The following is a 57131-nucleotide window of genomic DNA, read 5'->3' as shown; positions in this document are numbered from 1 at the left end:
TGCGCCAGGCTTTCGCCAATCGCACCAAACCCCAGGATGCCCAGTGTCGTGCCCTTGAGCGGGCGCAGCGGGGTGAATTGCCACTGGGCGTCCTTCACCCAGATCTCCGGTAAATGCTTGGACGCGGCAAAGATCGCGGCCAAGGCAAATTCGGCCAAGTTGTCGGCGGCACTGCCGCGCGAGGTGGTCACCGGCGGCCCGTTGAACAGCCACTGCGGGTAGAAGTCGATGCCCGACGACACCAGGTGCACCCACTGCGCGCCGTACGGCCAGCCCGGTGGCGGCGTATCCGGCGCGGTGTAGCCACGCACGTTGATCGGGCGCAGCAATAGAATGTTGGCCTGGGGCGGCAGGTCGCTGGGTACGCCCACGGGTACGCCGATCACTTGCGCGCCGGGGTGGATCGAGGCCAGGCGCTGGCGGATCACGTCGTTGTAATCTTCGTCCAGCTGGCTGGCAATCATCACCTGGCTCATGGGCGTTCCTTGTGGCGTTGGGCGAAGACGGCTTTGCCGACACCTTGCAACACGGCGTCGTTCTGCGGGGTGTGCACGCGGCTGCAGAGTACATCGCGGTAATGCCGTTGCAGTGGGCTATGGCGCGACAGGCCTGGGTTACCCGAGGCCTCGATGGCCAGCTCCACGGCGCGGATGGCGTTGTGGGTGACCAGGTACTTCAACTGCGCGGCATTGGCCGACGGGGTATGGCCTTCGGCCGCGGCGTCGAGCAGGCTGCGGTTGGCAAACAGCAGGGTGTCGATGTGGCCGACGGTTTCCTGGAAGCGCGGCAAGGTCGACAGCGCGGCGCCAAGGTTGGATGGCTGGCGCTCTTCCAGCCAGTTCACCAGCCAGTCCCGCGCGGCCTGGGCCACGGCGTCGTACACCGAGGACAACAACACCGACATCCACAGGAAACCCTCGCCGTCCAGCTCCGGCGAGGGCGCGCTCCACGGGCTGACGCTGACGGCGTGATCGAGTGGCACCCGCACGTTGTCGAGCACCACTTCATGGCTGCAGGTGGCGCGCATGCCCAGGTGGTCCCAGGTGTCGATGATGCTCACGCCGGGGCTGTCTTTTGGCACCAGCCAGGCGCCGACCAATGGATCGGCGTCATCGCTGCGTGCCCACACGCTGAACCAGCTCAGGCCATGGCTGCCGGTGGAGTAGATCTTGCGTCCGCTGATGCGCCAGCCTTCGGCAGTGCGCACGGCGGTCGTCGCCGGCAGGCCGCCACGGGCCGGGGTGCCCAGGTCGGGCTCGACGCGCAGGGCGTTGATCAGGGCGCCGTCGCGCACAGCGTCATTCGCCACTTGCGTGCGCAAGTGCGCCGGCCACGTCTTGCTGTCTTGCAGGCGTGTGTGTTGCAGGTACTGCATCACAAGGATCAGCGCGGTGGACGGTTCGCCCTTGGCAATCGCACTGATCGCCTTGCGCGCCTGGGGCAGGCTAGCACCGCCGCCGCCCAGAGACTTGGGCACCGTGAGGGCGACCAGGCCGTGTTCGTGCAGCAACGTGAAGTTGGCATGAGGGAAGGCGCCGCTCTCGTCATAGAGGTGCGCGGTGCTGGCCAGCTCGGTGCTGAGGCGTTCGAGCAGGGCTTCGAAGTTGGCGACTTCCACGGAGCGCAGAGACGGTTGAGACGATGAAGTCATGATGATTGTACTCGGTCAAAATGTGGGAGCTCAGATAGCGATGCGTACAGGCTGCTCGCCCAACAACCGCTCCACGGCCTGCAGCACCGGCTCAGCTTCAGTGCGCACCAGCCAATCCGGGCTCACCTCCACAAACGCCACCGTGCCGTCCCCGGCAATCACCACCACCGTCGGTTGCGGCAACTCCCAGGTACCGGTGCCGGTGGTTTCGCCAAGGTGATTGCCCTTGGCCAGGGCGGCATTGCGCGATGCCTCATCGGCGCTGTAGAGAATGCCCAGGCGTCGGCCGAGGGTGTTGTCGGGGTCACTGGCCACCTGCAGTTGCAGGGTGTGCCGGGTCTTGATTTCGACCAGGCGCTCAGGCACTTGCGGGCTCACTGCTACCAGCGGCACGCCCAGTTCGCGCAGGCGGGGGTAGAGCTGGCGTTCGTAATAGGGCAGGGCGATGTTGCACGCCGGGCAGCCGGCAAAGCGGAAGAAAATCAGCACCGCCGGACCGTCCGCCAGCAGCAGGTCGCGGTTGAGTTCACCGCCTTCTACCGTGAGCAGGGTGAACGGGGCCAGCTCATCGCCGACCTGCACGTAGTCGTCGGGGCGCGCTTCATCCACCAGGCGCTGGCGTTGGTCGATATTGACCTGCAACGCTTCCGGCGCCCAGGTGGCGACACGTTCGGCGTGCAGGTCCGCCAGTTGACGGTTGAGGGATTCACTCATGCCAGCGCCTCCTGTTTTTCTTCAACCTCGGCGGCGACGCTGTAGCGGTTGGCCGGTACGTCCAGGCCCAAGTTGTCGCGCAGGGTATGGCCCGTGTATTCGCTGCGGAACAGGCCGCGTTGCTGCAACACCGGCACCACCCATTCGGTGAAATACTGCAAACCGTCCGGCAGCACCGAGTTGATGATGAAACCATCGCTGGCGCCGGTCTCGAACCAGGCCTGGATCGCATCGGCGACTTGCTCCGGGGTGCCGACAAAATCACGTTTTGGCCGCGAAAAGTGCAGGGCGACTTCACGTAGGGTCAGGCCTTCGTCCTTGGCCAGTTGTTTGATGCGGTCGGAGCCGCCTTTCTGGCTGTTGGAACCGAGGTCGCCGAGCTCCGGGAACGGCGCGTCCAAGGGATATTTGCTGAAGTCGTGATCGTTGAACGGGCGGCCGAGGGCGACGATTGCGTCTTCCACGGTGACCAGGTCGACGGCTTGCTGATAGCGGCTTTCCACTTCAGCCTCATCGCGGCCGACGATCGGACGAATACCCGGCAGGATCGACAGGCTTTGCGGGTCGCGGCCAAAGCCTTTGGCGCGACGCTTCAGGTCTTGGGAATAGGCCAGGCCCTCTTCGATGCTGTCCACGTGCACAAAGATCGCATCGGCGTTCTGCGCGGCAAAGTTGCGCCCATCCTCCGAGGTGCCGGCCTGGAAAATCACCGGTTGGCCCTGGCGCGAGCGCGCGATGTTCAGCGGGCCTTTCACCGAGAAGAAATCGCCCTTGTGGTTGAGTGCATGCAGCTTGCTCGGGGCAAAAAACTCGCCGGTCTGTTTGTTGTAGGTAAAGGCATCGTCTTCCCACGAATCCCACAGGCCCTGGACCGTGTTCACGTGTTCCTTGGCGATGCGGTAACGCACGGCATGGGGTGGATGCTCGGCCTTGCTGAAGTTGTCAGCGGTGCCGCTCAGCCACGAGGTGACCACGTTCCAACCGGCGCGGCCGCCGCTGATATGGTCCAGGGACGAGAACTGACGCGCCACCTGGTAGGGCTCGGTGTAGCTGACGGTCACGGTGGCGACCAAGCCAATATTCGTGGTGATCGCCGCGAGTGCCGACAGGATGGTCAGCGGCTCGAAACGGTTGAGGTAGTGTGGGCTGGACTTGGCGTGGATGTGCAGGCTGTCGGCGATGAAGACGAAGTCGAACTTGGCGGCTTCGGCCAATTCAGTCTGCTGCTTGTAGAAACCGAAGCTGGTGCTGGCATTCGGTTGGGCGTTCGGGTGGCGCCATTCGCCCCAGCCGTGTCCCACGCCGTGGACCATGGCGCCCAGTTTCAAATGACGTGGTTTTGCTTGATGTGGCTTGCTCATGTTCTGCTCCTGTTAGCGCGATGCTTGGGAAAGGGGGGCACGCTTGGCGTTGAAGCTCTTATCGAAGCCCTGTGACACGTCGATGTGCTGGGTCAGCAGGCCTTCTTTTTGATAGGTATCGGCGGTCGCTTGCAGGCCGCTGATGACGGAGTCGTCGATGGCGACCGGGGTCAGGTGGGTGTCCTTGGCCACCTCGACGTGCACGGCCAACGGCAGGCCAGTGATCTTGGCTTGGGCGGCGGCGTACTCATCAGGGTGGGTGTTGGCCCAGGCGTAAGCGCGGTCGACGCGTGCGACAAAGTCATCCAGTTGCGGGCGCTTGTCGGCGATGGCTTTTTGGGTGGCCGCGAGGTACAGGTGGTTGCTCAGCAGCTTGTTACCACTGATCAACACGCGAGCCTGGCTTTGCGAAGTGACCACGGTGGTGTACGGGTCCCAGGTGGCCCAGGCATCGACAGTGCCGTTATCCAGCACCAGGCGTGATTCGCTGGGCAGCAGGAAAATGAACTGCACATCCTTGGTGGTCAGGCCGGCGGTGGCCAGGGCCTTGATCGCCAGGTAATGGCCGATGGAACCGCGCCCGGTGACGATCTTCTTGCCCTTGAGGTCGGCGACGGTCTTGATCGGCGAGTCCTTGGGCACCAGCAAGGCAGTGGTGTTGCGCCCTTCGGCGTGGATGATGCTGACCACCTTGAGCGACGCACCGGCACCCAGGGCGAACACATAAGGCGCATCGCCGAGGGCGCCGATATCCACGGCGCCGGCATTCAAGGCTTCGCCCAGGGGCGAGGCGGACGGGAATTCCGACCACTGGATCTCGTAGGGCACGTTTTTGGTTTCGCCGGAGACTTCCAGCAATGCCTTGATCGTGGATTTCTGGTTGGCCACGCGCAGGGATTGCAGGTCGGCGGCGTGTGCGCTGCCGATCAGGCCGAAGGCGAGGGCGGTACCCAGGAGCAGGCGTTTGAAAGGGGTGGTAAGGACCATGGGATGCAGGCTCCAGGCAGATCAAGAAAGGGTTTGATTACCTCCGCCTGGAGAAGGGGTCGGTGCATGGGTTAACGTTATGCCCATAAAAACGCGCTGTGAAGTTCTTTTTGGTTATAAGTTAATTATTAAAATATTTGATTATGTGTGAATTGATTATTCGATAATTGCATTTGTTGGCGCGTTGCGCGCCAAGGCGAATATCTCGTCAGGGGGGATTTTTGTGGTGAGCAGGCTTGCCCTGTGCTGGGCTGCGTAGCAGCCCTATCAATGCCACCGGTTTTTTTTGGGTAGGACTTCGGTGGCTGGTTTTGGGGCTGCTTCGCAGCCCAGCGCAGGGGTTGGGGTAACGGGGTCAAAACGCGTCTGGACCTGGCCTGCGCCTGACAGGAGCAAATGCACATCAGGGGAGCGCTTTTTGTGGTGAGCAGGCTTGCCCTGCGCTGGGCTGCGAAGCGGCCCTATCAATGTCACCGTGTTTTTTCGGGTAGAACTTCGGTGGCTGGTTTTGGGGCTGCTTCGCAGCCCGGCGCAGGGCAAGCCTGCTCACTACAGGGGTTGGGGTCACAGGGTCAAACGCGTCTGTACCTGGCCTGCGCCAGACAGGAGCAAATGCACATCAGGGGAGCGCTTTTTGTGGTGAGCAGGGGTTGGGGTAACAGGGTCAAAACGCGTCTGTACCTGGCCTGCGCCAGACAGGAGCAAATGCGCATCAGGGGAGGGCTTTTTGTGGTGAGCAGGCTTGCCCTGCGCTGGGCTGCGTAGCAGCCCTATCAATGCCACCGTGTTTTTCGGGTAGAACGCCGGTGGCTGGTTTTGGGGGGCAGGCGTTTCAGGTGGATCAGATCACGTAGAAACCATGGGTGCCGTCGCGAGCCAATTGGTCGACCAGGCCGTACTCCCAATCCAGGTACGCTTGCATGGCTTCCTTGGGGTTGTCGGTGCCTTCGTATGGGCGGCGGTAGCGGTCGATGCGCGGTGAAGCCAGGTGGGTTTCACCTTCTTCCAGCGGCAGTTGCACGTTGATCCAGCCGGCGGTGCCGTCTTGCAGCAGGAACACTTGGTTCCCGGTGATGGCTTCGACTTCGGCCACCGCCAGGCGCGCCAATTGGCTGCTGCCGCAGGTCAGTACGTAGCGTTGGGCGGCAGGCACCTTGGCCAGGGCCTGGGACAGCTGGGCGCGCAGCACCCACCAGGCACCAGGGATATGGCGTTTCACGTAGTTGGCGCTGGCGGTGAAATCCAGCACCACGGTGTCGCCATGCTTCAGCCACTCGGCCAGGGTGTGCGGGCTGATCAGCTCGGCCTGAGGCGGGGCCGGTACCGGCGCGACCCAGGCGCCTTTTTCGCTGAAGTGCGCCGCGTGCAGGTCATCCAGCACATGCACTTCCCAGCCCAATTGCGCGAGCCAGGATGCGGACATATTGGCCCGCACGCCGTCGTCATCCGCCAGCACCAACCGGGCGCCACGCACGCTGGCGACGTGGTCGGTTTCCTGCACCAGCTGCCCGCCGGGGGTGGAGCGCGCGCCCGGCAGGTGACCGGCTTCGAATTCTTCCGGAGTACGTACATCGAACAGGTAGGTGGTGCGGGTTTTTTCCTGCTGCCAGGCGTGCAGGTCGGCGAGGGTGGCACGACCCACGCGGGCCTTGTCGGCCACTCGGCGTGCATCCGCAGCGGCAGCCTGGCGATGTGCTTCCGACGTCGGTGCAAAACGTCGCGATTGACCATGGGCAAGTTTCTGCCCGGCCAATGTCCAGCCGATGGTGCCGTTACGCAGGGCCGATACCGGGTTGGCCACGCCGGCATTGATCAGCGATTGGGTGCCGATAATGCTGCGAGTACGCCCGGCGCAGTTGACGATGATACGGGTGGCCGGGTCCGGCGCCAGTTCACGGGCACGCAATACCAGTTCGGCGCCCGGCACGCTGATGCCGGTGGGAATGCTCATGGTCTGGTATTCGTCGAAACGCCGTGCATCGAGCACCACCACATCGGCCTGGCTGTCGAGCAGCGCCTGCACTTCTTCGGCGGCCAGTGACGGCGTGTGGCGCTCGCTTTCGACTAATTCACCAAACGCCTTGCTCGGCACGTTCACGTCGATAAACAGCTCGCCACCGGCCTTGCGCCAACCGTCCAACCCACCTTCCAACACACTTACCTGGGTGTAGCCCAGCGCGACCAGGCGCTCGGCGGCGCGGGCGGCCAAGCCTTCGCCGTTGTCGTAGACGGTGACCTGGGTATCGCGCCGTGGAATGCGCGAATACACCTCCAGCTCCAGCTTGGACAGCGGGATATTGGCGGCGAACAACGGGTGGGATTCGGCAAACGGCGCTTCTTCGCGCACGTCGACCAGGGCGACTTCTTCATGGTCCAACAGGGCCTGGCGAATCCGGGCAAAGCTGCGAGTCGATACGGTGGTCATAGGGCAGGGCTCTTTTCTTTGGACAAATCCCAGATGTTCGGGAGGAAGGCGTTGGAGTAGCCGGAGATAAACAGTTTCTCGCTGCCGTCAGGCTGGTACACCGCGCGGCGTACCGCACCGATGTTGGCGCCGTATACATGGATGCTGATGGACACTTGGTCGCTGTGAGCATTGCTCACCTGGTGGATGTCACCGACTTTGGGCGACACCGCTTCAACCTGCCCCGGCACCAGCTGGATCGGCTTGCCTTCGGCTACCAGGCGGCCATCGGGGGCACGTTCAAAACCTTGGGAAAACTCTGCCCCGCGCAACATGCCGATCAGCCCCCACACCCGGTGGTCATGAATCGGCGTGCTTTGCCCCGGCCCCCATACAAAGCTGACGATGCTGAAACGCTGGCGCGAATCGGCATGCAGCAAGAACTGCTGGTAGCGCTCGGGGTCGGGTTGGGCGTATTCATCGGGCAGCCAGTCATCATGGCTGACCAGTTGCGCCAGTAGCTTGCCGCCACGGTGCAGCAGGTCGCCTTCGCGTGGATTGCCGTCGATCAATTCCGCCAGGGCGCCTATGAAGGCTCTGAGTCTCTCGGGGTGTCGGGCCTGGGTCATGACAATTCCATCGTGTGGTCGGTGGTGATGGGTTTATCTAAGCATAATGTTAATAGTTAATATGCTATTTTTTAATGATTAGCTTATAGCTGAAGGTAATTTATAGCGGGCCTGAATAGTGTTAGACGTTATCGATCACAGGGTGGGCTATCCAGGCAGCCTTCCTGCAACTATGCTTCGCACACATCTTAATGACTGTTCTCTATGTGCGGCCCAAATGAAAATTGACGATATCGATGCCTTTGTCGAAGTGATTCGTTGCCAGTCCATCAGCCATGCCGCCGAGTCGTTGCAACTGACCCAGCCGGCCATCACCCGCCGTGTGCAGAACTTCGAGCAGGCGCTTGGCGTGGAGCTGTTCGACCGCAATACCAAACCTCTCAAGCCTACGCTGATCGGCACTCGCGTCTACGAGCAGTGCCGGCTGATCCTGCGCGAGATGGATGCCCTGCGCGAGCTGGTGGCCACCGACGCACCGCCTACCGGCCTGTTGCGCCTGGGCGTGCCGCAGACCATCGGCGATGTGGTGCTGTTGGATGCGCTCAAGCACCTGCGTACCGAATACCCTGAACTGCGCGCCCAGGTCGCCACCGGCTGGGGCAGCCAACTGGTGGGCAAGATCGAGCGCGGCGAGCTGGATGCGGCGGCGGCGTTGTTCCCGGCGGGCAAGATCTTCCCGGATAACATCATCGGCGAGTCCATCGGCAAGATGGAACTGGTGGTGGTGTGCGCCAAATCCCAGCTGCCGAAAAAGCCGTGCAAGCTGGCGGACGTCTATCAGAACGGTTGGATCCTCAACCCGGACGGCTGCGGTTTCCGTGCCGGTTTACAGCGTACCTTGTCCGATCAAGGCCTGGCCCTGCGGGTGAACCTGGAAACCTTTGGCACCGAGCTGCAACTGGGTTTGGTGGCGGACGGCCTGGGCTTGGGCCTGGTGCCTCGGCCACTGCTGGAACGCAGCGCGCATCGCGAGCAATTGGCGGTGATGCCGCTCAAGGACTTCAAGCCGGTCATGGATCTTTGGCTGATCTACCCGCACTTCCTCGGCAACCTGCAGGGCCCGGTGGATGCGTTTGGCAAGTGGGTGGCTGCCTCGTTGCACAAGATCAAGGATGCTGCCTGATATGAAAAAAAATAATAATTAGCTTAGATTAAAATGTGCTTTTTATTATTTTTTTGCATCCCCTAGGCTTGCCTGGAAGTCCTTAAGGCCATCCAGGAAGTTTTGCCATGAGCAGCGTCACCTCGATTTCCAGCGTTTCCAACAATGTTCGCCAACGCGTCACTCCGGAAGAATGGGAAGTGCGCGTCAAACTGGCCGCCGCTTATCGCCTCGCGGCCTTGTACAAGTGGACCGACCACATCTATACCCACTTCTCCGCCCGCGTGCCGGGCCCCGAGGAGCATTTCCTGATCAACGCCTTCGGCCTGTTGTTCGACGAAATCAGCGCCTCCAACCTGGTCAAGGTCGACCTCGACGGCACGATCGTCGATGACCCTACCGGCCTGGGCATCAACTACGCCGGTTATGTGATTCACAGCGCTATCCACGGCGCACGCCACGACCTGCAAGCGGTGCTGCACACCCACACCCGCGACGGTATCGCGGTGTCGGCGCAAAAAGACGGGCTGTTGCCGATCTCCCAGCATTCCATCGGTTTTTCCGGGCGGGTGGCGTACCACGGGTATGAAGGCATTGCCCTCGACCTGGACGAACGCGAGCGGTTGGTGGCGGACCTGGGCGACAAGAGTGTGATGATCCTGCGTAACCACGGCTTGTTGACTGCCGGTGTCAGCGTAGAACACGCGTTCCAGCAACTGCAGCAGTTGGAGCGCGCGTGCACTATCCAGGTCGCGGCGCAGGCAGCGGGGAATGCGGAGTTGATCTTCCCGCCGAAGGAAGTGGTGGAGAAAGTCGAGCAGCAGGCCAAGGCACATTCGACGGGTGAAGGCCCAGGGGTGGCGCGGCATTGGAATGCGTTGATTCGGCAGTTGGAGCGTAGCGATACCGACTATAAAAACTGATCTTAATGTGGGAGGGGGCAAGCCCTAATGTCAGTCAGTTAAGACGTAGAAAGGGTAAAAAATAACCTGTGGCGAGGGAGCTTGCTCCCGTTGGGCCGCGAAGCGGCCCCAGCACTTTGTTTAAAAAGGCTGGGACTGCTGCGCAGTCCAACGGGAGCAAGCTCCCTCGCCACAGGTACAGTGTTTGCCCTTAACTGGCTGGCATTAGGGCAAGCCCCTTCCACCTTGGGTTTTGTGTTGTTCTCAGGCTACCTGCTTGGCCTGCTCGCGTTCTGCGATGAGTTGGCGGGTGAGGGGGATCAAGCGCTTGCCGTAGTCGATCGCATCATTGAGCGGATCAAACCCACGAATCAGGAACGTGGTAATCCCCAGGTCGTAGTAATCCACCAGTGCTTCCGCGACTTGCTCAGCGGTGCCCACCAACGAGGTGGAGTTGCCTTGCGCGCCCAGCAAACCGGCAATCCCGGTCCACAGGCGCTTATCCAGCCGCGAGCCCTGCGCCGCTGCCGCAAGCAACCGACGCGAGCCTTCGTTCGGCGGTTCGCGTCGTACAAAACCATTCTTCTCGGCCAGCGCCGTGGCTTGCTGCAGGATGCTGTCGGCACGCGCCCAGGCCAACGCTTCGGTCTCGGCGAGGATCGGTCGCAACGACAAACTGAAGCGAATCGTGCGCCCATGCTTAGCGGCTTCGGCGCGTACCTGGGTCACGATTTCACGCACTTGCTCATAGGTTTCGCCCCACAGCGCGTAGACGTCGGCATGCTTGCCCGCCACTTCGATCGCGGCCTTGGAGGCGCCGCCGAAATACAGCGGGATATGCGGTTGCTGCGGCGATTTAACGGTGGAGTGCGCCCCTTCGACCTGGTAGTAGGTGCCGTCAAAATCAAAAGGCTGTTCGCTGGTCCATTCCTGGCGCACCACGCTGAGGTATTCGTCGGTGCGCGCGTAGCGTTCGTCCTTGCCGATATGGCTGCCGTCGGCACGCAGTTCGCGGTCGTCGCCACCGGTGATGATGTGCACGGCGGTGCGCCCGCCGTTGAACACGTCGAGTGTGGTGAACTGGCGCGCGGCCAGGGTGGGCTGGGTGAAACCGGGGCGGTGGGCGATGAGGAATTGCAGCTTCTTGGTCACGCTGGCGGCGTGGGAGGCGATCAGCGTGCTGTCCGGGCTGTTGGAATGGAAGGCCACCAGGGCACGGTCGAAACCGGCGTCTTCGTGGGCGCGGGCCACGGTCTCAACGTAGTCGGGTTGCAGGGTAGGGCCGCTGCGTGGATGGATTTCGGAAGCGTGATGGCCGCCGATGTAGCCGATGAATTCAATGCTCATGGTCTGTCCTTATCTGGGGCGTGGTCTCTTGCGGGATGGGCACCTCCACCGGGCAGGGGTCGGATATTCATGTCCAAAGTAGGGGCAGGGACGGCGCCTGTAAAATGCCGTTTGGTTCTAACCTAATTATTAAAAAAAATAGTATTAAGCTTTGGCTGTATCAGGAAAATGCATTTTAGCCTGAAGCCTCGCCGGGCTTTCAGCACCATCCTGACCGTAGATAACGTTGTAATTTCCCCGACGCTCAGGTCTGATGGCGCCGAAAGGGGCACGTCGATGGTTGGGGAATGATGCGCGCAGAACTTGCACACTATGGCGGCATTACCGTCATGATTCCGGCCGCCATCATCATTGCGGTGTGGCTGAGGTATTCGAACCCATGGGCACTTCGCGCCTGGATCATCACCGTCGGCGTTAGTTATTCGATTGTCGCGTTCAGTAAGTTGCTGTTCAAAGGCTGGGGTTTGTCGTTTGAGCCTTTGGACATTGCCGTATTAAGTGGGCATGCCATGAACACGACCCTGATGATCACCGTGGCAGCGAGTCTGATTGCGCGCCAGTTCAATCCGCGATTAGGCTGGCCGGCGGCGGGGGTGGGGTTAATGGCCAGTGCCTGGTTCAGTGCCTATTGTGTTGCGCCTTACATCCATCCGCTGAACGAAGCATTGGCCGGTGCCACGCTGGGGGCTGTGGCGGCCATGGCGTTTCTGTGGCGAATCGAGCCCGTTGACGTCAAGGTTTCCCCGGCCTACATCGGTGCCGGCCTGGCAGCCTTGCTGGTGTGCGCCATGGCGCCCAAGTACAACGCCGAATTGCTGCTCAACCGCGTGGCAATCACCCTCTCAGGTGCCGAACGCGCCCATCAAGAGCCTTCCTGGCGACTGGAGGCGGCGCACAGCAGGGCCGAGTAAGTCACCAGGTCCAGCGCCCGGTTGCTTTCCACCATCAGTTCCAGCAACACCGTTTGCGCGTTGAAGCGCTGCACATCACCGCGACGCCGCGCCTCGATCATCTGCTTGAACAGCGTATGGGTGATCTGCTGCGGCGAGCTGCCCTGCAGCTGTTCCAGCCAACGGCCGATCGCCAGGGTATTGCGCCGGTACTGTGTGCCCACCGCCGGCTCGGCGAAACCTTCAAACATCCCCGTGAGCTTTCTCAGCGCGTAACTGCGTATTACATCGTCCAATAGGCTCATGGCCGCTCCTCAGTGCCGGAGATATTCGCCAGCAATTCGGCGGTCTTGACCTGCATGAACTGGCTGTCGCCACGACTTTCCACGCACAGGCACACCGACGCCGCATCACTGACCTGCAACTTGAAACGCCAATCGGCAAACACCATCGACAGCCCAGAGCCGGACTCATCGCTGTCCAGGGAGTTATCGGCATACAACACCTGCATGCGCTCGACGACGCGGGTCGAGTTATTCACTTCAACATGAATATTTCCCGAAGAAGGAAATAGGCCAATACGCTCTACCAATAACTTTGATGTGTTCATGGCCGTCCCTCGTTGTTGCTCTCAGGCGGCACTTTATTATGCGAAAAGGGAAAAGTAATGGAATGTTATTTTTAGTCGGTTAATACACTTTTGTTATTTTTCGTCTGTCTCGATGGGTAGTCGAAGTCGTGGGCTTGTGATCATAATCGCCTCGCTGCTTGAAGTAAGGTCATCCCTTTTACTACCGGGTTAATACAGTACGGCGCGTGGGAGGTTGCCTTGTTCAATAGGATTTTGATTGTGTGCGTCGGCAATATTTGTCGCAGCCCCACGGCAGAAAAGTTACTGCGCAACGCGCTTGCGTCCTCCGCCATAGAAGTGAGTTCGGCGGGGCTGGCCGCGTTGCGTGATAGTCCTTTGGAGCCCACGGCTTCACTGGTGCTTGCCGAGCATGGTCATGCGCCTGGCACACACCGGGCGCGTCAACTGACGAGCGATGCGGTGAGTGACGCGGACCTTGTCCTGGTGATGGAACAGCGGCACATCGACGAGGTGCTCAGCCTCGCCCCGGAGGCTCGGGGCAAGGTGTTCCTGCTGGGTAAATGGCAATACAACCGAGAGATCATGGACCCTTATCGTCAAGGCAAGCCGGCCTTTGTTCACGCGTATGCGTTGATAGAACAAGCCACTCAGGCATGGGCACAACGCTTAGTTAGTTAAATGTGCGTGGAGGCGGTTGGATACTCTAAGGGATCCGTTGGCGTTGAATAGTTAGGAATATTGTTGGGCAGGCTCGAGTGAGAGTTTGTGTATTGAGTGAAGCCGTTAAACGTGCATGGAGCCGGGCGTCTTGCACCCTGTGCCATTCCTTGACTATTGGTTAGAAAAAAGAACTGACTTATGCAATCAGCACCCGCAATCGCGTCGCACAACGGCGAAGAAACTGATCTCGACTTCATGCTGTTGTTGGGCACTTTACTGGACCATAAGTGGCTGATCGGTGGCATCAGTATTGCGTTTATGGCGTTGGGGGCGGCGTACGCCGTGTTGACGCCTCCTATTTACCAGGCGACTGCGCTGGTTCAGGTGGAGCCGAAGAAAAGCGACATGCTGGGTTTTTCTGACGTCGGCAGCTTGCTCGGCAAGGAGTCGCCCACGGTCACGGAAGTTGAACTGATCCGTTCGCGAATTACCATTGGCACCGCTGTCGACAACCTCAATCTCGATCTTGAGGTGAAGCCCAAGCGCTTTCCATTGATCGGCGACTTCATGGCTCGGCGCTTCAAACCCGCCCAGGCGCAGGCGGTCGCCAGCCCATGGCTCGGACTGTCCAGCTACGGCTGGGGCGGCGAAGAGCTGAGATTTTCGCAGTTGCACCTGCCTGCCGATCTGTTGGGCCAGGCACTGACCCTGACGGCCAGTAGCGGCGACAGCTTTACCCTGTCAGACCAGGACGACACGGTGTTGCTGACAGGGCAGGTGGGTCGTTATTACGAAAGCGATGGCATCAAGCTCAAGGTCGAGGTACTTCAAGCCAACCCTGGCGCGCAATTCAGCGTAATCCGTTCACCGCGGCTCACCAGCATTCTGCGCTACCAGAAGTTGCTCGATGTGGCGGAGCGCGGCAAGGAATCGGGAATTATCGGCCTGGCGCTGGAAAGCACCCGGCCTGCGGCGGCCATTCAAGTGCTCAATGAGGTGGCGCGTATCTATGTGCGCCAGAATATCGACCGCACGTCCGCAGAGGCTGCCCAGAGCCTGGCCTTTCTCAAGGATCAGTTGCCGCAGGTACGCAAGGATGTCGAGCAGGCTGAGACAGCGCTGAATAAGTTTCAGATCCGCAACAAAACCATCGATATCAGCCTCGAGGCCAAGGCGATTCTTGACCAGATCGTCGCACTGGACGCGAGCATCTCGGAACTCAAGATGCAGCAGGCCGAGATCGAACGAAAATTCACCCCCCAGCACCCGGTGTATCGGGCACTGCTGACACAATTGGCCGAGCTCACTGCACGTCAGAATGAGCTGGCCAAGAAGGTCGAGAGCCTGCCCACCACTCAGCAAGAGCTGCTGAGCCTGACCCGAGACCTGAAAGTCAGCACCGAGATCTACACGCAGTTACTGAACAAGTATCAGGAATTGGATGTGATGCGCGCCGGCACGGTCGGCAATGTGCGCCTGATCGACACGGCCGATGTCGACTTGAGGAACCCGATCAGGCCGCAAAAAGCCTTGATTGTCGTGATCGCCACGCTGCTCGGTGCCTTTGTCGCGATTGCACTGGTGCTGTTTCGCAAAGCGCTCAACCGCGGCGTATCCAACCCCAATGAACTGGAAAAACTCGGCTTGCCGGTCTACGCAGCGATCCCGTTCAGTGCGATCCAGAAAGACATGGACCAGAAGCTCGTTCGTACCAACAAGCCCGGTGCTACGCAGTTGCTTGCGCTCAGCAACCCAACGGACCTTGCCATTGAAGGGCTGCGCAGCCTGCGCACGAGTCTGCATTTCGCCATGTTGGAAGCCGGTAACAACCGCCTGATGATTTCCGGGCCCAGCCCGCAGGTTGGCAAGACCTTCGTCTCGTCGAACCTGGCAGCGGTGGTGGCTCATTCGGGGCAGCGAGTGCTGTTGGTGGATGTGGACATGCGCAAAGGCTACTTGCACAAGGTCTTTGGTATTCCGGCTGAGGACGGGCTGTCCGACCTCCTGGCCAAGCGCTGTGAGCTCGGTGCCGTGATCCATCCAACGGAGGTAGAGAACCTTCACGTCCTTGCGCGTGGGCGGATACCCCCGAACCCATCGGAGCTGCTGATGCATGCCAACTTCAGCGAATTCCTGGAGCACGTCAGCGCCCTGTATGACCTGGTGATCCTCGATACGCCACCGTTTCTCGCCGTTACCGATGCAACCATCGTCGGACGCCAATCCGGTACCAATTTGATCGTGGCCCGCTTCGAGCTGAACTCGGTGCGGGAGGTGGAATTGACGATGCGTCGTTATCAGCAGAATGGGATTGAGCTTAAAGGCGCGATTTTCAACGGCATTGAGAAACGCTCATCCGCCAAGTACGGGTACGGCGCCTACAGCTATTACCACTACGAGTACACCTCAGACAGCGTTTGATCTTGGATGGCAGGCAATTGCAGTCCAACGCGCAGCACGTCTACCACTGGCCGCAGGTTCAAAGAGAAACGCTATGAAAGTCACCGTTTTTGGCATTGGTTATGTAGGGCTGGTCCAGGGGGCGGTACTCGCTGAAGTCGGTCACGACGTGCTGTGTGTCGATATCGATGCGCATCGGGTCGAACGCCTCAAGCAGGGGCACATCCCGATTTATGAGCCAGGCCTGGAGACCCTTGTCAGGGAAAACCATGCGGCCGGTCGCTTGAATTTCACCACCGACGCCGTGGCTGCGGTCAAGCACGGCGAAGTGCAGTTTATCGCCGTGGGCACACCACCGGATGAAGACGGTTCGGCCGACTTGAAGTATGTGCTGACGGTGGCCGAGACCATCGGGCAGCATATGCAGGCCCCGCTGACCATCATCGACAAGTCCACGGTTCCCGTAGGTACGGCCGACAAAGTCAGTGCGCGCATTGCCGCCATGCTCGCCGTGCGTGAGCGCGCCGACTTGGCCTTTGACGTCGTGTCCAACCCAGAATTTCTCAAGGAAGGCTGCGCGGTGGCTGACTGCATCAGGCCGGACCGTATTGTCATCGGCACTGCCAGCCGGCATGCCGAAGCGGTGATGCGCGAGCTCTATGCGCCGTTCAATCGCAACCACGAAAAGATCATTGTGATGGACGTGCGCAGCGCTGAGTTGACCAAGTACGCTGCCAATTGCCTGCTCGCCACCAAGATCAGCTTCATGAACGAGATGGCCAACCTGGCCGAGAGATTGGGTGCCGACATCGAGATGGTACGCCAGGGGATCGGTTCCGATCCGCGTATCGGCTATCACTTTCTCTATGCGGGGGCGGGGTACGGCGGGTCGTGCTTCCCGAAGGATGTCCAGGCGCTGATCCAGACGGCCGAGACCATCGACTTCGATGCCACGCTGCTCAAGGCGGTGGAGCGGCGCAACGTTGAACAGAAACACAGCGTGTTCAACAAAATATCCACGCACTTCAACGGCGAGCTGGCGGGGAAGACATTCGCGCTCTGGGGGCTCAGTTTCAAGCCCAACACCGATGACATGCGCGAGGCGCCAAGCCGCGTATTGATGGAAGCCCTTTGGCGTGCGGGGGCCAAGGTGCAAGCCTTTGATCCGGAAGCCATGGAGGAAACCCAGCGCATTTATGGCGACCGCGATGACCTGCGCCTGTGCGGCACCAAGGAAGCTTGCCTGAAAGGCGCCGACGCTTTGCTGATCATCACCGAGTGGCAAGTCTTCAAGGCGCCGGATTTCACCGTGATCCAGCAGCAGCTCAAGCAGCCGCTGATCTTCGACGGGCGCAACTTGTTCGACCCCGCCAGTGTGCTGAAGAAAGGTATTCACTACGTATCCATCGGGCGACCTCTCAACTCGGTATAGGTCTTCCCATGAGCGTGCTTAAAAGAATCGTCAGCGGCATTGGCGCCAATTCGTTTGGCCAGGTGGTGAACCTGCTGATCCAGTTGGTGAGTGTCCCGGTGCTGATTGCCAGTTGGGGCTTTGGCGCCTACAGCGAGTGGGTTGTGCTGTCCGCGATTCCGACCTATCTGGCGCTGTCCGACCTGGGAGTGACCACGGCGGCAGCGAGCAAGGTGGTGATCTGGCATGAACGAGGGCGGTTGAAGGTCGCGCGTGCGGTCTACAGCACCAGCTTTGCGTTTTTGCTGCTGACGGGGCTCAGCGTGTTGTTGCTGGCCTTGGGGTCGCTGGCTTTTTTTGATCTGTTCAGCCTGCTCAATCTCAAATCGATCAGGAGCGGTGATGGGGTGTTGATCCTCTCGGCCCTGACGGGCTATTCGCTGCTTTGCCTGTTTACGAACATGATCTCGATCCGCTACCGGGCCTGTAAAGCCCTGCCATTGTCGTCATTCATCATGAACGTCATCCGCATGCTGGAGTGGTCGGCCGCCTTGTTGTGTGCCTACCTCACTCAGAGCCTGGTCGCCACCAGCCTGATGCTGCTGGGCGTCCGTTCGGTTGGCATCGTGAGCAAGAACCTGATCGCCAATCGATTGGGCGTCACCCTGGGTTTCAACCCGTCAGCGATCGGCAGGCGCGCGTTCGTGACCTTGATCAAACCGTCACTTGCGTCGCTGGCCTTTCCCATTGGCCTGGCGCTGAACGTGCAGGGGCTGATCATTCTGTTGTCGGTGCTGCTGTCTCCGGCCCACGCGGCGATATTCGGCTTGTACCGGACCATTTCGCGGGTGCTGGTGCAGTTCTCGACGGTGGTGAACCAGTCCCTCTGGCCGGAAATTTCCTATGCATTCTCCATCGGTGACAACCAGTTGGTCAGGAAAATGATCCGGTATGCCTTGAAATTCTCATTGCCCATTGCGTGTGTGATGGGTGCGTTGGTGGTGCTATTTGGCGGGACGATTTTTGATCTGTGGTCGGGCCGCAAAGACGACTACTCCTCCAGCATCATGCTGGTGCTGATTATCGGTGCGCTGACCCACGTGGCCTGGCAAGTCTATTGGGTCGCCTTGATGGCGACGGCGTCCTATTCGTCATTTGCCGTGGTGTTCATGCTGGTGTCGGTCGCCAGCAGCCTGGCGGTATTTTGCCTGGCGCCAGACTATGGGTTGCTCGGAGTCTGCTATGTGCTGGTCGCTACCGAAGGGGTGCTGTTCTGCTTTGCCAAGCGCGGTTTTCATCGTCTCGAAAGGAGGATGGCCCGTGCTGATTAATCACCTGGTCCACCATCGATTGAAAGTCAGCCTGCTGAAGCCGGCCGGGCTCAAGTACCTGGCCAAGCGCTTACTGCTGCTGGGCCGATTGCTCAAGGCCCATCACCTTCAACGTGCCTTGCACCGACAGGGCGCCACCCTGGGATCGTTGGTGATGATCAACGCGGTGGAGTTCGAAGGTGCCGTGGCGCGTTTCAGCGTCGGCACCGGCAGCTTTATTGGCAAGCGCACGTTTATCCAATTGCATGCACCCGTTCGGGTCGGGGCGCATGTGGCGATTAATGAGGGGGTGCGGATCCTGACGGGCACCCATGACCTGGACGATCCCGCGTGGCGGCTGAAGGTGGCACCCGTTGTGATCGGCGATTACGCATGGATCGCCACCGACGCGATGATCCTGCCCGGGGTGACGATTGGCGAAGGTGCCGTCGTAGGCGCGGGCAGTGTGGTCGGCCGCAATGTGGAGCCGTACACCGTCGTGGCGGGTAATCCGGCGCGGGTCATCCGCTTGCGTGCGACGCGTACGTTTACCTACAGCCCGGTCCGGTCAAGTGCTGTCGTCGAAGCCTGGATGGGCAAATAAGATGATCCTGGTCGCTCATCCCGTCGGTAATCAGAATGTCCGTGCATTGCTACGCGCCTTGAATCAACGACAGCTGCTGCATTCCTTTCATACCTCGTTGGCCCTGCATAAGGATTCGTTGCTCTGCCGCCTACCGGTCGTGGGCAAGGAGTGTTTGCGGCGCACGTTTGATCAGGTCGACGGCGCTTTGCTGCACAGCTACCCGCGCTACGATGTGCCGCGCGTACTCTGCGACAAGCTGAAGTGGTACCGCTTCACGCAGCGCAACATCGGAATATTTTGCCCGGAAAATGTGTACAACCACATTGACCAGGCCAGCGCCAACTTCCTGCACAGGGCACCGCGCAAACCCAGCCAGGTGTACGGTTATGACGGCAAGTGCCTGGGCCTGTTCAGCGCGGCTCGGGACATTGGAGGCATCGCCCTCAATTATGAGGCCGCCTTCGGCTCTATCGCCTACGCGTGCAGGGTGCTTGACCATGAGCGCGAGGCCAACCCGGCCTGGCGGGCGAGCATTCCGAACATCAGTGACGACACGGTACGCAAACAGACCGCTGAGCTGGCGTTGGCGGACCGCATCATTGTGGCGAGCACGTTTGCCAAGCGAACCTTGGGTGATTACGGCATTGCCGCCGACAAAGTTGCGATAACACCCTACGGTGCCCCGGCGCCGATGCTGCGCCATGAGGTGAATGCCCGGCCAGGCGCGCGGTTGAAAGTGATTTATGTCGGTGCGCTGACCCAGCAAAAGGGCATCTCGTATTTTTTCGACGCACTGAGCCTTGCCGCGAGCAGCGTTGCCCTGGATGTCACCGTGATCGGCGCAGACTACGCCAACGGTCGCAACCAGGCGCTCAATAGTGAACTGAAGAAGTACCAGTGGTTCAGTTCTGCGTCCCACGATGAGGTCATCCGGCACTTGCAGGAGGCGGATGTACTGGTCCTGCCGTCACTCGCCGAAGCGTTCGGCCTGGTCGTCGGTGAGGCGCTGTCCATGGGGACGGCGGTCATCGTGTCGCAGAACTGTGGCGCGGCGGACCTGGTCGTCGATGGCGTCAATGGTTATGTGGTGCCGATCCGGTCCGCCGAAGCCATCGCCCACCGTCTGGTGGAGCTGGCGCAGGACAAGGAAAAACTCAACGGGTTGAAGCGCAACGCGGTGTTGTCTGCCGGTGGTACGACGTGGGAGAGCTACGCCAAGGGGGTGATGGATGCAATCCTTTGCCAGTCCTGACACGGTCAGCCTGCGTGAGCGCTACCGGGTCCGTGTGGTCAGTGCATTCGTGCTCATCTACCTGTTCATCCTGTTCGAAGGGATCTTGCGCAAGTGGGTGATGCCGGGCCTCAGCTCGGCCATCTATTTCATCAAGGACCCGATCGTCCTTTACATCTATTGGTGCGCCTACCGGTTCGGCTTTTTCTCGAAAAACCTGGTGTCGGCTTACTTCGTCGTACTGGTGTTGGTGTTCTTCGTGCTGGTGTCGGCGTTTTTGTTGACCCGTCCCGAAGGCTTCGTCATCTACGGGTATGGGGTGCGCAATTACCTGCTGTATTTCCCGCTGATATTTGTCGCCGGCAAGACGATCAGGCTGACGGATGTTTACCGTTTTGCCCGGATCACATTGTTCGCGGCGATCCCGATCAGCGTGCTGGTGGTGCTGCAATATTCGTCCGGGCCACAGGCTTACGTGAACAAGGGCATTGGCGATGATGACTTCATCTTCATGATTGCCGACGGCGTCGTCAGGCCTTACGGCACCTTTACCTTTACCGCCGGGCACGTGGTGTATGTGTCGGCGTGCTTTGCGTTCCTGGTGGCGGCGATTTTTGACAAGGCCTTGTTCCGTGCGGTGTTCGCGCGGCGTTATGTGCTCTTCGGCGTGTCGGCGGCTTCGGTGGCGGTGATGTGCTTCCTCACGGGGTCCAGGGCCATCTATGCGTACGCGGCAATTGTGCTGCTGGCCGCGCTGATGGTCGCCTTGATCAAGAAGTCGCAACGTAACCTGCTGTCGTTGTTTTTCCTGGCAGCTGCGTTATTCGTCAGCCTGCTGATCTTCATGTCCACCGACAGCTACCAGGTGCTGGTGGAGCGAAACCGCAGCGCGGTTGCCAGCGAAGGCTCGCCGGTCACTCGCGCGTTCTCCAGCCTGTATGCCTTCACCCGTGTGGTCGACGACGCACCCCTGTGGGGGCATGGCATTGGTTCAGGCACCAACGCGGCTTCGACAATCCTGCGCGCAGGGCGAGAGCAGGGCGCGGGGTTTCTATTGGCCGAAGATGAATGGTCACGAATCGTGCTCGAAATGGGCCTTCCCGCAGGGCTGATGTTCATCCTGTTCAGGGTATTCGTCCTGCTCTGGCTGCTGCTCAGGTCCTACAAGGCGTTGGTCAGGCAAGGCACGGGTGTCCCGTTGCTGCTGTGCGGCTTCCTGGCGCCGATTTTGTTCAACGGGGTAATGACCATGCAGGGCACGTTCCTGGCGTTTGGCGTGCTCTACGCCTGCCTGATCCTCGCGGCCTGCAAGAAAACCTGAATCAACTCAACGCATCAGCGGACGACAGCACTTGAAGTTACTTAGAATCATCTCTTCGGTTAAACCGGAAAAAGGCGGGCCCATCAACGCGGCTCGGGAAATCGACACGCTGCTCACCCAGGACGGGCATCGCGTGGATGTGCTGACGCTGGACGGCGCGTTCGCTGTCGACTATCCCGGCACCGTGCATTTCATGGGGCCAAGCCGGTTTGGGTACGGGCTGAACGGCAACATTCGCCCATGGCTGGAACAGCACGCGCGTGACTATGATTTTTTCATCATCAACGGTCTGTGGCAGTACCACGGCTTTGTTGCCCGCCAGGTGCTTAACAAGCTGGGCCGACCGTACATCGTGTACACCCACGGCATGCTGGATCCCTGGTTCAAGCACGCTTACCCACTCAAGCATTTGAAGAAATGGTTGTACTGGCCGTGGGGCGAATACCGGGTGCTGCGGGATGCGCGGCGCGTGGTGTTCACCAGTGAAGAAGAGCGGATCCGTGCACGCGAGTCGTTTTGGCTCTATCGCGCCAACGAAACGATTACGGCCTACGGTACTTCCAGCCCACCGCTCGACGATGCGCGCCTGGCCCACGACTTCGTCACTGAGCATCCGCAGCTCAAGGGCAAGCGGGTGGTGTTGTTCCTGAGCCGTATCCACGAGAAAAAGGGCTGCGATCACCTGTTGCAGGCCTTTGCTCAGGTGGCCGGGCAGGACGCGCGTTTGCACTTGGTGATGGCTGGCCCTGACCAAGGGGGTTGGGTGCAGGCGCTGCAGGCGCAGGCTGTGCAATTGGGTATCGCTGATCGCGTAACGTGGCCCGGCATGCTGCAGGGCGCCGCGAAGTGGGGCGCGTTCTACGCCGCCGAGGTGTTTTGCCTGCCTTCGCACCAGGAGAATTTCGGCGTGGTCGTGGCTGAGGCGCTGGCGTGCGGCAAGCCCGTGCTGATCAGTAACAAGGTGAATATCTGGCGTGAAATCGAGAAAGACGCCGTAGGGTTTGTCAGCGACGACACGGCGGCGGGCGCCCTGCAAAACCTGCAACGCTGGTTGCAGCTGGATGCGCCCGGTTACGCGCAGATGTCCCAGCGAGCCAAGGTGTGTTTTACCGAGCGCTTCCATATCCGGCGGGGTGCACAGCGCCTGCTGGAGATAGTGCGGGAGTGTTTCCCATGATTCTCCAAGGTAATGATCCGCATCGCTCACCGTCATTCTCCCTGGGCCATCGGTTGCGCCGTCAGCTCTGGAACATGGTGTATGTGTTGCTGTTTCGCACCAGCCCACGCCCGTTTCATGCCTGGAGGGCCTTCCTGCTCAGGTTGTTCGGCGCACGGCTGGGCAAGGGGGTGCACGTGTATCCACGGGCAAAGGTCTGGGCACCCTGGAATCTGGAGCTGGGTGACCATGTCGGTATTGCCGACGGCACCACCCTGTACAACATGGCGTTGATTCGCATCGGGCGCTACAGCGTGATTTCCCAGGGGGCCCATTTATGTGGCGGCTCCCACGACTACAACAGCAAGAACTTTCAGCTGTATGCAAAACCCATCGTGCTGGGGGACCACGTGTGGGTGTGTGCCGAGGCGTTTATCACCTTGGGTGTCAGTGTGGCGGATGGCGTGGTGGTGGGGGCTCGCACTTTGGTGATCAAGAGCATCGTGCAGCCATGGACCGTGCACGCCGGGCATCCGGCCCGGCAAATCGGCGAGCGTACCCAGCACCTTCAGGCGGTGATGCCATGAACCGTGAAACCATCAGCGTCATCATCCTCACCTACAACGAGAGCCTGCACATCGCCCGGGCCATCGACTCGGTGCGCGCCTTCAGCGATGAAGTGCTGGTGGTGGATTCATTCTCCAGCGACGACACCTGCGACATCGCCCGACGCCACGGCGCGCGGGTGGTGCAGCACGCGTTCATCAACCAAGCCAAGCAGTTCCAATGGGCGTTGGACAACTTACCGATCACCGGCAACTGGACGATGCGCCTGGACGCCGACGAAATCATCGAGGCCGACCTTGCCGCCGCGATCAATTCCCGCCTGCCGACATTGGCCAGCGACATCACCGGCATCAACTTCAAGCGCAAGCATATTTTCATGGGCCGCTGGGTACGCCATGGCGGCCGCTATCCCCTGAAGATGCTGCGGCTGTGGCGCACGGGCCTGGGGCGCATGGAAGACCGTTGGATGGACGAGCACATCTCGGTGGCCGAGGGCCGCACCATCACGCTGGAAGGCGGGTTTGCCGACCATAACCTGCATGACCTGACCTTCTTCACCCACAAGCACAACCAGTACGCCACCCGTGAAGCCATTGAAGTGCTCAACGCACGGCTTGGGTTGTTCGCGATCCGCGATGAAGTGCATACGGGGCAGAGTTCGTTCCAGGCCAAGGCCAAGCGCCTGATCAAGAACCGACTGTATAACCGCGTGCCGTTCACCCTGAGCTCGACGGCGTATTTCTTGTGGCGCTACATCATTCAACTGGGGTTTCTCGATGGCCGCAGCGGCCTGGTCTATCACCTGCTCCAGGGTTACTGGTACCGCTTTCTGGTGGGCGCGAAAGTGCTCGAACTGGAAACCGCGATTGCGCATTTAAACGATAAGGAAGCCATTGTCCGCGAACTTTCAACGTTGACCGGACATAACTTGAACCTGCCCACACCGAAGTAACTGACCGTTTTTAACAAACACCCAAGTTTGGGTGTCGGCCTTCGCTCGCCTATCAATCGGGAGACAGACATGAACAAAGTCGCGCTTATTACCGGGATTACCGGTCAGGATGGCTCGTACCTGGCGGAACTGCTGCTGGAAAAAGGCTATACCGTGCACGGTCTCAAGCGACGTTCATCGTCGTTCAATACCCAGCGCATCGATCACATTTACCAGGACCCCCAGGCCCTGCATAAAAACCTGATCCTGCACTACGGCGACCTGGCCGATTCGTCCAACCTGACGCGCATCATCCAGCAGATCCAGCCCGACGAAATCTACAACCTCGGCGCGCAATCCCATGTGGCCGTGAGCTTTGATTCGCCGGAATACACCGCTGATGTGGATGCCTTGGGCACCCTGCGCATCCTCGAAGCGATCCGCCTGCTGGGCCTGGAAAAGAAGACCCGGTTCTACCAGGCTTCGACCTCCGAGTTGTACGGCCTGGTACAGGAAACCCCGCAAAAGGAAACCACGCCGTTCTACCCGCGCTCGCCCTATGCGGTGGCCAAGCTGTACGCCTACTGGATCACCGTGAACTTCCGCGAGGCCTACGGCCTGTATGCCTGCAACGGCATCCTGTTCAACCACGAGTCGCCGCGCCGTGGTGAAACCTTCGTGACACGCAAGATCACCCGTGCGCTGACTAACATCGCCTTGGGGCTGGAACAGTGCCTGTACATGGGCAACATGGATGCCCTGCGTGACTGGGGCCACGCCAAGGACTACGTGCGCATGCAGTGGATGATGCTGCAGCAGGACCGCCCGGAAGACTTTGTGATTGCCACCGGCGTGCAGTATTCGGTGCGCGACTTTATTCGCTGGTCGGCGGCGGAGTTGGGGCTGCAGTTGCGTTTTGTCGGCGAAGGTGTGGAGGAGGTGGCGGTGGTCGAGCAGATCGACGGCGACCTGGCACCTGGCATCCTGGTGGGGGATGTGATTGTGCGGGTGGACCCGCGTTACTTCCGCCCGGCAGAGGTGGAGACGCTGCTCGGCGACCCGTCCAAGGCCAAGCGCTCTTTAGGCTGGGTGCCTGAGATCAGTGCGCAGGAAATGTGTGCCGAAATGGTCCGCGAAGACCTCAAGGTCGCCCAGCGTCACGCCCTGTTGCGCCTGCATGGGCACGACGCACCGATTGCCGTGGAGAACTGAGCATGGCACGCGATCTTGATGCGCGGATCTTTGTCGCCGGCCATCGCGGCATGGTCGGTTCGGCCATTGTTCGCAGGCTGTGGGCGCTGGGGTATACGCAGATCCTTACCGCTGGCCGCGATGAACTGGACCTGCTCGACTCGGCGGCGGTGCAGGCGTACTTCGCCGGGCACCGTGTGGACCAGGTGTACCTGGCGGCCGCCAAGGTCGGCGGGATTCACGCCAACGCCACGTACCCGGCCGATTTCATTTACCAGAACCTGATGATCCAGGCCAACGTGATAAACGCCGCCCACAGCCACGGCGTGCAGCACCTGTTGTTCCTTGGCTCATCGTGCATCTACCCGGTGCATGCGCCGCAGCCGATGATCGAGGCGGTGTTGCTGGACGGCGCGCTGGAGCCCACCAACGAGCCCTACGCGGTGGCCAAGATTGCCGGGATCAAGCTGTGCGAGAGCTACAACCGCCAGCACGGGCGCGATTACCGCAGCGTGATGCCGACCAACCTGTATGGGCCGGGTGATAACTATCACCCGGAGAACAGCCACGTGATTGCTGCCTTGTTGCGACGTTTTCATGAGGCGACCCAGCGCGGTGATGACGAGGTGGTGATCTGGGGCAGCGGCCGCCCGCGCCGTGAGTTTTTGCATGTGGACGATATGGCGGCGGCCAGCGTGCACGTGATGGAACTCGACGCCGCGCGCTATCGCGAGCAGACCCAGCCGATGCGCTCGCACCTGAACGTCGGCACTGGCGTGGATTGCACCATCGCCGAGCTGGCAGAGGCGCTGGTGCGGGTCACCGGGTTCCGGGGGCGCTTGCGCTTCGACGCGAGCAAGCCCGACGGCGCGCCGCGCAAGTTGCTGGATGTAAGCCGTATCAACGCCCTCGGTTGGGAAGCCTACGTGCCGTTGGAAGAGGGTCTGCGCGATGCCTACAACGCTTACCTCGCCGCACTCGAACAGCCTCGGGGCCAGTGATGAAGATCCTTCTGTATGGCATCAATTACAGCCCGGAGCTGACCGGCATCGGCAAATACAGCGGGGAACAGGCGCGCTGGCTGGCGGCGCAAGGGCATGCAGTGCGCGTGGTGACCGCACCGCCGTATTACCCGCAGTGGCAGGTGGGCGAGGGCTATTCGCCGTGGCGTTTTCGCACCGAGCAGGACGCCGGCGTCACCGTGATTCGCTGCCCGCTGTATGTGCCGCGCCAGCCCACGGCGCTGACGCGCCTGCTGCACCTGGTGAGCTTTTCCGCCAGCTCGTGCCTGGCGGTCCTGGGGCAACTGCGCTGGAAGCCGGACCTGGTGATCCTGGTGGTGCCCACGCTGTTTTGTGCGCCCCAGGCGCTGCTGCTGGCCAAGCTGAGTGGCGCGCGCTCGGTGCTGCATATCCAGGATTATGAAGTGGATGCGATGTTTGGCCTGGGCATTGGCGGCGGCTCGCTGCTGCGACGCTTGGCGTTCGGCATCGAGCGCTGGCTGTTGCGGCGCTTTGATCGGGTCTCGACGATTTCCAGCGGCATGCTCGACAAGGCCCGTGGCAAAGGCGTGAACAGCAAGCGGCTGATGTTTTTTCCCAACTGGTCGGAGACTGCGCGTTTTCGCCAGGTGCCGCACAACCGCGCGTTGCTGGAACGCTTGGGTGTGCCGCCGGGCGCCAAGGTGCTGTTGTACGCCGGCAATATCGGTGAGAAGCAAGGCCTGGAGCTGATTCTGGATGCGGCGCGGGCCCACGTCGATCGTACGGAGGTGGTGTTCCTGATTGTCGGCCAGGGCACTGGCAAGGCGCGTTTGCTTGAGCGTGTACACAACGAAGGCCTGCGCAATGTGCTGTTCGCGCCCTTGCAGGCTTACGAGGATTTACCCGCGCTGCTGGCCTCGGCTGACGGGCACCTGGTGATCCAGAAACGTGGGGTGGCCGATTCCGTCTTGCCGTCCAAGCTCACCAACATTCTGGCGGTGGGCGGTCATGCAATTATCACCGCCGACCCCGGCACCACCCTCGGCCGCCTGTGCGAGGAGCACCCGGGCATTGCGGTGTTGATCGAACCGGAATCGCTCGCGGCGCTGAACGCCGGGATCGAGCAGGTTCTGGCATTGCCTGCGCGCAATAGTGTGGCGTTGAACTACGCCAAGGAGTTCCTCGACAAGGAACGCATTCTGCAACGTTTTCTGGCACAGGTCTGACGGGTATGTGGCTTGATTTACCGACCTTCCAAACGGTCGTAGCGTCGACGCCCCTGGTGGCGATCGACTTGGTGGTACGCAACCGTCGTGGCGATGTTTTGCTCGGTCTGCGTGTGAATCGACCGGCCTACGGCTTCTGGTTCGTGCCCGGTGGGCGCATCCAGAAAAACGAAAGCCTGGACGGCGCCTTCCGACGCATCACCCAGGATGAACTGGGGCGCCCCTTCGAGCGCGCGACTGCCCGGCTGCTGGGGGTGTTCGAGCATTTCTACGATGACAGTGTGTTTGCCAACGCCGGGGCTGGGCCGGACACCCACTATGTGGTGCTCAGCTACTGCCTGGAGCTGGCCGGCAACGAAACCCTGCAGCCGCCTGCGGAACAACACCAGCAATACCGTTGGTGGCCGGAGGATGAACTGCGTTTCAGCCAGCGGGTGCATGCCAACACCCGCGCCTATTTCTGATGCTCTCGCCCAAGGATGCCCTCATGTTAATACCCGTGATCATGGCTGGCGGTTCGGGGTCGCGCCTGTGGCCGCTCTCGCGGCAATTGAACCCCAAGCAGTTCCTGCGCCTGACCGATGCGCACCTGTCGATGCTGCAGCAGACCATCACACGCCTGACCGGCGCCAACGTGGGGTTGCCGCAGTTGATCTGCAACGAGCAACACCGCTTTCTGGTGGCTGAGCAATTGCGCCAGTTAGGCCTGGAACAGGCGAGCATTCTGCTGGAACCGGTGGGGCGCAACACGGCGCCGGCCATCGCGCTGGCGGCGTGCAAGGCGGTGGCCGAGGCCCACGACCCGGTCCTGCTGGTGCTGGCGGCGGACCACCTGATCGAAGACATCCCGGCGTTCCATGCCAGCCTGGAAGTGGCGTTGCCCCTGGCCCGGGCCGGCAAGCTGGTGACCTTCGGCATCACCCCCACCTGTGCGCACACCGGCTACGGCTACATCGAACAGGGCGTGGCGGTGGGCGAGGGCGGTTACCGGGTCAAGCGCTTTGTCGAGAAGCCGGACGCCGCCACCGCCGCGAAATACGTGGCCAGCGGTGACTACGCCTGGAACAGCGGCATGTTCATGTTCCGTGCCAGCCGTTACCTGGAAGAGTTGGAGCGCTTTCAGCCGGCGATCCTCGAAGCGTGTCGCGTGGCGTTGGAAGGTGGCAGCCAGGACCTGCCGTTCACCCGCGTGCACAGCGCAACGTTTGCCGCGTGCCCGGACGTCTCCGTCGACTACGCCGTGATGGAAAAAACCAGCGAGGCGGTGATGGTGCCGTTGCAGGCCGGCTGGAGCGATATCGGCTCGTGGTCGGCGCTGTGGGAGGCCAGTGCCAAAGATGCCAACGGCAATGTGCTGCGCGGCGATGGGCTGGCGCTCGACACCCGCGACACCTACGTCCACGCCGACAGCCGATTGGTCGCCACTGTCGGGGTGCAGGACCTGATCATTGTCGAGACCAAGGACGCGGTGCTGGTGGCGCACAAGGACCAGGTGCAGCAGGTCAAGGGCATCGTCGACCAGCTTAAACAGGCGGGTCGGCATGAGCACCTCAACCACCGTGAAGTGTATCGGCCGTGGGGCATGTATGACTCGGTGGACAGCGGCCAGCGCTACCAGGTCAAGCGCATCACCGTGAAGCCGGGGGCCAAGCTGTCGGTGCAGATGCATCACCACCGCGCCGAGCACTGGATCGTGGTGAGTGGCACGGCGCGGGTCACCAATGGCGAGCAGACGTACCTGGTCTCGGAGAACCAGTCGACCTATATCCCTATCGGCCAGGTGCACGCGCTGGAAAACCCAGGCGTGATCCCGTTGGAGTTGATCGAGGTGCAGTCGGGGTCTTATTTGGGCGAGGACGACATTGTGCGCTTTGAAGACAAGTACGGTCGGGCCTGAAGTTTTCCGACAATTAATAACGTTTTAAATAACTTCATGGGCGCCAATGTATTGAAGGCCGGGCGCTTCGCCGATAAAACGTTATTTTTTAACCGCGGCGTTAATTATTCGCCGTCTGGTGCACTGTTTAGTTGAATGGCACTATCGGACTGTCCATTCACTGACGATAAGGAGTCTGAGATGAGAACACCACTGGCTATTATTGTACTCAGTATCCTGAGTACTTCTGCGTTGGCCGTTGAGTTGCCGTTGGGGCTCGATACCACGGTGGCGGGCACGGTGACGGTGGGACAAACCCTGCTGGTCGGCAGCGCCCTCATCGCCGGTGTTGCGGCGGCTTCCAACAGCGGCGGCAGTTCCAATGGCGGCACCACCACGGGTACCACCGGCACGACCGGCACGACCGGTACCGGCAACTAAGTTGTAAACCTTCCGCTTTTCAGACCGCTTGGAATCCCCACCCAAGTGGTCTTTTTTTCTTGTCGATTATCGCGAGTGTCCTAGCACTATGATGCGTATTTTTTCTGTTGCGGCTGTGGCCGCTGCATTGTTGCAAGGCTGCATGTTTGCCCCGGGCCAATATATGGACACGGCGGCGATGACCGAGCAGGGTGGCGCTGAAAGTAGCCGCGTGGATTTAATTCCGATAACGCCCAAGTTACTCGCCATGGACGCGGCCACCCAGGTGCCGTATTCCATCCCGGCAGAACTGTTGAGTTATAAGCCTGGCCCGTATTTGATCGGTGCCAATGATGCGCTGTATATCACGGTGTGGGATCACCCCGAACTGACGGCGCCTTCCGGTCCACAACAACAGATCGATGCCAACGGTCGCCTGGTCAGCCCCGAGGGCAACCTGTTCTACCCCTACGTGGGCGAACTGACTGCCAAAGGGCGCTCCATTGAAGCGTTGCGCAGCGAGATCACCGACAAGCTACGCCAGTACATCGACAGTCCCCAGGTGGACGTCAGCGTGCTGCGGTTTGCCAGCCAGCGTGTGGTGATTACCGGCGCGGTGGCCAAGGCCGGGCCGGTGCCGATCACGACCATCCCGATGAACGTGATGGAGGCCATGGGCGCCGCAGGGATCGACCCGCTCAATGCCGACCTGTCGAACCTCACGCTCACCCGTGACGGCAAGCGCTACACCCTGGACCTCGACACGCTCAACCTTGCACAGTCGCGCGTGAACGACATCTACCTCAAGGACGGCGACCAGCTGTACCTGGCCTACAACGACCGCAAGCGCATCTACGTGATGGGGGAGGTCATGCAGCCTCGCGCCCTGAGCTTCAAGACCCGCAGCATGAACCTCTCCGACGTGCTCGGCTCGGTGGGCGGGGTCAACCAGAACACCTCCAACGCGGATGCCATCTACGTGATCCGTGGCGCGCAGAACATGGCGACAGAGCCGGCCAAGGTGTACCAGCTGGAAGCCGCGTCTCCGTCGGCCATGGCACTGGCCACGCGCTTTGATGTGCAGCCCCAGGATGTGGTGTTCGTCGGCCCCGCCAATATCACCCGGTGGAACCGCTTTATCAGCCAGTTGATCCCTTCCGCCACGATCGTCGGCATTGGCGCGTCCACCCAGAACAACCTGAGCGAAGCCAGCAACCGATAGGGTGGAACCTGCGTGAACACTCTGAAAATCGCTACGTATGCGGGGTTGGCGTGGCTGTTGGCTGGTTGTAATCCGTTGATGACGGCCTCTCTCGATACCTTCAAGGCCGCCGTGGCCGGGCCTGCGCCGCTGGGGTTGACCCAAGCCCAAGTGGAGGCGGTGCCGTTTCCCCAGATCAAGGTCACCACGGTGTCCAGCGAAGGCGTGATGGCGCTGATTCGCCAGCGCGACGACCTGCAATTCTGGGTCGCGTCCGGCAAGCAAGTGCTGATGCTGCGCGACGGCCTAGTGGTGCGCACGGTCGGCCTCGGGGCTGACCTGGATGGCACGCGTTGGCAGGGGCAATCGCCCTTTCAGCAGGGGCTGCACCGGGTGCCGGATGGCTACCTCAGTACGCGGCAGATCGACCTGGTGGGCGGCTATCGGATGGGCATTACGGTCACCAGCCGCCTGACGCGCAAGGGCATCGAAACCCTCGAGATTCTGGACAAGCCCTACGCCCTGTTACGGGTTGACGAAGACGTGGAGGCGGCCGGTTTTCACGCCCGCAACCGCTACTGGGTGGACCCGGTGAACGGTTTTATCGTGCAGAGCGAGCAACACCTCACGCCCGACCTGAGCCTGACCATCACCCAACTGCAACCGACCCGCAAGGACGCCCGATGATTGTTCGACGACTCGGGGCGCTGCTGCTGTTATGTGGCTGCGCCCCGCTGTGCCTGGCCGCGACCCTGACGGTCAGCGGCCAGGTGCGTAACCCAGGCCCTGTGGTGCTGCAAGCCGACGCGCGTTTGCTGGATGTGATCACTGCTTCGCAACCGGATGCCCAAGGCTATTGGCTCGGGGCTGCCTGGTTGCATCAGCCTCTGCTTGAAGCCCAGGCACGGCTCAAGGCCGGTGTGTTGTTCGACCTGCAAACCCTGCACCAGGCCGCGTTGGTGGCAGGGCGCGAAGATCGGGCCCGTGCAGCGGCGCAGCTTTATCAGCAAGTGCAGGCGTTGCCGGTGACCGGCCGCCAGGCGGCGGTGCTAGACCCGGTAGCGGTGGAAGTGGGGTTTGCGCCAAACCTGCCGGTCAGTAGTGGCGACCGCCTGGTGTATCCGCCAAGGCCCGACAGCGTGCGGGTACTGGGCGCGGTTGCCCGTGCGTGCACCTTGGCATTTGCGCCGTTGCAGCAGGGGAGCGCCTACCTCGACGCATGCCCGGCGTCGAAGGCGGCGGACACCGATTACCTGTGGCTGATCCAACCCGACGGGCACGTCACGCGCCTGGGCATTGCACCCTGGAACCGCGAGGAGGGCGCGCCGCCCGCGCCCGGCAGCACGTTGCTGGTGCCGATCCGCAGCGACGACCTGGACCCGCCCACGCCTGAACTGAATCAGCAATTGGCTGAGTTTCTCGCCACCCAACCCCTGGCCGAGGTCACGCCTTGAAATTATGTATTGCGGCCGTGCTGCTGGTGCCCTGTGGCGTCGTGCATGGCGATCCCCGTTACACCCAAAGCGATTTCGGCGGCGTGGGCTTGCTGCAAACCCCCACCGCGCGCATGGCCCCCACCGGCGAACTCAGCGTCAATGCCAACCGCACCGAACCCTACAGCCGCTACAGTTTTTCGGCGCAGCCCCTGGACTGGCTGGAAGGCACCTTTCGCTACACCGCGATCACCAACCGTCCCTATGGCGCCGAGTCGTTCAGCGGCGGCCAGAGTTACAAGGACAAGGCTGTCGACGCCAAGGTGTGCCTGTATCAGGAGACTCACTGGCTGCCCCAAGTGGCGGTGGGGTTCATGGACTTGGGCGGTACCGGGCTGTTTTCCAGCGAATACCTGGTGGCCAGCAAACGCTACGGCGATTTCGATTTCAGCGCCGGTATCGCCTGGGGTTACCTGGGCAGCCGGGGTGACTTGGGTAACCCGTTGGGCGCGCTGGACGATCGTTTCGACGAGCGGCCCACCGCCGAGGGTTCCGGCAGTTTTTCCAATGGTTACTTTCGCGGCCGCCCCGGGCTGTTTGGCGGCATCGCCTACCAGACGCCCTGGGCGCCGCTGAGCCTCAAGCTCGAAGTGGAAGGCAACGACTACAAGAACGAACCGCGGGACAACCGCTTTCGCCAGGATTCACCGGTCAACGTCGGTATGGTCTATAAGCTCGCCGATTCCATCGACCTGAGTGCGGCCTGGGAGCGGGGTAATACCGCGATGTTCGGCATCACCCTGCACACCAATTTCGTCAGCCGCAAGGCTCCGGTGAAAACCTACGACCCACCGGCACCCAAATTGCCGGCCAAGGCACCGACCACGCCGCTGGACCAGGTTGATTGGGCCGCTGTGTCCCAGCGCCTGCACGACAATGCCGGCTACACCGTGCAACGCATCACGCAACGCGGGCCGGAGCTGTTGGTGTATGGCGAACAGCAGCGCTATTTCTACAGCGCCAAGGCGGTGGGGCGCGCCAGCCGGATCCTCGACAACAGCGTGAATGACCAGATCGATTGGTTCACTCTGGTCAGCGAACGCTATGCCATGGGCATCGAGGAAACCAGCGTGCCCCGCGAGACCTTTCGCGAGGTGGTCAACCACCGTGAAGATCTGCAGGCCCTGCACCGCCAGGTCGAGGTCAATCGCGCCAGCGAGCGCACGCAAACGGTGCTCTACACCCAGTCGCCGGCACCCTTCAGCTATGGCGCAGGCCTGGGCTACAAACAGAACGTCGGCGGGCCGGATGGCTTGCTCTATCAGGTGTCCGCCGACTTCGACGGCGAATACCGCTTCACCCGCACGACCTGGTGGAGCGGCATGTTGAGCGTCAACCTGCTAAACAACTACGACGGTTTTACCTACGATGCACCCACGGGGTTGCCACGGGTACGCACCGACCTGCGCAAGTACATGACCAGCGCCGACGTGACGTTGCCGACCTTCCAATTCAACCATGCGCAGCGCCTGGATCAGGACGTGTACGGCATGGTCTATGGCGGTTTGCTGGAGTCGATGTATGCCGGGGTCGGCAGTGAAGTGCTGTACCGGCCGATGGGCAAGGGATGGGCGGTGGGCGCGGATCTGAATTATGTGCGCCAACGTGGTTTCGAGCAGGATTTCAGCCTGCGCGATTACCGCACGGTCACCGGGCATATCACCGGCTATACCGATCTGCCGTTCAACCTGCAGGGTGCTTTGAGCGTCGGCCGCTACTTGGCCAGGGACTGGGGCGCAACGTTGGACCTGTCGCGGCAATTCAACAACGGTGTACGTATCGGCGCGTGGATCACCCGTACCAACGTGTCCAAGGAAGCGTTTGGCGAAGGCAGCTTCGACAAGGGCCTCTACCTGTCCATTCCGTTCGATGAGTTGATGAGCCTGTCGACCATGCGCCGCGCCAACCTGGTGTGGGCACCGCTGACCCGCGATGGCGGGGCACGCTTGAATCGCGCGTATTCGTTGCATTCGATGACGGATGGACGCGACAGTGAACTGTTCTACCAGAACATCGACAAGATCACGGAGTAACGGGTGGGTCGCGTTCAAGTGTGGGAGGGAGCAAACCCTAATGCCGGTCAGTTAAGGGCGAAAACTGTACCTGTGGCGAGGGAGCTTGTCGAATCGTCGCACCGTCCCGTTGGGCCGCGAAGCGGCCCTAAAATAGGACTGCTGCGCAGTCCAACCGGACGATTCGACAAGCTCCAGCGCTCAGTAGATATCCTTGGATAAGAGCGTAAACGGCGTCTTCAGCAGAATCTTGATGTCCAGCCACAGCGACCAGGTATTGATGTAACGCAGGTCGATATCCACGCGCCGCTGCATCTTCTCCAGGGTCTCGGTCTCACCCCGGCAGCCACTGACCTGCGCCAGGCCGGTGATGCCGGGCTTGATGCGATGACGCGCCATGTAGGCGTGAATCTTCCCCGAGTAGAAGTCATTGTGGGCAATCGCGTGGGGACGGGGGCCGACCAGGGCCATATTGCCTTGCAGCACGTTGAACAGCTGCGGCAATTCATCGATGGAGGTACGGCGGATAAACCGGCCGACCGGGGTGATGCGTGAGTCGTTGCGGCTGGCCTGGCGCACCTCGTGATCGTCATGCACGCGCATCGAGCGGAACTTCCACACCTTGATCACCTGGCCATTCCAGCCATGGCGGTCCTGCTTGAAAATCACCGGGCCGGGGGAGGTGAGCTTGATCAACAGCGCAAACAGCAGCAATAACGGGCTCAACACCAGGATCGCCAGCAAGGCCAGGCTCTTGTCCAGCAACGACTTGCTCAGGGCCGCAGTGGGGCGGCTGGTCAGCGGGCTTTCATTGAGGAAGATCGCCGGCAGACCATCGACTTCGGCCACGCAATGATTGAGCAGCAGCATGTTGTTGAGGTCGGGCACCCAGATCACATCCACGCTGATCTCCAGCAGGTTGAGGTAGAGCGCCTCGATGTGGGTCGCGTCCTGCAATGAGTGAGTGATGTAGAGCCGGCGAATACCGTGTTGCCGGATCAGGTGCGGCAATTGCGGCAGCTCGCCGAGTATCTGTGGGTGTGCGTCCTGGGCTGCCTCGGTGTGGCTGCCGACCAGACCCACCAACGGCGAGTGTTTCTGGCGAGACAAGGTGTTAGCAAGGTCGACCGCGAGTTTGCCGGTGCCCACGATCAATGACTTGTGCCGTTGGTAAAGTTGCCGATGGTAATACCGCGACAGGCTGTGCAAGGGGATATAGCACAGCGCCAACAGTGGGTAACTGACAGTGCCCCACAACAGCAGAATCTCCAGGGGAAACAATGAACTGGCATTGCAGGCAACACCCACCGCGAACACGATACCCACGGTAAGTAACCAACCCATGAACAGTCGCCCAAGGCCCACGCCATAGTCATCTTTCTTGCTGTAGACATCACAGAAGGTATAAGCCGGTAGCGACGCCAGTAGGGTGAAGGCCGCCAGGATCCGATAGTTATAATCAAGTTGGCCGGTCTTCAAAGACACCAACATAAACAACAGTGTTACAACTAAGCCTGATGCGAGCGTCCATTGGCCCCAGAACGTCAAACCCTTAGGGGTCAGGTGGCGATGCATTCTAGTATTATTCAGCATAGTTCTGCTCCCGGTGGTGACCACACACGTGGTGGCAGGGCTTGATCACGCGGCGCAATACCGCACTAAAACAACAGGCACGCGCAGGCGCGTACCCATGGATAGTAATGAAGGGCAGGGGGCATTGGCTGACGACTTATAACAAGGTCGGCGTAATGTGATCAGCAGGGAGTGTTATAAAAGGACAGGTATAAGCGTGTGTTGATAGGCAGGGTGAGTGATAAAGTGATCGTTATTTTTATATGTTTAACGGCGTGACTGAGCCAGCTCGAGCGGCTTCTTGATTTTTTGCGTCAGGCAATAACCACGGTTTCTCACGGCGCGAAACAAACGCTCACCGTCGTTGGCGCGCTTGAACTTTTCCTGCAGTCGGCTCAGGCACATTTCCAACCCGCGATATAACTCGGGTTCGCGGCCTATATTACGGATGAGCTCTTCTTTGCTGACCACGCGTTCTTCATGGTGGAGCATTTTTTTAATCAGCGCGGATTCAATGGTGGTCAATGAAATACGCAGGCCGCCCTTGACCAGGGTGCGATCATGTTGGGTCAGCAGCCAGAAATCCTGTGGGTACTGCTGAGTGCTCTCCGGGTTTATTTCCGGAGGGGGAGTATGGTTATTCGGCGCGCTGTCATGATCCTTTGGCAGGGGCATTCTGGATTCTTGTCTCACAGCGTTAAAAGGGTGTGAGGGTAAGATGCGGGTATGGGTAATGACGTAGGTATTCAGGCGCGGGGTGGCATTGGGGCTGGCAGACCGTGGGTTGAATAACAGGTGTTCAGCGTCTGCGTGGCTTGTCGCCGCTGCGTTTACATCGTAGTGGAACAACTCGGCATTGGGGGTGAAGTCGTGCAGTGCGATAGCAGGAAGTGTGGGCGTGAAGGCGTATTTCTTGAGGGAGCTCATAGTGTCCACCGAGAGTAGGAAGGCGCAGTTGTTATAGGCAGTCAGCAGGGGAGTAATAACCGCCCTGAAAGTATTCGAAAGGCAGGTGTTTAGCCAGCAGCGCGCTGTCGGCAAACTCGACAGTGTCGGCAATAAAGCACACTCGCGCCGTATTGATCAGTGCCAGCATGCGGTCGTAGAGCCGATCGAACAGGTCGGAGCGTGTATTCAGGCTCAGCCGCAGGGCGGAATCCGGGAAGGGCATTTTTATGTAGTTGTAGAGTTCGAGATCGATCAGCAGGTCGGCCTGCTTTGTATCAAGTCTGTAATTGTTGTAGGCGAGGGTGATGCCGCATTGGTCTTTCAATTTATATAACTGGCGCACCATGGCCCTGCGTTCAACCGGGCTGGGCAGGGCATCCAGAGGGTTGTCGATGCAGAGGGTCAAAGGGTGGCTGTGCTTCTCCAGTGCTTGGGCAGTCTGAACAATTTGTTTGTGCAGGTCTGCGTTCATTAAAGCGGCTTGGTCAATGTGCAGGAACTTATGACTGCGCGAAGGAGGGGAGACGCTGCGCCGTACATCTATACGGTGTAGCGCTTCCTTATAGGCAGTTTCAGGTAACGCGCGATTGTGCGGCCACGCTATGCGGATTTCACTGCCCCAGAGTGCATGGCTGCGATCAACGATAGCCTGCCTGACAATGTTGAAGTCAATCGAGTGGGCAGGGGGGATTTTCTCGCTATTCACGATTCGACCGCTCCTTGGCGGATTGGAAATGGCCGGTGCATATAAGACCCCGGCTTAGTTTGTACCCATAACCGCGAATATTCTGGATGATGTTTTCACCGTAGTGCGCCTTGATTTTACTGCGCAGTCGGCTGATAGACTTTTCCATCGCTCTGGAGTCGTAGTATTTGGTATTCAAACCCATGACGGCGGCGATCTCGTTGTGACTGAGCAGTCGCCGTTGGATAAGGGCTTCCAATACACTCATTTCAACAAAGGATATTTCCAGTTTTTTGCCGTCGCCATAAATGCACATGCGGTCTTGATCGAGTACCAAGCCACACTGATTCAGTCGTGCACTCTCGCTGAGGAATGCATCAAACAGGCTCAATTTTTTCTCAGGAGGGGTGTCGACCACCTTGATGCAGTAATCCGCGCCTGCCAGGTAGTATTTTGTTTTGCTCAGGGTTGAGGCAAAGGTGACAACGACAAATATGGTGCAGCCGGGATTGTTGTTTCTGGTCTTTCTTATTATGTCCAGTGTCTGGCTACTGGCCGAGGGTGTGTCAATTTCTATGATGATTGCGCGGTAATTCCCGTGACTTTCCTGGGTGTCAATGAGTTGTTCGTAGTAACGTGTATCGACTTTCAAATCATCCGTTACAGTGCGAACTATAAACTCCCGAAAGTCCTCCGATTTCGATTGAGTCCGTGCAATAGCGAGGACGTTGGAAAAATGCATCACCTACTCCCTTTTCCGGCATGCAAGGCCGTCAGTTCATTCGCTGCCAGCGTTTAGATACTAATCGAATTGATTCCGCTAAAACGTGACAAATTTTAACATTCGCCACTTTATTTGCAGGGGGCGGAGCGAGGGGAGAGGGGGGTGTTGTGGGGAACTTTGTACGGTGTTGCACATATGCTAGTGCAGTTTTTAGTGTGCGATAAATATTTTAGGTCAATGGGTTAGCGACGGCGGACGGTTAAATGTTATCAATAATGAGGGGGGCTCAATGCGCCCCTTTCAAACTCTCAGGCTGTAGCGTCTAACTCAGCATCCACACGCGGACGCGCACCTGAGCAGCTCAAGTTCCCCACGGCTTAAAACCCAAGGCGAATCTCGGCACATAATCCACCTCCTGAACGATTGCTCAAGGTCAACGACCCGCCTATGGCGTTGGTCAGTTGCTGCGCAATCGCCAGCCCCAGGCCCGTACCACCGGTGCCGCGATTGCGAGAGCTTTCCACCCGGTAAAACGGCTGCATCACCTGCACCAGTTCGTCCTCGGCAATCCCCGGTCCGCGATCCAGCACCTTGATCGACAATTCCCCGCTTGTCGTCGAGCCCACTACCAGCTCCGCACTGCCTGCGAACTTCAGGGCGTTGTCCATCAGGTTCACCAGCACCCGGCGCAAGGCGTGGGGGCGAGTGTCGAGTACCACCGCGCTTTTGCCGGACAGGCTCACCTGCTTGTGCATGTCCTGATAGTCAAACACCAGGCTGTCGAGAAACGCATCGAGGTTGATTCGGTGGCTGGCTTCGCTGGCGCCATGAACGCTGCGCGCATAGGCCACGCCTTCGCGCACCAAATGTTCCATTTCGCCGAGGTCGCTCCAGAGTTTGTCGCGGTCGGCGGAGTCTTCCATGAATTCGGCACGCAATTTCATGCGGGTTATCGGGGTTTGCAGGTCATGGGAAATCGCCGCGAGAATCTGCATGCGTTCCTTGAGGTATTCGGCGATGCGCTGTTGCATTGCATTGAACGCGGCGGCGGCATGCGCGACTTCCGTCGGGCCGGTTTCGTCCAGCGCAGTGGGGTGGGCGTTCGGGTCGAGGGTCTCTACCGCCCGCGCCAAACGGGTCAGGGGGCGGATGGCCAGGCGCACGGCGAACCACGTGCAGCCCAGCAGCAGCGCAAGCTGGAGCACCAGCACCACGGGCAGCCAGTAGGCGACGGGCACAGCCGCAGGACGCACGTCAAGGGTGATCGGGCTGCCATCGGCCAGGGTCAGGTGCGCCTGGAAATGCTTTTGCAGGCCGGGTAGGTCACGGAAGGTCAGCGCGTAGTGTTCGCCCAGCGCGTCCGCAATCGAGGTGGCGGCCATGGGCATATCGTCGGTGCGCATCGGCTCGCCGGTTTCGCCGGCATTGAGCAGGTACCGGTAATTCTGCCGGTCGAGGCGCGGCAGCCAGCTGGCGCGTTCGTTGGCGGGTAGACGGTCGAGGATGGCGACTGAGGTGGAGACATCGTTTTCCAGGTTGCCCAACATAGCGGTGCGCGCACTGATATAGCGCTCGTAGAACTGCGCACTGAACGACAACCCATGGGCGCACACCAGGCTGATCAAGAAGATCAGTGACAACTGCGACGCCAACGTGCGCGGCCAGCCCAAGCGCAGCCTCATAAACCGTGGCGTCATTGATCGGCCCCGAGGATTTCCACCGGCAAGGAGAACACATAGCCCTCACTGCGCACGGTCTTGATACAGGCCGGCTCACGGGCGTCATCCAGCAGGCGTTGGCGCAGGCGGCTCACCAGCAGGTCGATGGAACGGTCAAACAGATCGGCGTCGCGGCCTTGGGTCAGGTTGAGCAACTGGTCGCGATTGAGCACGCGATGGGGGTGGTCGAGGAACACCCGCAGCAGGCGGTATTCGGCGCCGCTCAGGGCCACCAGGGTGCCGTCTGCGTCGAGCAGATGGCGCGCGGTGGTGTCCAGTCGCCAGCGACCAAACCGGATCAGGCGTCCGGTCTCGCTGACCACCAGGTTCGGCGGCAACATGCGTGTGCGGCGTAACACGGCGTTGATGCGCGCTAACAGTTCACGGGCCGCGAAGGGTTTGACCAGGTAGTCGTCGGCGCCCATTTCCAGGCCGATGATGCGGTCGGTTTCATCGTTGCGCGCAGTGAGCATCAGCACCGGCGTGGCCTTGTGCTTGCCCACCCGCAGCTCGCGGCACAGCTGCAAACCGTCGTCGCCAGGCATCATGATGTCCAGCACGATGAGGTCTACCGGTGTCGTGTCGAGGAAACTGCGCATCTGGCGGCCGTCGGCGACCACGGTGGTGCGCATACCGTTTTTCTTCAGGTAGTTGCCTACCAGCTCGCGGATCTCCCGGTCGTCATCGACGATCAGGATGTGATCGACATGATCCATGCTGCCTGCCTCGTTAAATACTCAGTGGAGCGCAGTCTAGCCACTGGCGACGGCCTTGCCTTGTGCCCTTTGTATTGCAGTGTATCCGGCTATAACGGAGATACATGACGAAGCAAAATCGGGCACACGCAGGGATGCGCGAGTTGTGGCTGGTCGGTTACGGCAGGCTCAAGGGCCATGGGAAGCCCTGAGCAACAGCGCTTCGAATACCTGTTGCACCTGCGGCTCATCACTGTGGGCCACATTAAAACGCATCGAGTCGCGGTGCGCCGCGTCATAGCCGAACAGCGCACCGGGCGCCAGCACCATGCCGTGTTTCAAGGCCGCCTGGGCCAGAAGCTCGCCGTTGATTCCGGGCGGCAGGCGCGCCCAGATGAACATTCCGCCCTCATAACCCATGGGCAGTTCGCAGCCGCAACGCTTAAGCCATTGTTCGACCCGTCCACCGGCCTCCATCAAGCGCTGCACCATGCGCTTGCGGTGCTTGGCGTAGCTGCCTTCGCTGAGCATGCGGTACACGATCTGCTCGAACAGCTCGGAGGTCACGCCGCCGCTCATCAGCTTCATATTGGTCAGGTTGGCCGCCAGTTGCGGTGCGGCGACCACGAAGCTGACGCGGGCGTTGGCGCTGAGGGTCTTGGAAAAACCCGACAGGTAGGTGACCTGGTCCAGGCCGGCGAGCGCGGCCAGGCGCGGCGGTGGGGTGGGGTGCAGGTCGCCGTAGAGGTCATCCTCGACGATATGGCAAGCGTATTGCTGGGTCAGTTGCAGCAGGCGAAATGCCTGGCCGGGGCTGAAGGAATGGCCGGTGGGGTTGTGCAGTATGCCGGTGGTGAGGTACAGGCTGGGGCGGTGCTCAGCCAAAAGCTGTTCGAGGGCATTGAAGTCAAAACCATCGGGCCGGCGTTGGATCGTTACCACCTTGACCCCGTGCAGCGCCAGGTTGGCGTGGAAGTTAAAGTAGCACGGCGCATCCAGCAGCACGGTGTCGCCGGGCCGTGCCAGCAAGCGCATGAGCATGTCCAGGCCTTGCACGGTATTTGGCGTGGTGATGATCTGGTCCACCGGCACCGACAGGCCTTCACCGTGCAGCTTCTGTTGCAGCGCTTGGCGCAACGGTAGCAGCCCGGCCGGCGTGCCGAGCCCGGCGATGCGCAACGACGGCGCACGCACCACGCTGCGCATGGCTTGACGAATGGCGTCGCTGTCCAGCCACGCCTCGGGCAAGTGGCCGCCGCCGGGGCGCAGTTCGCCGTAGACCGTTGCGAGGGGGCGGCGCAATACGCTGAGCAGGTCCTGAGGCAGCAAATCAACCCAGTTTGTCGTGGCCGTATGGACGCGGTCCACGGTCACGAAATAACCACGGCCTTGGCTGGACGTGAGCAGATTGCGCCCGCGCAGGCGGTCGAGGGCTTCGTTGAGGGTGAACTTGCTCACGCCCAGGGTCTGGGTCAGTTCGCGCACCGAGGGCAACTTGCTGCCGGCAGCCCATTCGCCGTTTTCGATGGCCCGGCTGAATGCCTCGACGATCTGTTGCACCTTGGGGGTGCCCTCGACAAAGGCAATGGCCGATACGAACATGCGACTTCCTTATCTTTACTGGTAATTTTACCGGTGAAGTTCGGGCGGATTAGGCCTCACTTTACCTGCCTTGTGCAAGGGCAACTGCCTAGACTGCAGGCTCTCTTCTCCAGGTCCCCGGCCATGACAAGTGCGTTAACCCTTTCTTCGTTTCTGTACTTCCTGCTGTTTTGCGCAACCATGACGTTCAGCCCCGGCCCCATGACCCTGATGCTGTTGAGCCTGGGCCTGCGCGACGGCCTGCGCCATTCGATCCCGGCGCAGATCGGCGCGAGTGTGGCGTACCTGATATCGATCCTGATCTTTGCCGTGGGCTTTTCCGAGCTGGTCAAGGGCTACCCTGTCATCACGCAGGCAATCCAGGTGGTGGGCGTGGCGTATATCCTTCACCTCGCCTACAAACAGTGGACCAGCAGCGGCGTGGTGATCGACCGGATCGGTCACGTGGAAGCTGCGCGCAACCTGTTTGGCAAAGGGTTGCTGACCGGGTTTTCCAACCCCAAGACCCTCATCATGTTCAGCGCGGTATTCCCCCAGTTTGCCGGGACCGGTGAGCACCGTTCGACGCTGGATATCGCGATCCTCGGGCTGACGTTCCTGCTGCTGCAATTCGCCAGCGGCTGCCTGTATTGCTACTTCGGCCAGCGCATCAAGCATGTGCTGGAAGACCCCAAGCGGCGTGTGGTGTTGCAGCGCATCACGGCGGTGCTGCTGCTGGGCGTGGCGCTGATGCTGGCGCGGGGCTTTGCCCACTGACGACGCCGAGCTTATCAGTGGTAGTGGCTAATTGCCGGTGCCCTGATAGACTCCTGGCATTCACTCAGGATTTCATCTCACCATGTCAGCTGCAGAAGGAACCGGACTTCCGCTCGCTTCACGGCTGTACAGATCCCGCCTGCTTGGGCTGACGCTCGGGTTAGTGTGCGTGGTGTTCGGGATGTATCCCCTGGACCCTGCCGGGTGGGTGTGGGCGTGGATGCTGATCAACGCGTTTGTCTGGCCGCACCTGGCTTTTCAACTGAGCGTGCGCACCACCAACGCACTGCGCAGCGAACGGCGCAACCTGCTGTTTGATTCCTTTTGCGGTGGGTTCTGGGTCGGTGCCATGCACTTCAACCCGTTGCCCAGTGTGACCACCTTGTCGATGATGACCATGAACAACGTGGCCATTGGCGGCCCCCGTTTCATGCTGGCCGGGTGGGTGGCGCAGGCGCTGGGTATCGGCACCTCGTGGCTGTTGTTCGCCCCGGCCTTTATCGCCGTGACCACCCAAGCTCAGCTTTACGCCTGCCTGCCAATCCTGATGGTGTATCCGCTGGCATTGGGTTGGATCTGCTACCGCCAGGCGGTGACGCTGGCGCGACACAAGCGCGAGCTATTGGCGTTGAGCCGCACCGACAGCCTGTCCGGACTGCTCAACCACGGCGCCTGGAAAGACCACCTTGAGCTTGAATTCCAGCGCTGCCGCCGGGGCTGCGCCGGCGCCGCCATTGCCTTGATCGACATTGATCACTTCAAGATCATCAACGACACCTACGGCCATGTCACCGGCGATATCGTCCTGCGCCAACTCAGTAAAGTCCTGCGCCAGAACCTGCGCGCCACCGACCTCGCCGGGCGTTACGGTGGCGACGAGTTCTGTGTGATCCTGCCGGGCATGCCTCTCAACCGCGCCACCGAAGTGATGGATGCGCTGCGCGACCGCTTCAACGCCTTGGCCTACGCCCAGGACCCGACGTTGCGCGCGAGCTTGAGCATCGGCCTGGCGCCGTATCAACCGAGCCATGCGGATTCGACACACTGGTTGAATGATGCCGACCAAGCGTTGTACGAAGCCAAGAGCAGTGGGCGAAACCGCGTGAGTTCCGTGCAGGGGAGTTGGTTGCGATCGGTCTAGTGGGGTAGGGTGTCACGGCACCCTCCAACAACAATCAAGGATCGGTTCATGCTCTTCAACTTCTCGCGTACCCTCCTGGCCGCCACCCTGGCCGTGTCCTTCGCCGTGCCGGCCTACAGTGCCGAACCCCACAAACAGATCCAGGCACATGCCGAACAGTACAAGGCCGAGGCGTTGAAGCTGTTGGAACGCCTGGTGAATATCGACTCGGGTTCGGGGTATGAGCCGGGCCTGACGCAAGTGCGCGATATCGCCGTGGACGAGCTGAAACAGCTGGGCTTTGCTATTGAACAGGTGCCGGATAAAGCGGCCAACAACAGCCACGTGGTTGCCACCCTCAAAGGCACCGGCAAGGCCAAGATCCTGCTGATGGCCCACATGGACACCGTCTTCAAGGAAGGCTCGGCGGCCGAGCGCCCGTTCCACATCAAGGACGGCCGCGCCTATGGCCCCGGCGTGATGGATGACAAGGGCGGCATCGTCGCCGGCATCTACGCGCTCAAAGTCCTCAAGGACCAGGGCTTCAAGGACTACGCGCAAATTACCTTCCTGCTCGACGCCAGCGAAGAAACCGGCTCCGATGCGGCCTCCGAGCTGATCCGCAACACCGCCAAGGCCCACGACGTCACCCTCAACCTCGAACCCGGCCGCCCCGCCGACGGCCTGGTGGTGTGGCGCAAAGGCAGCGCCACCGCCGTGGTCGAAGTCAAAGGCAAAGCCGCCCACGCCGGTGTCGCCCCGGAACTTGGCCGCAACGCGGCGATGGAGGTTGCGCACCAGATCCTGCAACTCGGCAAGCTGGGGGATGAAGAGAAGAAAACCACCATCAACTTTACTGTGCTCAAGGCCGGCGACCGCACCAACGTCATCCCCGACCAGGCCACGGCCAAGGCGGATGTACGCGCGGCGTTGCCGGAAGAATTTGATCGCATCGAGAAGGATTTGGTGCGGGTGTCGGCGAATAAGCTGATCCCGGACACTGAAGTCACCACCAGCTTGAAACGTGGCTTGCCGCCCATGCCGCAGACGGCGGAGTCGGACAAGTTGGTGGCGATTGCCCAGGGGATTTATGGGGAACTGGGCAAGAAACTGACGATTGAAGGCAGCGGCGGGGCGGCGGACGCGAGTTTGTCAGCTGGGGTAGGAACACCGACGTTGGATGGGTTCGGGATTGTCGGGGGGAATATTCATACCCCGGAGGAGTATGCGGAGGTGGAGAGTGTGGTGCCGCGGGTTTATTTGCTTAGCCGCATGATTATGGAGCTTTCGAAGCGGTGATTGGGGCGGGGGGCTCATCCGGCGGGTTTGGGTGAGCACCTCATCCAGGGTGAGTGGGTACTTTTTGGGGTGAGCAGGTTCGTGTGGTGAACACGCTTCTGTGGTGAGCAGGCTTGCCCTGCGCTGGGTTGCGCAGCAGCCCCAAAACAGCCAATGCCGATTTACCTGAAAGTACCCACTGCCTGCACTGGGGCCGCTTCGCGGCCCAACGCGAGCAAGCTCGCTCGCCACAGTGGGGGCGGTGCTGTTCTGGAGGGCGTTGGTGTTACCAAGTTGACGGGTCTTCGAGGCTGGCTTTTTGGAGGTCATCTTTCCAGACCTCGTTGGCGAGTCTATAGATGTCGGCGAAGAAACCTCGGGGGGGCGGCTATTTCTGTTTCGTTCCAGGCCATGGTTATGTATTCGTCGTAATCGTTTTCAAATTCTTTCGAAAAATCAAATTCGGAATTGTCTAGTGCATCTCTGAGAGCAGAGATCAATATAAAACGACGCCTGTAGGAAAGGTACATAAGGTCTTTCAGGATGAAAGAAACTATGATTTTTTCCCTATCTTTTTGGTTGTTGGGGTCGTACTTCCATAGCTCTTTTCCAATTGTTTCCTCAAGGTCGTGTATCGATAATGCACCTAATATATGAGAGATATTAGGGACGTATGGAGTGTTCATAAAAGGGCATTTCAGCATCGTCTGCTCAACATCCGTATCCAACTGGATATCGCCGACAAATAAATAAACATCAGCGGCTCATCGCTGAGCACCAGCAGGCCGTGGGCAATCGAGTTTTTACCGAGTTTCAGCAGTTCATCCAGTTCGGTCTGGGAGATGTACTGAGCGCTCTGGAATATATGCACCAGGGTCAATTTGCCATTGGCCTGGCACGTAGCGACGGTGCTGCTTGGGTAAAGAGAGCGGTTGATCGGCGCGACCAGCGCCACTTCATCCCCGACCTTGAAGACTTGCTCGACATCCAGCGCCGAAAAGCTCCAAAAGCTCGAAGCCCAGTCATCAAAGGTATTCAGGCACTCCCGGAAGTCGCGAAAGACGCTCTCGACATCGACCGTCTTCACATCCATTGGGGTCAGGGCCAGCCTGCCAATGGCCGGGGTCAAGAAACAGCTCCAACAACAAGAAAATCCATCTGCAATCCCTCGCACTGTGTAATCAGGCGAGGGACTTTGCGGACCTTCTCAGGGGAAGGGAGTAGAGCTTATCCGGCCGTTACGTGGGAAGTTTCGACAACTTTCGTCTTCTCCCGCCCCAGCACCAGACTGCACAGCGCCGGCAAGAACAACAGCGTCAACACCGTGCCCACCAGCACTCCGCCAATCAGCACATAGGCCAGGGACGACCAGAACACCGACAACGTCAGCGGAATAAACGCCAGCGCCGCCGCCAACGCGGTCAGGATCACTGGCCGTGCGCGTCGCACCGTGGCTTCAATAATCGCCTCGCGAATCGGCATGCCGTGGTCCTGGTTCTGGCGAATCTGGTCGGTAAAGATCAGCGTGTTGCGCATCAGAATCCCGCCAATCCCGATCAAACCCAGAATCGCGTTGAAGCCGAACGGCTGGTTGAACAGCAGCAAGGTCGGCACCGCGCCAATCAAACCCAGTGGTGCAGTGGCGAAGACCATGAACATCACACCGAACGAGCGCACCTGGAACATGATCACCGTGAGGGTCAGCAGGATCATGATCGGGAACAGCGCGGCCAGGGCGACGTTGGCCTTGGCGCTTTCTTCCACCGGGCCGCCGATGTCGATCTGGTACCCGGTAGGCAGCTTGGCGATCAGCGGCTGCAGGTCTTTGTACACGGCCATTTCCACGTCGGGCGGTTGCACGCCGTCGATGATGTCGGCGCGCACTTCGACGGTGGTCGCGCGGTTGCGGCGCTTGAGGATCGGTTCCTCCATCACCGCCTGGAAATGCCCGACCTGGGCCAGCGGCACCGAGGTGCCGGCGCTGTTGGTGAGGGTCATGTTGTTGAGGTTGCCGAGGTCCTCGCGTTGGTTGCCCTGGGCGCGCGCGACCACCGACACAGTGCGGTTGCCTTCACGCACTTCGGTGATCGGGTTGCCGCTGAGCAAGGCGTTGAGCTGGGATTTCACCTCGTTGGGGGTGAAGCCCAGCAGGCGCAGACGGTCTTGATCCAGTACCAGGCGATAACCGCTGGTGCGCTCGCCCCAATCAAGGAAGGCGTCCTTGGTCAGTGTGTTGGCGGCGACGACCTTGCGCACGTCCTCGGACAGACCGCGAACGACGTCCACATTCGGGCCGGAAACACGGAACACCACCGGGAACGGCACGGGCGGGCCGAACAGCAGTTGCGTCACGCGCACCCGTGCCGAGGGAAACTCACCGGCGGCGATGCGTTCACGCATGCGTACTTTCAGCGCGTCGCGGGCATGGGAGTCCGGGGTTTGGACGATCAGTTTGGCGAACGCCGGGTCCGGCATTTCGGGGTTCAGCGACAGGAAAAAGCGCGGTGCACCGCCGCCCACATAGGTGTCGACCAGGGTCGTTTGCGGCTCTTGCAGCAGCGCCTTTTCCAGTTGCGCAGCCACCGCTTCGGTACTTTTGAAGGCGCTGCCCGGCGGCATATACACCTCAAGAATCAGCTCGGAACGGTCGGAGTTGGGGAAGAACTGCTTCTTCACCACACCCATGCCTGCCACGCACAACACAAATGCGCCGACGACCAACCCGGTCACCAGCCAGCGCCGCTGCACGCAGGCTTGCACCAAACTGCGCAGTTTCTGGTAATAGCGCCCGGCGTAAATCGCATCATGGCCGCCGGGCACCGGCTTGATCTGTGGCAGCAGCTTCACGCCCAGGTACGGCGTGAACACCACCGCCACCAACCATGAAGCAATCAGTGCAAACCCGACGATCCAGAAGATATTGCCGGCGTATTCCCCCGCACCGGAACGCGCGAAGCCTACCGGCAGGAAGCCAATAATGGTCACTAAGGTGCCGGTCAACATTGGCGCTGCCGTGGAGCTCCAGGCAAAGGTCGCCGCGTGAATCCGGTCGAAGCCTTCCTCAAGCTTCACCACCATCATTTCGATGGCGATGATTGCGTCATCCACCAGCAGCCCCAGGGAAATGATCAGCGCGCCCAGGGTAATGCGGTCGAATTCACGCCCGGTGAGCAGCATGATCACAAACACCACCGACAAGGTCAGCGGCACCGCGGCCGCCACCACCAGCCCGACGCGAAAGCCCAGGGCCAACAGGCTGATCACCATCACCACCGCCAGGGCGACGAAGAATTTCAGCATGAACTCGTTCACCGCCAGGCTGATGTTTTTCGCCTGGTCGGAGACCTTGGCGAAATTCACGCCCAGCGGTAGGTCGGCCTGGATCTTGGCTTCCTGGGCCTTGAGGCTCTTGTCCAGGTCGAGGCCGTTCCAGTGTTTCTCCATGATCACGCCGAGCATCAACGCCGGGTCGCCCTGATGGCGGATACGGTAGCTGGGCGGGTCTTCATAGCCTCGGCTGACGCTGGCCACATCGGCGATGCGCAATAGACGGCCGTTGACTTGCAGGGGCACGTTTTCAATCAGCGCCAGGCTGTCGAACGCGCCGTCGATGCGAATGTAGGCGCGGGCGCCGGCCGTCTCGACAAACCCCGACGGCGCCACGGCGTTCTGGGCGGCGAGGGCGGCAAAGATCTGGTCCGGCTTGATACCCAGCGTTGCCAGGCGCTCATAGGAAAACTCGACAAAGATCCGCTGCGCCTGCTCACCGAGGATATTGACCTTCTTCACCCCCGGCAGGTTGAGGAAACCCTGGCGCAGGTCTTCGGCCATCTGCACCTGTTGGCGGTGGGGCAAGTGCTCGGCTTCCAAGGCGTACAACGCAAAGTACACATCGGAATACTCATCGTTGAAGAAGGGGCCGATCACGCCGCTGGGCAACCTGGCGGCTTCATCGCTGAGTTTCTTGCGGGTCTGGTAGAACAGCTCCTGGACCTCGCTGGGGCGCGTGGACTCCTTGTAGGTCATGCGCATCGACACGAAGCCCGGCTGGGCGATGGTCTCCACGCGGTCGTAGTAGTCCAGCTCCTGCAGGCGTTTTTCCAGGCGGTCGGCCACCTGCTCCTGCATTTCCTGGGCGGTCGCGCCCGGCCAGGCGGCGGTGATGGTCATCACCTTGACCGTGAATAACGGGTCTTCGGCGCGCCCCAGCTTGCCGAACGAGAAGATCCCGGCGGCGAGGATCGCAATGATCAGGAACAACGTGACCGCGCGATGCTTGACCGCCAGTTCCGAGAGGTTGATACCGCGCATGCTCAGTTTTCCTGTTTGCGGTTGAGGGCCAGCACTTGGGCGGGCAAGAGACGCACGGCGTCACCGCTGTGCAGCAGGTGCGCGCCGAGGGCAACGATGAGCTGTCCGGGCGTAACGCCGCTGTCGAGCAGGGCCTCTTCCTGGCCGAGGCTGGCGACGTTCACCGGGGCGAAGCTGACCTTGTCGTCTGCGCCGATCAGCCAGACGCCGGTGCCTTGTCCTGAGTCCTGCAGTGCGCCGATGGGCACGCGGGTTTGCGGCGCCTGGCCGTTGCCTTGCAGGCGCACGGTGATGGTGGAGCCGAGGGCGAACCGGTCGACGGCGCCGTGCAATACGTAGCGGGCGCGGTAGGTGCGGGTGGTCGGGTCGGCGCTGGCGGACAGTTCCCGCAGGGTGGCGATCACCGCCTGGTCCGGGGCGCCGAAGGGGAAGGCCAAGGCTTTTTGCGCGGCCTGGTCGCGCTGGTTTTCCGGCAGGTTGACGATGGCTTCGCGGGCGCCGTCATGGGCCAGGCGCGCAACGATCTGCCCTTCGGCGACCACCTGGCCACGGTCCGCCCGCACGTCGGTGATGATGCCGTCGCCGTCGGCCTTGAGGACGGAATAGGTGCGGCGGTTTTCGATCTGGCTGGCGTCGGATTGTGCGGCGGCGAGCTCGGCTTCGGCGACGCGCAGGTTGGTCGCCGATTGGTCGAAGATCTGCCGTGACACCGCGCCGGTACTGGCCAGGCGTTGGTAACGGTTTTCGTCGTCGCGGCGCTGGCGCAGTTGCGCCTGGGCGGCGTTGACGCGGTTCTTCGCCGAGCGCAGGGCCAGTTCGAAGTCGCCGATGTCCAGCACCAGCAGGGTGTCGCCACGGGACACGTGCTGGCCGGGGTCGACTTTACGCTCGATGACCTTGCCGCTGACCCGGAACCCCAGGTCGCTTTCGGTGCGCGCCGCGACCACGCCGGTGTAGGCGCTTTGCTGGGTGCCGGCGGCTTCGACTTTGGCGGCGAGGACCGGGCGTGGCTGGGGCACTTCAGCGGCGGTATCGGCCTTGCTGTTGCAGCCATTGAGGACGATCAACAGCGCCAGGGGCGTGACAAGACGCAAGGGGAGAGGGTGCATGGCGGGCTCCGGGGTGACTAGGGGGCAAAAAATTATGGACATAATTTTTTACGCATATTATGGTCGAAATATAAATTAATCCAGCCCCCCGGATGCCCTCCATGACGAACGCCCCGGTCCCATCACGAAGCCTGTTGTTTCTACTGGTGGCCCTGACGGCGCTGGGAGAGGTTTCGACCCAATTGATCATTCCCGGCCTTGGCGCCATTGAGCAGGCGTTGGCCGCTCCCGCCGGTTCCGCGCTGATGGCGCTGTCGGCGTTTGTGGCAGCCTTTGGCCTCGGTCAATTGCTGTTCGGGCCGCTGTCGGACCGTATCGGCCGGCGCCCGGTGCTTATTGGCGGCCTTGCGCTGTATGTGCTGGCGACCTTGTCGATGCTGCTGGTCGACGACATGTATCAGTTCATCGCCGCCCGCGTGCTGCAAGGCCTCGGCGCTTGCGCCGCGCTGGTACTGGCGCGCACGGTGGTGCGCGATGTGTGGAAGGCCGAAGCGGGGCCGGCCCTGGCGTTGACCATGATCGGCATGCTCTACGCCATTGTGGTGGCGCCGATGGTCGGCGGGCTGCTGATCAAATTGTTCGGCTGGCACGCGCCGATCATCCTGGCGTTGACGATTGGCAGCGTGGTGTTGCTGCTGGCCGTGCTGTTCTTTCGCGAGAGCAACCACGCCCTCGACCCCAAGGCCGGCCATTGGCGCACCCTGGGCGGGCAATACCTGGATCTGCTCAAGGGTCGCCAGTACCGTGCGTTCGCCGTGGCCCTGGCGTGCACCTATGGCGCCATGTTTTCGGTGATCGCCGGTTCATCGACGGTGTTTATCAACTTACTGGGTTTCAGCAGCCTGGAGTACGGCATCAATTTCGGCCTGATCGTGTCGATGCTGATCGTCGGCTCCACTTACACCCGACGCAACATCATGCGCCTGGGGCCGCAGCGGATTGTGGCGATGGGCGTGGCGCTGGTGGCCTTCGGCGGGGTGTTGGCCGTGGTCATTTATGCCCTGTTCGGCTTGTCGGCAGTGGGACTGGATATCCCGATTGCCCTGGCCACCCTCGGCGGCGGCCTGGTCTTGCCCGGTTCGGTCACCGGCGGCGTGATGCCCAACGCACACCGCGCCGGGTTGGCGGCGGGGTTGATGGGGTTTTCGCAGATGTTCGGCGCCACCTGCAGCGGCGTGCTGTTGAGCCACCTGCGTGACGGCAGTGCCGCGCCGATGATCATCATCCAGGCGTGCTTTGCGGTGACGGCCTTCGTGGCGTTTCACCTGCTGCGCGAGCGGCGCACAGCCCTAGTGCCCAGTGTTTGAGTTGTCACACTTTGTCCAAGTTATTTCGACCTAGATGATTACGATTCTCTTTTGAGTCCAATCCTAAGGTCCACGCCCATGCTTGCTGCTTCTCGCTTCTCACCCCTGGCCCTGCTGGTTGCCGGCAGCCTCAACGCGCATGCCGACGAGCCCTTGGCGCTCAATGACGTCGTGGTGACGGCCTCCGGCTTTGCCCAAAGTGTGGAAGACGCGCCGGCCTCCGTCACGGTGATCGATGGCGAAGCGCTGCGCCGTAAATCCTACCGTGACCTCGGCGACGCAGTGCGCGACGTGGAGGGCGTGACGGTCAATGGCGGCGCGAATGAAACCGACATCTCCATCCGTGGCATGCCGGCTGACTACACGCTGATCATGGTCGACGGCAAACGCCAGAGCGCACGGGAGTCGCGGGTCAATGGCAACAGCGGCTACGAGCAAAGCTTCGTGCCGCCGGCCGCAGCCATCGAGCGTATCGAAGTGGTGCGCGGGCCGATGTCGTCGCTGTATGGCTCGGATGCAATCGGCGGGGTGATCAACGTGATCACACGCAAGGTCTCGCCGACCTGGGGCGGTTCGGTGGGTTACGACTATTCCGCACGCCAGCACAGCGACCAGGGCAATGCGCGCCAGACCCAGTTCTACCTCAGCGGCCCACTCAAGGAAGACTTCCTCGGCCTGCAGGTGTGGGGCCGTTACCTGGACCGCCAGGCCGACGACGATATCGAGCAGACCAATGGCTTTAGTAAGGCCGACCACCGTGACCTCACCGCACGCCTGGCCTTCACGCCGACCCTCGACCACGACATCCTGCTGGAAGCGGGCGCCACGCGCCTGAAGAACGGCGACGGCATGAGCGCCAACTGGGCCACCCGCGAGCAGGAAAACAACCGCGATCACTGGTCGCTGTCCCATCAGGGCCGTTGGGGCTGGGCCACCTCAGACGTCGCGTTGTCCCAGGAAACCTCCTCCCGCGAAGGCAAGGCCACTCCGGAGCAAACCGATATCTACGGGCGCAAACCCGAGATCAAGAACACCGTGTTCGATGCCAAGCTGGTGGTGCCCACTGCGCATAACGTCAGCACCGTCGGCCTGCAATGGAATGAAAGCGAGTTGACCGACTGGAATCAGGGCCTGGGCGACCGCGTCGACTATAAGTTCTCGGTGGTGCAAAAAGCCCTGTTTGCCGAGAACGAATGGTCGATGACCGACAACTTTGCCCTCACCACCGGCCTGCGGTTGGACGAGCACGAAGAGTACGGCGCCCACCTCAGCCCACGGGTCTACGGCGTCTGGCGCGCCACCGAACAGTGGACGCTCAAAGGCGGCATCGCCCGTGGTTTCAAGGCCCCGGAACTGCGTGCGGTGGTCGAGGACTACGCTTACCTGCGCCGCAACCGCTTCGTGATGTTCGGCAACCCCGACCTCAAGCCCGAGACCAGCACCAACTATGAAGTCTCGGCGTTGTGGAGTAACCGCGACAACCTGTCGGCCGGCGTCACGCTGTTCTACAACGACTTCCAGGACAAGCTCTCCACCGTCACCACCGACCGCCGCTGGAACACCTACACCATCATGGAGCGGGTCAACGTCGACAAAGCGATCATTCAGGGCGTGGAACTGAACGGCCAATGGGACATCAGCCCCAGCGTGCTGCTCAAGGCCAATTACACCTACACCGATTCGGAGCAGAAAAGCGGCGCCAACAAAGGCGCACCCCTGGCCCTCACGCCAGAGCAAAAGGCCAACGTGCGCAGCGAATGGACAATCAACGACCGCACCCAGGCCTGGGTTTCGCTGAGTTACTACGGTGAAGAAACCGGTAATACGATTACCGACGAACCGGCGCCGGGCTACACCACCGCCGACCTCGGAGGCTCCTTCGACGTGAACGATTCGCTGACCCTCAACGCCTCCCTCAACAACCTCACCGACAAGCGCCTGGACGATGAAACCTATGGCACGGTGAACTACGGCCGCACCCTGTGGATGGGCGCCACGCTCAACTTCTAAAGCGCCGCCGGCAATCGCACCACCGCGCACAGCCCGGCCGGTGGGCGATTCTCCAACACCAGTTCGCCGCCATGGGCCTGGATGCACGAGCGTGCAATCGCCAGGCCCAGCCCCACGCCCCCGTCGCTGACGCCACGCTGCACAAAGGGTTCGAACACCTTGGTGAGCCAGTCCTCGGGCAAGCCTTGGCCGTGGTCGAGAATCTCGATGCACAGCCAGCCGTTATCCTGGCGTGCCAGGCTCAACCGGGCATCACCGGCATGGTGCAGGGCGTTGTCGATCAGGTTGGTGAGGGCGCGTTTGAGCGCCAGGGGGCGACAGGTCAGCATCAGCGGCGGTGCGCCCGTCCAGTTAACGGGCTGTTGCAGGCGTTGGTAACGCTTGGCCAAGTCGTCCAGCAGCGCGGTGAGTGACAGCGTGGTGGTGGGTTCCTGCACCGCATCGTCACGCACGAAATTCAAGGTTTCGCGCACCATCGCACTCAACTCGCTGAGGCTTTCGAGCATGTCATCACGGGCCTCGCCGGGTTCGAGCAATTCCACCTGCAGGCGCAGTTCGGTGAGCGGCGTGTTCAGGTCATGGCTGACCGCTGCGAGCATCCGCGTGCGGCCTTCGACATGCCGGGCGAGGTTGGCCTGCATGGTGTTGAAGGCGGCGGTAAGGTCGCGGGCTTCCTGGGGGCCTTGTTCGGGCAGCGGCGCGATCCATTCCCCACGGCTGACGCGCGCGGTGGCCTGGGCCAGGGTCCGCACCGGGCGTACCACGCGGGCGATGAAAAACATCACGATCAACAGCACCGGCAGGGTCGTCACCGGCAGGCTGTAGGCCAATACCCGGCCCCATTCGTAGGCACCGGCGGGATATTGCACGGCGTTCAAGTAGCTGCCGTTGGGCAACGGGACGCTGGTGCGCAGGCGCAAGGGGGCCCAGCCGGCGGGGCTGAACACGTGGGTGCGCGCGTCGGCGCCGCTGACTCTTTCCAACTGCATGCCGATGGCTGCGGCGGGGTCCAGCTGCAGTTGGCTGCGCAGCTCGTCGGCCAGTCGCTGTTCTTCCGGGCGCAGCTCAAAGGGCGCGACTTCCGCCGTGTGGGCAATCCAGAAGCGCGTGTCGTCGGTGCCGATGGCGGCTAACAGGTGCTCGGTCTCACTCGGCGTCAGATCGATGGCTGCATGATGGGCGGTGCTCAAGCGTTCCAGGCTGAAACGGCGGGACAACGGGTGGATCAGGCTGCCGGTGCGCTGCAGGAACAACATCGCGATGGCGTTTGAGGCCAATAGGGCCAGCAGCAACAGCAGGCTTAGCTGACGCGCCATCGTGCGCGGCCACAGCCGACTCAGGGCGTGCATTCATTGACCTCGGCGGCCAGCAGGTAACCACCGCCCCAGATGGTGCGCAGCAGCTCCTGCGCTGCATCGCCCTGGGCGAGCTTGCGGCGCAGGCGGCTGACCTGGCGATCGATCGCGCGGTCGCTCACGTCGCTGTCGGCGGCGGCCGTGAGGTCGATCAGCCGTTCGCGGGGCAACAGGGTGTTGGGATGGGCGAGAAACACTTGCAGCAGGCGACTTTCGGCGGTGCTGAGCTGGACAGCCGGGCTGCCGTCGCGGCGCAACGTGGCGCCAGTCACGCTGAAATGCCAGCCGCCGAATCGATAAGCGCGTGCGCCACTGCGCGGTGCCGCAGGCCCGGTATTGCGGCTTTGGCGACGCAATACACTGTGGATGCGTGCCACCAGTTCGCGAGGCTCGAAGGGCTTGGTGACATAGTCGTCGGCCCCCAGGTCCAGCCCGCGCACGCGGTCGGCGGCGTTGTCGCGGGCGGTCAGCAGGATCACCGGGGTATTGCTGCGCCGATGCAGCTGGTTGCACAGCTCAAAGCCATCGCCATCCGGCAACAGCACGTCGAGTACCACCACGTCGAAGGCTTGGGTCTTGAGCAATTGCCACATGCCGGCCGCATCTTCGGCGGTGCGCACATCAAAGGTGTGGCGGCGCAGATAGGTGGCCAACGGCTCGCGAATTTTGCGGTGGTCATCCACCACCAGCACGCGAGGCGCGGCAGGCGCAGGGGCAAACGGCATTGCAGCCCTCGGAGGGTTGAGCGGGAGAGCGGGATATTACTACGAGTCATTATCATTAACGCTGTTTTTGTGCTGGCGTCGCGTAATACCGTTCTATCAGTGGAACGATCAGGGTTGTTTTCATCGTCTAGCGCCGAATTGATATTGGTTTTAAGGTGTATGCACTTTGGAGGACTACCATGAAAAAACTCATCGGCATCTACACCAGCCCCCGCGCTCATTGGGTCGGCGACGGCTTCCCGGTGCGCACCCTGTTTTCCTACGACACCCTGGGCAAGCACATCAGCCCATTCCTGTTGCTGGACCACGCCGGTCCGGTCGATTTCACCCCGACCGCACAACGTCGCGGCGTCGGCCAACACCCCCATCGCGGCTTTGAAACCGTGACCATCGTCTACGACGGCGAAGTCGAGCATCGTGATTCCACTGGCGCCGGCGGCAAAATCGGTCCGGGCGACGTGCAATGGATGACCGCCGCCAAAGGCATCCTCCACGAGGAGTTCCATTCCGAAGCCTTCGCCCGCAGCGGCGGGGTGATGGAAATGGTGCAACTGTGGGTCAACCTGCCGGCCAAGGACAAAATGGCCGACGCCGGTTACCAGACCCTCGTCGATGGCGACATCCCGGTGCTGCCACTGGCCAACGATGCCGGGCAACTGCGC

At 60.9% G+C, this 57131-nt stretch carries 51 protein-coding genes and 1 pseudogene (2 of these 52 running past the window's edge); 29 read left to right on the top strand and 23 right to left on the bottom strand.

All coding sequences use genetic code 11. The annotated features are described in order from the left end of the window. The 7 genes from K7431_RS04465 to K7431_RS04435 form a co-directional block, all read right to left on the bottom strand. Positions 1–476, bottom strand: partial view of a D-isomer specific 2-hydroxyacid dehydrogenase family protein gene (locus K7431_RS04465; RefSeq protein ID WP_012724837.1) — the 5' portion only. The gene continues 469 nt to the left of window position 1, outside the view; the window shows 476 of its 945 coding nt (coding positions 1–476); the start codon lies at positions 474–476; the stop codon falls past the left edge of the window. After that, the gene (locus tag K7431_RS04460) at positions 473–1651 is read right to left on the bottom strand and encodes an acyl-CoA dehydrogenase family protein (RefSeq protein ID WP_012724836.1); all 1179 of its coding nucleotides are present in this window, start codon (positions 1649–1651) and stop codon (positions 473–475) included. The genes K7431_RS04465 and K7431_RS04460 overlap by 4 nt, the downstream gene beginning before the upstream one ends. Positions 1652–1681: 30 nt before the next feature. Continuing rightward, complete coding sequence (locus K7431_RS04455; protein WP_012724835.1) at positions 1682–2365, bottom strand: peroxiredoxin-like family protein; 684 nt, start codon at positions 2363–2365, stop codon at positions 1682–1684. Then, positions 2362–3726: an LLM class flavin-dependent oxidoreductase gene (locus tag K7431_RS04450; protein ID WP_012724834.1), complete on the bottom strand. Its 1365-nt coding sequence runs from the start codon at positions 3724–3726 to the stop codon at positions 2362–2364. The genes K7431_RS04455 and K7431_RS04450 overlap by 4 nt, the downstream gene beginning before the upstream one ends. A gap of 12 nt (positions 3727–3738) precedes the next feature. Then, positions 3739–4713: an ABC transporter substrate-binding protein gene (locus K7431_RS04445; RefSeq protein WP_012724833.1), complete on the bottom strand. Its 975-nt coding sequence runs from the start codon at positions 4711–4713 to the stop codon at positions 3739–3741. Between the two features lie 841 nt (positions 4714–5554). Continuing rightward, positions 5555–7138 (bottom strand): rhodanese-related sulfurtransferase, encoded by a 1584-nt coding sequence (locus K7431_RS04440; RefSeq protein ID WP_012724832.1) that lies wholly within the window; start codon positions 7136–7138, stop codon positions 5555–5557. Beyond that, on the bottom strand, positions 7135–7746 hold the full coding sequence (locus K7431_RS04435; protein ID WP_012724831.1) for a cysteine dioxygenase: 612 nt from the start codon (positions 7744–7746) through the stop codon (positions 7135–7137). Before K7431_RS04435 ends, K7431_RS04440 begins: the two co-directional genes overlap by 4 nt. A gap of 217 nt (positions 7747–7963) precedes the next feature. On the opposite strand from K7431_RS04435, the gene K7431_RS04430 reads away from it, so the two are divergent. Together K7431_RS04430 and K7431_RS04425 are read left to right on the top strand one after the other, a co-directional pair. Further along, the gene (locus tag K7431_RS04430; protein WP_012724830.1) at positions 7964–8869 is read left to right on the top strand and encodes a LysR family transcriptional regulator; all 906 of its coding nucleotides are present in this window, start codon (positions 7964–7966) and stop codon (positions 8867–8869) included. Positions 8870–8976: 107 nt separating this feature from the next. Further along, the gene (locus tag K7431_RS04425; protein WP_012724829.1) at positions 8977–9771 is read left to right on the top strand and encodes a class II aldolase/adducin family protein; all 795 of its coding nucleotides are present in this window, start codon (positions 8977–8979) and stop codon (positions 9769–9771) included. Between the two features lie 243 nt (positions 9772–10014). On the opposite strand, the gene K7431_RS04420 is transcribed toward K7431_RS04425, so the two are convergent. Then, on the bottom strand, positions 10015–11097 hold the full coding sequence (locus K7431_RS04420) for an LLM class flavin-dependent oxidoreductase (RefSeq protein ID WP_012724828.1): 1083 nt from the start codon (positions 11095–11097) through the stop codon (positions 10015–10017). Between the two features lie 290 nt (positions 11098–11387). Between K7431_RS04420 and K7431_RS04415 the strand changes: the two genes are divergently transcribed. Then, positions 11388–12008 carry a hypothetical protein gene (locus tag K7431_RS04415; protein WP_224265928.1) on the top strand — a complete coding sequence of 207 codons (621 nt, stop codon included), beginning with the start codon at positions 11388–11390 and terminating at the stop codon, positions 12006–12008. Here K7431_RS04415 and K7431_RS04410 read toward each other — a convergent pair. Next, complete coding sequence (locus K7431_RS04410; protein ID WP_012724826.1) at positions 11960–12292, bottom strand: hypothetical protein; 333 nt, start codon at positions 12290–12292, stop codon at positions 11960–11962. The genes K7431_RS04415 and K7431_RS04410 overlap by 49 nt on opposite strands. Next, on the bottom strand, positions 12289–12597 hold the full coding sequence (locus K7431_RS04405) for a phosphomannomutase (RefSeq protein WP_224265927.1): 309 nt from the start codon (positions 12595–12597) through the stop codon (positions 12289–12291). The genes K7431_RS04410 and K7431_RS04405 overlap by 4 nt, the downstream gene beginning before the upstream one ends. 219 nt (positions 12598–12816) lie before the next feature. On the opposite strand from K7431_RS04405, the gene K7431_RS04400 reads away from it, so the two are divergent. The 20 genes from K7431_RS04400 to K7431_RS04305 all read left to right on the top strand — a co-directional run bounded on the left by K7431_RS04400 (position 12817) and on the right by K7431_RS04305 (position 34575). Continuing rightward, positions 12817–13257, top strand: coding sequence for a low molecular weight protein-tyrosine-phosphatase (locus K7431_RS04400; protein WP_012724825.1), 441 nt, complete (start codon positions 12817–12819; stop codon positions 13255–13257). Between the two features lie 180 nt (positions 13258–13437). Further along, positions 13438–15660, top strand: coding sequence for a polysaccharide biosynthesis tyrosine autokinase (locus K7431_RS04395; RefSeq protein WP_012724824.1), 2223 nt, complete (start codon positions 13438–13440; stop codon positions 15658–15660). Positions 15661–15733: 73 nt separating this feature from the next. Next, entirely contained in the window at positions 15734–17071 is a 1338-nt protein-coding gene (locus K7431_RS04390) for a UDP-glucose dehydrogenase family protein (RefSeq protein WP_012724823.1), read from the top strand. 8 nt (positions 17072–17079) lie between these two features. Beyond that, positions 17080–18381, top strand: coding sequence for a lipopolysaccharide biosynthesis protein (locus K7431_RS04385; RefSeq protein ID WP_012724822.1), 1302 nt, complete (start codon positions 17080–17082; stop codon positions 18379–18381). Continuing rightward, positions 18371–18964 carry an acyltransferase gene (locus K7431_RS30945; RefSeq protein ID WP_277419553.1) on the top strand — a complete coding sequence of 198 codons (594 nt, stop codon included), beginning with the start codon at positions 18371–18373 and terminating at the stop codon, positions 18962–18964. Before K7431_RS04385 ends, K7431_RS30945 begins: the two co-directional genes overlap by 11 nt. Position 18965: 1 nt before the next feature. Continuing rightward, positions 18966–20198, top strand: a complete 1233-nt coding sequence (locus K7431_RS04375) for a glycosyltransferase family 4 protein (protein WP_012724820.1) — start codon at positions 18966–18968, stop codon at positions 20196–20198. Further along, a complete protein-coding gene (locus tag K7431_RS04370) occupies positions 20176–21498 on the top strand; it encodes an O-antigen ligase family protein (protein WP_012724819.1) in 1323 nt (440 codons plus the stop codon). Before K7431_RS04375 ends, K7431_RS04370 begins: the two co-directional genes overlap by 23 nt. Before the next feature lie 31 nt (positions 21499–21529). Continuing rightward, positions 21530–22675 (top strand): glycosyltransferase, encoded by a 1146-nt coding sequence (locus tag K7431_RS04365; RefSeq protein ID WP_012724818.1) that lies wholly within the window; start codon positions 21530–21532, stop codon positions 22673–22675. Continuing rightward, positions 22672–23241 (top strand): acetyltransferase, encoded by a 570-nt coding sequence (locus tag K7431_RS04360; protein WP_043205501.1) that lies wholly within the window; start codon positions 22672–22674, stop codon positions 23239–23241. The genes K7431_RS04365 and K7431_RS04360 overlap by 4 nt, the downstream gene beginning before the upstream one ends. After that, positions 23238–24173, top strand: a complete 936-nt coding sequence (locus tag K7431_RS04355) for a glycosyltransferase family 2 protein (RefSeq protein ID WP_012724816.1) — start codon at positions 23238–23240, stop codon at positions 24171–24173. The genes K7431_RS04360 and K7431_RS04355 overlap by 4 nt, the downstream gene beginning before the upstream one ends. Before the next feature lie 69 nt (positions 24174–24242). Then, positions 24243–25364: a GDP-mannose 4,6-dehydratase gene (gmd, locus tag K7431_RS04350; protein WP_012724815.1), complete on the top strand. Its 1122-nt coding sequence runs from the start codon at positions 24243–24245 to the stop codon at positions 25362–25364. Positions 25365–25366: 2 nt separating this feature from the next. Beyond that, complete coding sequence (fcl, locus tag K7431_RS04345; RefSeq protein WP_012724814.1) at positions 25367–26344, top strand: GDP-L-fucose synthase; 978 nt, start codon at positions 25367–25369, stop codon at positions 26342–26344. Next, positions 26344–27552, top strand: coding sequence for a glycosyltransferase WbuB (locus K7431_RS04340; protein ID WP_012724813.1), 1209 nt, complete (start codon positions 26344–26346; stop codon positions 27550–27552). Before fcl ends, K7431_RS04340 begins: the two co-directional genes overlap by 1 nt. A gap of 5 nt (positions 27553–27557) precedes the next feature. Continuing rightward, positions 27558–28016: a GDP-mannose mannosyl hydrolase gene (locus K7431_RS04335; protein WP_012724812.1), complete on the top strand. Its 459-nt coding sequence runs from the start codon at positions 27558–27560 to the stop codon at positions 28014–28016. Between the two features lie 23 nt (positions 28017–28039). Then, complete coding sequence (locus K7431_RS04330; protein ID WP_012724811.1) at positions 28040–29449, top strand: mannose-1-phosphate guanylyltransferase/mannose-6-phosphate isomerase; 1410 nt, start codon at positions 28040–28042, stop codon at positions 29447–29449. Positions 29450–29629: 180 nt separating this feature from the next. Then, complete coding sequence (locus K7431_RS04325; RefSeq protein ID WP_043205499.1) at positions 29630–29869, top strand: hypothetical protein; 240 nt, start codon at positions 29630–29632, stop codon at positions 29867–29869. Between the two features lie 88 nt (positions 29870–29957). Continuing rightward, positions 29958–31070: a polysaccharide biosynthesis/export family protein gene (locus K7431_RS04320; protein ID WP_012724809.1), complete on the top strand. Its 1113-nt coding sequence runs from the start codon at positions 29958–29960 to the stop codon at positions 31068–31070. Positions 31071–31082: 12 nt separating this feature from the next. Continuing rightward, positions 31083–31736, top strand: a complete 654-nt coding sequence (locus tag K7431_RS04315) for a YjbF family lipoprotein (protein ID WP_012724808.1) — start codon at positions 31083–31085, stop codon at positions 31734–31736. Next, on the top strand, positions 31733–32503 hold the full coding sequence (locus tag K7431_RS04310) for a capsule biosynthesis GfcC family protein (RefSeq protein WP_012724807.1): 771 nt from the start codon (positions 31733–31735) through the stop codon (positions 32501–32503). Before K7431_RS04315 ends, K7431_RS04310 begins: the two co-directional genes overlap by 4 nt. Then, positions 32500–34575 (top strand): YjbH domain-containing protein, encoded by a 2076-nt coding sequence (locus tag K7431_RS04305; protein ID WP_012724806.1) that lies wholly within the window; start codon positions 32500–32502, stop codon positions 34573–34575. The genes K7431_RS04310 and K7431_RS04305 overlap by 4 nt, the downstream gene beginning before the upstream one ends. A 180-nt stretch (positions 34576–34755) precedes the next feature. On the opposite strand, the gene K7431_RS04300 is transcribed toward K7431_RS04305, so the two are convergent. The 7 genes from K7431_RS04300 to K7431_RS04270 form a co-directional block, all read right to left on the bottom strand. Further along, positions 34756–36147 (bottom strand): undecaprenyl-phosphate glucose phosphotransferase, encoded by a 1392-nt coding sequence (locus K7431_RS04300; RefSeq protein WP_043205498.1) that lies wholly within the window; start codon positions 36145–36147, stop codon positions 34756–34758. 246 nt (positions 36148–36393) lie between these two features. After that, positions 36394–37053: a winged helix-turn-helix domain-containing protein gene (locus K7431_RS04295; protein ID WP_043205496.1), complete on the bottom strand. Its 660-nt coding sequence runs from the start codon at positions 37051–37053 to the stop codon at positions 36394–36396. 31 nt (positions 37054–37084) lie between these two features. Continuing rightward, a complete protein-coding gene (locus tag K7431_RS04290) occupies positions 37085–37780 on the bottom strand; it encodes a hypothetical protein (RefSeq protein WP_012724803.1) in 696 nt (231 codons plus the stop codon). Then, positions 37773–38501, bottom strand: coding sequence for a winged helix-turn-helix domain-containing protein (locus K7431_RS04285; protein WP_043205495.1), 729 nt, complete (start codon positions 38499–38501; stop codon positions 37773–37775). Before K7431_RS04285 ends, K7431_RS04290 begins: the two co-directional genes overlap by 8 nt. Before the next feature lie 359 nt (positions 38502–38860). After that, on the bottom strand, positions 38861–40165 hold the full coding sequence (locus K7431_RS04280) for an ATP-binding protein (protein ID WP_043205494.1): 1305 nt from the start codon (positions 40163–40165) through the stop codon (positions 38861–38863). 11 nt (positions 40166–40176) lie between these two features. Then, entirely contained in the window at positions 40177–40917 is a 741-nt protein-coding gene (locus tag K7431_RS04275) for a response regulator (RefSeq protein WP_012724800.1), read from the bottom strand. Between the two features lie 168 nt (positions 40918–41085). Beyond that, positions 41086–42498 carry an aminotransferase-like domain-containing protein gene (locus K7431_RS04270; protein WP_012724799.1) on the bottom strand — a complete coding sequence of 471 codons (1413 nt, stop codon included), beginning with the start codon at positions 42496–42498 and terminating at the stop codon, positions 41086–41088. 123 nt (positions 42499–42621) lie between these two features. Here K7431_RS04270 and K7431_RS04265 point away from each other — a divergent pair, with 123 nt between their 5' ends. From K7431_RS04265 to K7431_RS04255, 3 genes are all read left to right on the top strand, one after another. Continuing rightward, positions 42622–43254, top strand: coding sequence for a LysE family translocator (locus K7431_RS04265; protein ID WP_012724798.1), 633 nt, complete (start codon positions 42622–42624; stop codon positions 43252–43254). Positions 43255–43336: 82 nt separating this feature from the next. Beyond that, the gene (locus K7431_RS04260; protein WP_012724797.1) at positions 43337–44395 is read left to right on the top strand and encodes a diguanylate cyclase; all 1059 of its coding nucleotides are present in this window, start codon (positions 43337–43339) and stop codon (positions 44393–44395) included. A 48-nt stretch (positions 44396–44443) separates the two neighbouring features. Further along, on the top strand, positions 44444–45673 hold the full coding sequence (locus K7431_RS04255) for a M20/M25/M40 family metallo-hydrolase (RefSeq protein ID WP_043205493.1): 1230 nt from the start codon (positions 44444–44446) through the stop codon (positions 45671–45673). A 332-nt stretch (positions 45674–46005) separates the two neighbouring features. On the opposite strand, the gene K7431_RS04250 is transcribed toward K7431_RS04255, so the two are convergent. The 4 genes and pseudogenes from K7431_RS04250 to K7431_RS04235 all read right to left on the bottom strand — a co-directional run bounded on the left by K7431_RS04250 (position 46006) and on the right by K7431_RS04235 (position 51072). Next, positions 46006–46338, bottom strand: coding sequence for a hypothetical protein (locus tag K7431_RS04250; RefSeq protein WP_224265926.1), 333 nt, complete (start codon positions 46336–46338; stop codon positions 46006–46008). 26 nt (positions 46339–46364) lie between these two features. Further along, positions 46365–46745: pseudogene (locus tag K7431_RS04245) on the bottom strand (hypothetical protein); the annotation flags it as partial. A gap of 134 nt (positions 46746–46879) precedes the next feature. Further along, the gene (locus tag K7431_RS04240) at positions 46880–49963 is read right to left on the bottom strand and encodes an efflux RND transporter permease subunit (RefSeq protein WP_012724794.1); all 3084 of its coding nucleotides are present in this window, start codon (positions 49961–49963) and stop codon (positions 46880–46882) included. 2 nt (positions 49964–49965) lie between these two features. After that, positions 49966–51072 carry an efflux RND transporter periplasmic adaptor subunit gene (locus tag K7431_RS04235; RefSeq protein ID WP_012724793.1) on the bottom strand — a complete coding sequence of 369 codons (1107 nt, stop codon included), beginning with the start codon at positions 51070–51072 and terminating at the stop codon, positions 49966–49968. Positions 51073–51173: 101 nt separating this feature from the next. Between K7431_RS04235 and K7431_RS04230 the strand changes: the two genes are divergently transcribed. Together K7431_RS04230 and K7431_RS04225 are read left to right on the top strand one after the other, a co-directional pair. Further along, positions 51174–52379, top strand: coding sequence for a multidrug effflux MFS transporter (locus K7431_RS04230; RefSeq protein ID WP_043205491.1), 1206 nt, complete (start codon positions 51174–51176; stop codon positions 52377–52379). 78 nt (positions 52380–52457) lie between these two features. Continuing rightward, entirely contained in the window at positions 52458–54389 is a 1932-nt protein-coding gene (locus K7431_RS04225) for a TonB-dependent receptor domain-containing protein (protein ID WP_012724791.1), read from the top strand. Here the strand turns inward: K7431_RS04225 and K7431_RS04220 are convergent. Beyond that, the gene (locus tag K7431_RS04220) at positions 54386–55705 is read right to left on the bottom strand and encodes an ATP-binding protein (RefSeq protein WP_012724790.1); all 1320 of its coding nucleotides are present in this window, start codon (positions 55703–55705) and stop codon (positions 54386–54388) included. The two genes, K7431_RS04225 and K7431_RS04220, sit on opposite strands and share 4 nt — an antisense overlap. Before the next feature lie 20 nt (positions 55706–55725). Beyond that, on the bottom strand, positions 55726–56469 hold the full coding sequence (locus tag K7431_RS04215) for a response regulator transcription factor (protein ID WP_012724789.1): 744 nt from the start codon (positions 56467–56469) through the stop codon (positions 55726–55728). 179 nt (positions 56470–56648) lie between these two features. Between K7431_RS04215 and K7431_RS04210 the strand changes: the two genes are divergently transcribed. Beyond that, a protein-coding gene (locus tag K7431_RS04210) for a pirin family protein (protein WP_012724788.1) crosses the window boundary here: on the top strand, positions 56649–57131 show its 5' portion. 378 nt of this gene lie beyond the right edge of the window; 483 of the gene's 861 nt are visible here — the first part of the coding sequence; it begins with the start codon at positions 56649–56651; its stop codon lies off the right edge, out of view.

This window comes from Pseudomonas fluorescens group sp. (assembly GCF_020093335.1).
Classification (GTDB): Bacteria; Pseudomonadota; Gammaproteobacteria; order Pseudomonadales; family Pseudomonadaceae; genus Aquipseudomonas; species Aquipseudomonas petroselini.
The sequence above is the reverse complement of the archived record's forward strand: the minus strand, read 5'-3'. Positions and strand labels throughout refer to the sequence as shown.

What these genes read in the sequence shown, in the direction of transcription:
- K7431_RS04450 (WP_012724834.1), bottom strand. Translation starts at nt 3,726, where the DNA reads ATGAGCAAGCCACATCAAGCAAAACCACGTCATTTGAAACTGGGCGCC.
- K7431_RS04285 (WP_043205495.1), bottom strand. Translation starts at nt 38,501, where the DNA reads ATGCATTTTTCCAACGTCCTCGCTATTGCACGGACTCAATCGAAATCG.
- K7431_RS04325 (WP_043205499.1), top strand. Translation starts at nt 29,630, where the DNA reads ATGAGAACACCACTGGCTATTATTGTACTCAGTATCCTGAGTACTTCT.
- K7431_RS04375 (WP_012724820.1), top strand. Translation starts at nt 18,966, where the DNA reads ATGATCCTGGTCGCTCATCCCGTCGGTAATCAGAATGTCCGTGCATTG.
- K7431_RS04395 (WP_012724824.1), top strand. Translation starts at nt 13,438, where the DNA reads ATGCAATCAGCACCCGCAATCGCGTCGCACAACGGCGAAGAAACTGAT.
- K7431_RS04390 (WP_012724823.1), top strand. Translation starts at nt 15,734, where the DNA reads ATGAAAGTCACCGTTTTTGGCATTGGTTATGTAGGGCTGGTCCAGGGG.
- K7431_RS04405 (WP_224265927.1), bottom strand. Translation starts at nt 12,597, where the DNA reads ATGAACACATCAAAGTTATTGGTAGAGCGTATTGGCCTATTTCCTTCT.
- K7431_RS04385 (WP_012724822.1), top strand. Translation starts at nt 17,080, where the DNA reads ATGAGCGTGCTTAAAAGAATCGTCAGCGGCATTGGCGCCAATTCGTTT.
- K7431_RS04275 (WP_012724800.1), bottom strand. Translation starts at nt 40,917, where the DNA reads ATGGATCATGTCGATCACATCCTGATCGTCGATGACGACCGGGAGATC.
- K7431_RS04340 (WP_012724813.1), top strand. Translation starts at nt 26,344, where the DNA reads ATGAAGATCCTTCTGTATGGCATCAATTACAGCCCGGAGCTGACCGGC.
- K7431_RS04410 (WP_012724826.1), bottom strand. Translation starts at nt 12,292, where the DNA reads ATGAGCCTATTGGACGATGTAATACGCAGTTACGCGCTGAGAAAGCTC.
- K7431_RS04370 (WP_012724819.1), top strand. Translation starts at nt 20,176, where the DNA reads ATGCAATCCTTTGCCAGTCCTGACACGGTCAGCCTGCGTGAGCGCTAC.
- K7431_RS04300 (WP_043205498.1), bottom strand. Translation starts at nt 36,147, where the DNA reads ATGCTGAATAATACTAGAATGCATCGCCACCTGACCCCTAAGGGTTTG.
- K7431_RS04270 (WP_012724799.1), bottom strand. Translation starts at nt 42,498, where the DNA reads ATGTTCGTATCGGCCATTGCCTTTGTCGAGGGCACCCCCAAGGTGCAA.
- K7431_RS04360 (WP_043205501.1), top strand. Translation starts at nt 22,672, where the DNA reads ATGATTCTCCAAGGTAATGATCCGCATCGCTCACCGTCATTCTCCCTG.
- K7431_RS04250 (WP_224265926.1), bottom strand. Translation starts at nt 46,338, where the DNA reads ATGAACACTCCATACGTCCCTAATATCTCTCATATATTAGGTGCATTA.
- K7431_RS04265 (WP_012724798.1), top strand. Translation starts at nt 42,622, where the DNA reads ATGACAAGTGCGTTAACCCTTTCTTCGTTTCTGTACTTCCTGCTGTTT.
- K7431_RS04260 (WP_012724797.1), top strand. Translation starts at nt 43,337, where the DNA reads ATGTCAGCTGCAGAAGGAACCGGACTTCCGCTCGCTTCACGGCTGTAC.
- fcl (WP_012724814.1), top strand. Translation starts at nt 25,367, where the DNA reads ATGGCACGCGATCTTGATGCGCGGATCTTTGTCGCCGGCCATCGCGGC.
- K7431_RS04330 (WP_012724811.1), top strand. Translation starts at nt 28,040, where the DNA reads ATGTTAATACCCGTGATCATGGCTGGCGGTTCGGGGTCGCGCCTGTGG.
- K7431_RS04310 (WP_012724807.1), top strand. Translation starts at nt 31,733, where the DNA reads ATGATTGTTCGACGACTCGGGGCGCTGCTGCTGTTATGTGGCTGCGCC.
- K7431_RS04425 (WP_012724829.1), top strand. Translation starts at nt 8,977, where the DNA reads ATGAGCAGCGTCACCTCGATTTCCAGCGTTTCCAACAATGTTCGCCAA.
- K7431_RS04420 (WP_012724828.1), bottom strand. Translation starts at nt 11,097, where the DNA reads ATGAGCATTGAATTCATCGGCTACATCGGCGGCCATCACGCTTCCGAA.
- K7431_RS04435 (WP_012724831.1), bottom strand. Translation starts at nt 7,746, where the DNA reads ATGACCCAGGCCCGACACCCCGAGAGACTCAGAGCCTTCATAGGCGCC.
- K7431_RS04415 (WP_224265928.1), top strand. Translation starts at nt 11,388, where the DNA reads ATGCGCGCAGAACTTGCACACTATGGCGGCATTACCGTCATGATTCCG.
- gmd (WP_012724815.1), top strand. Translation starts at nt 24,243, where the DNA reads ATGAACAAAGTCGCGCTTATTACCGGGATTACCGGTCAGGATGGCTCG.
- K7431_RS04455 (WP_012724835.1), bottom strand. Translation starts at nt 2,365, where the DNA reads ATGAGTGAATCCCTCAACCGTCAACTGGCGGACCTGCACGCCGAACGT.
- K7431_RS04295 (WP_043205496.1), bottom strand. Translation starts at nt 37,053, where the DNA reads ATGAGCTCCCTCAAGAAATACGCCTTCACGCCCACACTTCCTGCTATC.
- K7431_RS04355 (WP_012724816.1), top strand. Translation starts at nt 23,238, where the DNA reads ATGAACCGTGAAACCATCAGCGTCATCATCCTCACCTACAACGAGAGC.
- K7431_RS04280 (WP_043205494.1), bottom strand. Translation starts at nt 40,165, where the DNA reads ATGAGGCTGCGCTTGGGCTGGCCGCGCACGTTGGCGTCGCAGTTGTCA.
- K7431_RS04335 (WP_012724812.1), top strand. Translation starts at nt 27,558, where the DNA reads ATGTGGCTTGATTTACCGACCTTCCAAACGGTCGTAGCGTCGACGCCC.
- K7431_RS04320 (WP_012724809.1), top strand. Translation starts at nt 29,958, where the DNA reads ATGATGCGTATTTTTTCTGTTGCGGCTGTGGCCGCTGCATTGTTGCAA.
- K7431_RS04445 (WP_012724833.1), bottom strand. Translation starts at nt 4,713, where the DNA reads ATGGTCCTTACCACCCCTTTCAAACGCCTGCTCCTGGGTACCGCCCTC.
- K7431_RS04240 (WP_012724794.1), bottom strand. Translation starts at nt 49,963, where the DNA reads ATGCGCGGTATCAACCTCTCGGAACTGGCGGTCAAGCATCGCGCGGTC.
- K7431_RS04440 (WP_012724832.1), bottom strand. Translation starts at nt 7,138, where the DNA reads ATGACCACCGTATCGACTCGCAGCTTTGCCCGGATTCGCCAGGCCCTG.
- K7431_RS04220 (WP_012724790.1), bottom strand. Translation starts at nt 55,705, where the DNA reads ATGGCGCGTCAGCTAAGCCTGCTGTTGCTGCTGGCCCTATTGGCCTCA.
- K7431_RS04235 (WP_012724793.1), bottom strand. Translation starts at nt 51,072, where the DNA reads ATGCACCCTCTCCCCTTGCGTCTTGTCACGCCCCTGGCGCTGTTGATC.
- K7431_RS04460 (WP_012724836.1), bottom strand. Translation starts at nt 1,651, where the DNA reads ATGACTTCATCGTCTCAACCGTCTCTGCGCTCCGTGGAAGTCGCCAAC.
- K7431_RS04255 (WP_043205493.1), top strand. Translation starts at nt 44,444, where the DNA reads ATGCTCTTCAACTTCTCGCGTACCCTCCTGGCCGCCACCCTGGCCGTG.
- K7431_RS04430 (WP_012724830.1), top strand. Translation starts at nt 7,964, where the DNA reads ATGAAAATTGACGATATCGATGCCTTTGTCGAAGTGATTCGTTGCCAG.
- K7431_RS04225 (WP_012724791.1), top strand. Translation starts at nt 52,458, where the DNA reads ATGCTTGCTGCTTCTCGCTTCTCACCCCTGGCCCTGCTGGTTGCCGGC.
- K7431_RS04230 (WP_043205491.1), top strand. Translation starts at nt 51,174, where the DNA reads ATGACGAACGCCCCGGTCCCATCACGAAGCCTGTTGTTTCTACTGGTG.
- K7431_RS04215 (WP_012724789.1), bottom strand. Translation starts at nt 56,469, where the DNA reads ATGCCGTTTGCCCCTGCGCCTGCCGCGCCTCGCGTGCTGGTGGTGGAT.